The 57,671-nt window shown below is 75.4% G+C and carries 30 protein-coding genes (2 of these 30 cut by a window edge); 19 read left to right on the forward strand and 11 right to left on the reverse strand.

Translation table 11 applies throughout. The features are described 5' to 3' along the window. From TPA0908_RS22515 to TPA0908_RS22545, 7 genes are all read left to right on the forward strand, one after another. Positions 1–6,351, forward strand: the 3' portion of a protein-coding gene (locus TPA0908_RS22515; RefSeq protein ID WP_281940976.1) for a type I polyketide synthase. 4,635 nt of this gene lie to the left of the window's left edge; 6,351 of the gene's 10,986 nt are visible here — the last part of the coding sequence; its start codon lies off the left edge, out of view; its stop codon occupies positions 6,349–6,351. Beyond that, a complete protein-coding gene (locus TPA0908_RS22520; RefSeq protein WP_458575195.1) occupies positions 6,338–11,356 on the forward strand; it encodes a type I polyketide synthase in 5,019 nt (1,672 codons plus the stop codon). Before TPA0908_RS22515 ends, TPA0908_RS22520 begins: the two co-directional genes overlap by 14 nt. Continuing rightward, positions 11,353–20,868 (forward strand): type I polyketide synthase, encoded by a 9,516-nt coding sequence (locus TPA0908_RS22525; RefSeq protein ID WP_458575198.1) that lies wholly within the window; start codon positions 11,353–11,355, stop codon positions 20,866–20,868. Before TPA0908_RS22520 ends, TPA0908_RS22525 begins: the two co-directional genes overlap by 4 nt. A 25-nt stretch (positions 20,869–20,893) precedes the next feature. After that, complete coding sequence (locus TPA0908_RS22530) at positions 20,894–26,518, forward strand: type I polyketide synthase (protein WP_281940982.1); 5,625 nt, start codon at positions 20,894–20,896, stop codon at positions 26,516–26,518. Between the two features lie 84 nt (positions 26,519–26,602). Then, entirely contained in the window at positions 26,603–27,628 is a 1,026-nt protein-coding gene (locus TPA0908_RS22535) for an ABC transporter ATP-binding protein (RefSeq protein ID WP_281940984.1), read from the forward strand. Continuing rightward, positions 27,625–28,461: an ABC transporter permease gene (locus TPA0908_RS22540; protein ID WP_281940986.1), complete on the forward strand. Its 837-nt coding sequence runs from the start codon at positions 27,625–27,627 to the stop codon at positions 28,459–28,461. The genes TPA0908_RS22535 and TPA0908_RS22540 overlap by 4 nt, the downstream gene beginning before the upstream one ends. A 12-nt stretch (positions 28,462–28,473) precedes the next feature. Beyond that, on the forward strand, positions 28,474–29,829 hold the full coding sequence (locus TPA0908_RS22545) for a glycosyltransferase (protein ID WP_281940988.1): 1,356 nt from the start codon (positions 28,474–28,476) through the stop codon (positions 29,827–29,829). A gap of 93 nt (positions 29,830–29,922) precedes the next feature. On the opposite strand, the gene TPA0908_RS22550 is transcribed toward TPA0908_RS22545, so the two are convergent. Next, positions 29,923–32,730 (reverse strand): AAA family ATPase, encoded by a 2,808-nt coding sequence (locus TPA0908_RS22550; protein WP_281940990.1) that lies wholly within the window; start codon positions 32,728–32,730, stop codon positions 29,923–29,925. 466 nt (positions 32,731–33,196) lie between these two features. After that, complete coding sequence (locus TPA0908_RS22555; RefSeq protein WP_281940992.1) at positions 33,197–35,953, reverse strand: AAA family ATPase; 2,757 nt, start codon at positions 35,951–35,953, stop codon at positions 33,197–33,199. Positions 35,954–37,242: 1,289 nt separating this feature from the next. Here TPA0908_RS22555 and TPA0908_RS22560 point away from each other — a divergent pair. Together TPA0908_RS22560 and TPA0908_RS22565 are read left to right on the forward strand one after the other, a co-directional pair. Next, a complete protein-coding gene (locus TPA0908_RS22560) occupies positions 37,243–38,631 on the forward strand; it encodes an AMP-binding protein (RefSeq protein WP_281940993.1) in 1,389 nt (462 codons plus the stop codon). A 51-nt stretch (positions 38,632–38,682) separates the two neighbouring features. Then, complete coding sequence (locus TPA0908_RS22565; RefSeq protein ID WP_281940995.1) at positions 38,683–39,348, forward strand: 4'-phosphopantetheinyl transferase family protein; 666 nt, start codon at positions 38,683–38,685, stop codon at positions 39,346–39,348. On the opposite strand, the gene TPA0908_RS22570 is transcribed toward TPA0908_RS22565, so the two are convergent. Continuing rightward, a complete protein-coding gene (locus TPA0908_RS22570) occupies positions 39,345–40,748 on the reverse strand; it encodes an acyl-CoA synthetase (protein ID WP_281940997.1) in 1,404 nt (467 codons plus the stop codon). The two genes, TPA0908_RS22565 and TPA0908_RS22570, sit on opposite strands and share 4 nt — an antisense overlap. A gap of 285 nt (positions 40,749–41,033) precedes the next feature. On the opposite strand from TPA0908_RS22570, the gene TPA0908_RS22575 reads away from it, so the two are divergent. From TPA0908_RS22575 to TPA0908_RS22590, 4 genes are all read left to right on the forward strand, one after another. Continuing rightward, positions 41,034–41,966: an ABC transporter ATP-binding protein gene (locus TPA0908_RS22575; RefSeq protein WP_281940999.1), complete on the forward strand. Its 933-nt coding sequence runs from the start codon at positions 41,034–41,036 to the stop codon at positions 41,964–41,966. Then, entirely contained in the window at positions 41,963–42,703 is a 741-nt protein-coding gene (locus tag TPA0908_RS22580; protein WP_281941001.1) for an ABC transporter permease, read from the forward strand. The genes TPA0908_RS22575 and TPA0908_RS22580 overlap by 4 nt, the downstream gene beginning before the upstream one ends. Before the next feature lie 189 nt (positions 42,704–42,892). Next, on the forward strand, positions 42,893–43,207 hold the full coding sequence (locus tag TPA0908_RS22585) for a DUF5988 family protein (RefSeq protein WP_281941003.1): 315 nt from the start codon (positions 42,893–42,895) through the stop codon (positions 43,205–43,207). Between the two features lie 18 nt (positions 43,208–43,225). After that, entirely contained in the window at positions 43,226–43,591 is a 366-nt protein-coding gene (locus tag TPA0908_RS22590; protein WP_281941005.1) for a VOC family protein, read from the forward strand. Between the two features lie 63 nt (positions 43,592–43,654). Here TPA0908_RS22590 and TPA0908_RS22595 read toward each other — a convergent pair whose 3' ends face one another. Beyond that, positions 43,655–44,491 (reverse strand): glycosyltransferase family 8 protein, encoded by an 837-nt coding sequence (locus tag TPA0908_RS22595; protein ID WP_281941006.1) that lies wholly within the window; start codon positions 44,489–44,491, stop codon positions 43,655–43,657. Positions 44,492–44,645: 154 nt separating this feature from the next. On the opposite strand from TPA0908_RS22595, the gene TPA0908_RS22600 reads away from it, so the two are divergent. Further along, entirely contained in the window at positions 44,646–44,987 is a 342-nt protein-coding gene (locus TPA0908_RS22600; RefSeq protein WP_281941008.1) for a hypothetical protein, read from the forward strand. A gap of 81 nt (positions 44,988–45,068) precedes the next feature. On the opposite strand, the gene TPA0908_RS22605 is transcribed toward TPA0908_RS22600, so the two are convergent. Continuing rightward, a complete protein-coding gene (locus TPA0908_RS22605; RefSeq protein WP_281941010.1) occupies positions 45,069–45,485 on the reverse strand; it encodes an ASCH domain-containing protein in 417 nt (138 codons plus the stop codon). A 48-nt stretch (positions 45,486–45,533) separates the two neighbouring features. Continuing rightward, positions 45,534–46,421, reverse strand: coding sequence for an alpha/beta hydrolase family protein (locus TPA0908_RS22610; protein ID WP_281941012.1), 888 nt, complete (start codon positions 46,419–46,421; stop codon positions 45,534–45,536). A 111-nt stretch (positions 46,422–46,532) separates the two neighbouring features. Here TPA0908_RS22610 and TPA0908_RS22615 point away from each other — a divergent pair, with 111 nt between their 5' ends. Beyond that, entirely contained in the window at positions 46,533–47,060 is a 528-nt protein-coding gene (locus TPA0908_RS22615) for a GNAT family N-acetyltransferase (protein WP_281941014.1), read from the forward strand. A gap of 1 nt (position 47,061) precedes the next feature. Here TPA0908_RS22615 and TPA0908_RS22620 read toward each other — a convergent pair whose 3' ends face one another. Further along, entirely contained in the window at positions 47,062–47,475 is a 414-nt protein-coding gene (locus TPA0908_RS22620; protein ID WP_281941016.1) for an MmcQ/YjbR family DNA-binding protein, read from the reverse strand. A 163-nt stretch (positions 47,476–47,638) separates the two neighbouring features. Here TPA0908_RS22620 and TPA0908_RS22625 point away from each other — a divergent pair, with 163 nt between their 5' ends. Genes TPA0908_RS22625 through manD form a run of 4 tightly spaced genes read left to right on the forward strand, consistent with a single transcriptional unit; the run spans position 47,639 to position 52,304 of the window. After that, positions 47,639–48,754: a WD40/YVTN/BNR-like repeat-containing protein gene (locus TPA0908_RS22625; protein WP_281941017.1), complete on the forward strand. Its 1,116-nt coding sequence runs from the start codon at positions 47,639–47,641 to the stop codon at positions 48,752–48,754. After that, complete coding sequence (locus TPA0908_RS22630) at positions 48,751–49,047, forward strand: MoaD/ThiS family protein (RefSeq protein ID WP_281941019.1); 297 nt, start codon at positions 48,751–48,753, stop codon at positions 49,045–49,047. Before TPA0908_RS22625 ends, TPA0908_RS22630 begins: the two co-directional genes overlap by 4 nt. 47 nt (positions 49,048–49,094) lie before the next feature. Beyond that, positions 49,095–51,038: a beta-propeller domain-containing protein gene (locus TPA0908_RS22635; RefSeq protein WP_281941021.1), complete on the forward strand. Its 1,944-nt coding sequence runs from the start codon at positions 49,095–49,097 to the stop codon at positions 51,036–51,038. A 57-nt stretch (positions 51,039–51,095) separates the two neighbouring features. Next, positions 51,096–52,304: a D-mannonate dehydratase ManD gene (gene manD / locus TPA0908_RS22640; RefSeq protein ID WP_281941023.1), complete on the forward strand. Its 1,209-nt coding sequence runs from the start codon at positions 51,096–51,098 to the stop codon at positions 52,302–52,304. 9 nt (positions 52,305–52,313) lie between these two features. Here the strand turns inward: manD and TPA0908_RS22645 are convergent, their stop codons facing one another. The 4 genes in view from TPA0908_RS22645 to TPA0908_RS22660 are tightly spaced (at most 6 nt apart) and all read right to left on the reverse strand, a layout consistent with a single transcriptional unit that may run on beyond the window. Further along, positions 52,314–54,431, reverse strand: a complete 2,118-nt coding sequence (locus TPA0908_RS22645; RefSeq protein WP_281941024.1) for an alpha-glucuronidase — start codon at positions 54,429–54,431, stop codon at positions 52,314–52,316. Then, positions 54,428–55,111 carry a hypothetical protein gene (locus tag TPA0908_RS22650; RefSeq protein WP_281941026.1) on the reverse strand — a complete coding sequence of 228 codons (684 nt, stop codon included), beginning with the start codon at positions 55,109–55,111 and terminating at the stop codon, positions 54,428–54,430. Before TPA0908_RS22650 ends, TPA0908_RS22645 begins: the two co-directional genes overlap by 4 nt. Continuing rightward, positions 55,108–56,652: a GH39 family glycosyl hydrolase gene (locus tag TPA0908_RS22655; protein WP_281941028.1), complete on the reverse strand. Its 1,545-nt coding sequence runs from the start codon at positions 56,650–56,652 to the stop codon at positions 55,108–55,110. Before TPA0908_RS22655 ends, TPA0908_RS22650 begins: the two co-directional genes overlap by 4 nt. A gap of 6 nt (positions 56,653–56,658) precedes the next feature. Beyond that, on the reverse strand, positions 56,659–57,671 hold the 3' portion of the coding sequence (locus TPA0908_RS22660) for an ABC transporter substrate-binding protein (RefSeq protein WP_281941030.1). The gene runs 631 nt beyond the window's last position; 1,013 of the gene's 1,644 nt are visible here — the last part of the coding sequence; the start codon falls outside the window, past its right edge — the gene reads right to left on this strand; the stop codon is at positions 56,659–56,661.

The raw sequence follows: 57,671 nt of genomic DNA on the forward strand, positions 1-57,671 counted from the left end.
GGCGTGCTGCGCCCCAAGGTCGACGCCGCCTGGCACCTGCACGAGCTGACCGCCGACCTCGACCTCACCGCGTTCGTCTCGTACTCCTCGCTCGCGGCCACCGCCGGCGGCCCCGGCCAGGGCAACTACGCCGCCGCCAACGCGTTCCTCGACGGGCTGGCCCACCACCGTCGCGCCCGTGGCCTCGCCGCGCTCACCCTCGCGTGGGGCCTCTGGGCCGACCGCAGCGGCATGACCACCGAACTGGACGACGTCCACCTCAACCGCATCTCCCGCTCCGGCGTGTCCGCCATGGAGGCGGAGGAGGGGCTGGCGCTCTTCGACGCCGCCTGCCGCGTCCCGGCCGCCGCGCTGGTGCCGGCCCGCCTCGACCTGGCCGCCATGCGGGCCCAGTTCGCCGGCACCGTCCCGCCGCTGTACCGGGCGCTGATCCGCGCCGGCCGGGGCGCCGCCGCCGCACCGGCCACCGGCGCGTCGCTGGTGCAGCAGCTCGCCGCGCTCGACGACACCGACCGGCGGGCCGCGCTGCTGGAGATCGTCCGGGGGCAGGCCGCCGCCGTGCTCGGCTACCCCGACCCGGCCGCCGTCGACCCGCGCCGCGCGTTCAGCGACCTCGGCTTCGACTCGCTCACCGCCGTCGAGATGCGCAACCGGCTCGGCAACGCGTTCGGCCTGCGGCTGCCCGCCACGCTGGTCTTCGACTACCCGAGCCCGCAGGAACTCGCCGCCCACCTGGACACCGAGATCGCGGGCGTCCCGGTCCCGGCCCGTCCGGCGACCGCCCCGGTCACCGTCGGCGACGACGAGCCGCTGGCCATCATCGGCATGGCCTGCCGGCTGCCCGGCGGCGTGTCCACCCCGGACGACCTGTGGCGGCTCGTCGCCGACGGCGTCGACGCGATCACCGACCTGCCCGGCGACCGGGGCTGGGACCTGGACACGCTCTACAGCCCCGACCCGGACGCGGCCGGCACGTTCTACGCCCGAGGCGGCGGCTTCCTCGCCGACGTCGACCGGTTCGACCCCGGCTTCTTCGGCATCAGCCCGCGCGAGGCGCTCGCCATGGACCCGCAGCAGCGGCTGCTGCTGGAGACCACCTGGGAGACGTTCGAGTCCGCCGGCATCGACCCGACCGGGGTACGCGGCAGCAGCACCGGCGTGTTCGTCGGCACCAGCGGCCAGGACTACGGCTCGCTGCTCGCGTTCGCCCCGGAGGAGACCTCCGGGTACGCGCTCACCGGCATGACCAGCAGCGTCATCTCCGGCCGGGTCGCCTACACGTACGGGCTGGAGGGGCCGGCGGTCTCGCTGGACACCGCCTGCTCGTCGTCGCTCGTCGCGCTGCACTGGGCCGGGCAGGCGCTGCGCCGCGGCGAGTGCGACATGGCCCTCGCGGGCGGCGTCATCGTGATGGCCACCCCGACCGCGTTCGTGGAGTTCTCCCGCCAGCGCGGACTGGCCGCCGACGGCCGGTGCAAGTCGTTCGCCGCCGCCGCCGACGGCACCGGCTGGTCCGAGGGCGTCGGCCTGCTGCTGGTGCAGCGCCTCTCCGACGCCCGCCGGCAGGGCCGGCACGTGCTCGCGGTGGTACGCGGCAGCGCGGTCAACTCCGACGGCGCGTCCAACGGGCTGACCGCCCCGAACGGCCCGTCGCAGCAGCGGGTGATCCGGGCGGCGCTGGCCGCCGCGCGGCTGTCCCCGGCCGACGTGGACGTGGTGGAGGCGCACGGCACCGGCACCACGCTGGGTGACCCGATCGAGGCGCAGGCGCTGCTCGCCACGTACGGGCAGGACCGGCCCGCCGACCGGCCGCTGCTGCTCGGCTCGATCAAGTCGAACATCGGCCACGCCCAGGCCGCCGCCGGCGTCGCCGGTGTGATCAAGATGGTGCAGGCCATGCGGCACGGCACCGTGCCCCGCACACTGCACGTGGACGAGCCGTCCCCGCACATCGACTGGGACGCCGGCGCGGTGGAACTGGCCACCGAGGCGCGGCCCTGGCCGGCGGGCGACCGCCCGCGCCGGGCGGCGGTGTCGTCGTTCGGCATCTCCGGCACCAACGCGCACGTCATCGTGGAACAGGGCGACGAACCGGCCGCCCCGGCCGCCACCGGCGCCGGCCTGCTGGACACCGCCGCGACGGTGTGGGCGGTCTCCGCACGGTCCCGCGCCGCGCTGGCCGGGCAGGCCGCCCGCCTGGCCGAGCACGTCCGCGCGCAGGGCGACGTGGACACCGCCGCGGTGGCCTGGTCGCTGGTCGCCACCCGGTCGGCGTTCGACCAGCGGGCCGCCGTGGTCGGCTCGTCGGTCGAGGAGTTGCTGTCCGGCCTGGACGCGCTCGCCGACGGGTCGCCGTCGCCGCACCTGGTCACCGGCACGGCCTCCGCCACCGCCGGTCCGGTGTTCGTGTTCCCGGGTCAGGGTGCGCAGTCGGCGCGGATGGCTTCCGGTCTGGTCGGTCGGTGCGCGCCGTTCGACGCGGCGCTGGCCGAGTGTCAGGTGGCCCTTTCTCCTTACCTCGACGTCGATCTGGTGTCGGTGTTGACCGGCGACGACGAGTCGTGGTTGGACCGGGTCGAGGTGGTGCAGCCGGTGCTGTGGGCGGTGGGCGTCGCCCTGGCCGCGGTGTGGCGGCACGTCGGGGTCGTGCCGCAGGCGGTGGTCGGTCACTCGCAGGGTGAGATCGGCGCGGCCTGCGTGGCCGGGATCCTGTCCCTGGACGACGCCGCGAAGACGGTGGCGTTGCGGTCGCGGGCGCTGTCCGCGCTGCGGGGCACCGGCACGATGGCGTCGGTCGACCTGTCCGCCGACGAGGTCACCGCGCGACTGGCGGGAGCGGCCCCGGGCGACGGCGTCACGCCGGACGACGGTCCGTTCCCCGGCGTCGGGATCGCGGCCGTCAACGGCCCGGCGACCGTGGTGGTGTCGGGTCCGCCGCAGGCGGTCGCGGACCTGGTCGAGTCGTGTCAGGCCGACGGCATCCGGGCCCGGTTGATCCCGGTGGACTACGCGTCGCACTCGGCGGCGGTGGAGGAGGTCGCGCAGCGGCTTCGTACCGAGCTGGCCGGTGTGACGCCGCAGCCCGGTCACACCCGGCTGGTGTCCACGTTGACCGGGGAGTGGGTGGACCCGGCGACGATGACGGCCGACTACTGGTACGACAACCTGCGGCAGACCGTGCGGTTCGACACCGCGGTGCGTACCGCGGTCGGGGCGGGACACACGACGTTCGTGGAGATCTCACCGCATCCGGTGTTGACCATGCCGGTGACCGCGATCCTGGACGACCTCGGCACCGCCGGGCACACGCTGTCCACGCTGCGGCGGGGTGAGGACGACCCGACCCGGCTGCTGACCAACCTGGCCACCGCGCACAGCGTCGGCCTGCCCGTCGACCTGACCACCGTGCTCGCCGGCACGGACACCGTCGCGCTGCCCACCTACGCGTTCGAGCAGCAGCGGTTCTGGCTCGACCCGCCCGCCCACCGGGCTCAGGACGTCGCCTCCGCCGGCCTCCAGGACGCCGGCCACCCGCTGCTCAGCGCCGCCGTCACGTTCCCCGACAGCGAGCGGCTGGTCTTCACCGGGCGACTGTCCGTCCGCACCCACCCGTGGCTCGGCGAGCACCGGGTGATGAACGCGATCCTGCTGCCCGGCACCGCGTTCGTCGAACTGGCCGCGCACGCCGGCGACCAGGCCGGCGCGCCGGTGGTCGAGGAACTCACCCTGCTCGCCCCGCTCGTGCTGCCGGAACTCGGGTCGCTCCAGATCCAGCTCACCGTCGGCGAGCGCGACGAGACCGGCCGCCGCCCGGTGCAGCTGCACTCCCGCCCGTACCGGGACGGCTCCGACGAGATCCTCGCCGACGTGGCCTGGACCTGCCACGCCACCGGCCTGCTCGCCCCGCGCGGCGCCGAACCGCCCGCGTTCGACCTCGGTGTGTGGCCGCCACCCGGCGCCACAGCGGTCGCCTCCGACTCCTTCTACGCCGGCCTCGAAGCCACCGTCTTCGGCTACGGCCCGGTCTTCCGCGGCCTGCGCGCCGCCTGGACCCGGGGCGACGAGGTCTTCGCCGAGGTGGCGCTCCCCGCCGACCACCACGCCGAGGCCGGCCGGTTCGGGCTCCACCCGGCGCTGCTCGACGGCGCGCTCCAGGCCATGTCCATCGGCGGGTTCCTCGGCCGGATGGGTGACGGCGCCGACGCCAGCGTGCCCCGGCTGCCGTTCGCCTGGACCGGTGTCACGCTGCTCGCCGCCGGGGCCACCGCGCTGCGGGTCCGGGTCGCCGCGGCCGGCGACGTCGGCGTCACGTTCCAGGTCGCCGACGCCACCGGCGCCCCGGTCCTGCACGCCGACTCGCTGATCATGCGCCGGGTCACCGGCGACGCGCTCGGCGCGGCCCGCTCCGGCCGGCACGAGTCGCTGTTCCAGGTGGACTGGCCGGTGCTGCCGGTGACCGCCGGACCGTCGCCGGCCGCCACCGGATGGGTGGTGCTCGGCGACGACCTCGCGCTCAACGCCGCCGCCGAGGCCGCCGGCGCCCGCGTCCGCCCCGATCTCGCCCCGGAATCCTTCGCCGAGCTGCTCGCCGGTGGGGAACCCGCCCCCGGGACGCTGATCGTGCCGGTCGGCGGCACCGGCGACGGCGCCGGCCCCGAACTGGCCGCGCAGGCCCGCGCCACCACCCACCGCCTGCTCGGCACGCTCCAGGCCTGGCTCGCCGACGACCGGTTCGCCGACACCCGCCTGGTGCTTGTCACCCGTGGCGCTGTCGCCACCGGCGACCCGGCCGAGGTCGACCTGCGGTCGGCGCCCGCCTGGGGACTCGTCCGCACCGCCCAGCTCGAACACCCCGACCGGATCCAGCTCGTCGACCTGGACGCCGACCCGGCCGGCGCCACGCTGCTCGCCGCCGCGATCGGCACCGGCGAACCGCAGCTCGCCGTGCGCGCCGGCCAGGTGCGCGCGCCGCGCCTGGCCCGCGTACCGGCCGGGCTGGAGCCCCGGCCCGGCGGCGTCGACCCGGACGGCACTGTGCTGATCACCGGCGGCACCGGCGTGCTGGGCCGGCTGCTGGCCCGCCACCTCGCCACCACCCACGGCATGCGGCACCTGCTGCTCGCCGGGCGGCGCGGCGCGACCGCCGACGGCATCGACGACCTGGTCACCGAGCTGGCCGGCGTCGGCACCGAGGTCACGGTCGCCGCCTGCGACGCCGCCGACCCGGACGCGCTCGCCGCGCTGCTCGACGGCATCCCCGCCGCGCATCCGCTCACCGCCGTGGTGCACGCCGCCGGCGTGCTCGACGACGGCGTGCTGGAGTCGCTCACCCCGGACCGCATCGACGCGGTCAGCATCCCCAAGATCGACGCGGCGTGGCACCTGCACCGGCTCGCCGCCGGCCGGGATCTCGGCGCGTTCGTGCTGTTCTCCTCCGCCGCCGCCACGCTCGGCAGCGCCGGTCAGGCCAACTACGGCGCGGCCAACGCGTTCCTCGACGCGCTCGCCGCGCACCGGCGGGCCCAGGGCCTGCCCGGCATCTCGCTCGCCTGGGGCCTCTGGGAGCAGGCCAGCGGCATGACCGGTCACCTCGCCGACGCCGACGTGCGGCGGATGACCGAGCAGGGCGCCGCCGGGCTGGCCACCGAGCAGGCGCTGCACCTGTTCGACGCCGCCTGGCGGCTGGACACCGCCGCCGTCGTACCGATGCGGTTGGACGTGGCGGCGCTGCGCGGCCAGGCCGAGTCGGGCGTGCTCGCCCCGCTGCTGCGCGGTCTGGTCCGGGTGCCGCTGCGCCGTTCGGTCGACGCGGGCGGCGCCGGCACCGGCGGCGTGCCGCTCGCCCAGCGGCTCGCCGGCCTGGCCGACCCGGAGCGGCGCAAGGTGCTGCTCGACGTGGTCCGGGCGAACGTGGCCGCCGTGCTCGGCCACGCCGGGCCGGAAGCCGTCGACCCCGGCCGCCTCTTCACCGACCTGGGCTTCGACTCGCTGACCGCGGTCGACCTGCGCAACCGACTCAACACGCTGTCCGGGCTGCGGTTGCCCGCCACGCTGGTCTTCGACTACCCGACGCCGCACGCCCTCGCCGAGAAGCTGGCCGGCGAGATCGCCGCCGACGCGGCGCCCTCCACCCAGCCGCTGTTCCAGGGCATCGACGCGGTCGAGTCGCTGCTCACCACGCTGGCGCTCGACCCGGCGACCCGGGACCGGTTCGCCACCCGGATGCGTGACCTGCTCGCCAAGGCCACCGACCTCGCCGGCCCGGCCGAGGAACCGGAGCGGCCCGACCTCGACGCCGCCAGCGACGACGAGATCTTCGACTTCATCAGCAAAGAGTTTGGAATCTCCTGACATGACCACCGCGGATCAAGGCAGGGACGCGATGAGCGACGACGACAAGCTGCGGTACTTCCTCAAGCGGGTGACCGCCGACCTGCACGACACGAAGCGCAAGCTGCAGACCGTCGAGGCGCGGGACACCGAACCGCTCGCCATCGTGTCGATGAGCTGCCGGTTCCCCGGCGGCGTCCGGTCCCCGGAGGAACTGTGGGACCTGGTCGCCGACGGGCGCGACGCGCTCACCGAGTTCCCCGACGACCGGGGCTGGGACCTCGACGGCCTGTACGACCCCGACCCGGACAAGCCCGGCAAGAGCTACACCCGGGTCGGCGGGTTCCTCGACGGCGCCGGTGACTTCGACCCGGCCCTGTTCGGCATCTCGCCCCGCGAGGCGCTCGCCATGGACCCGCAGCAGCGGCTGCTGCTGGAGACGTCCTGGGAGGCGATCGAGCGGGCCGGCATCGACCCGCTGTCGCTGCGCGGCAGCGCCACCGGCGTCTTCGTCGGGCTGAGCACGTCCAACTACGGGATGGGCCTGCCGTACGTGCCGGACGGCGTCGACATGTACCTCGGCACCGGCAACACCACGAGCGTCGCCTCCGGCCGGATCTCGTTCACGCTCGGCCTCAACGGCCCCGCCGTCACCGTCGACACCGCCTGCTCGTCGTCGCTCGTCGCGCTGCACCTGGCCGGGCAGGCGCTGCGCCGCGGCGAGTGCGACCTGGCGGTCGCCGGCGGCGTCACCGTGATGGCCACCCCGGGCGTGTTCATCGTCTTCTCCCGCCAACGCGGCATGTCCGTCGACGGGCGGTGCCGCGCGTTCGCGGCCGGCGCCGACGGCACCGGCTGGGGCGAGGGCGGCGGCGTCGTCGTGGTGGAACGGCTCGCCGACGCCGAACGCAACGGCCACCCGATCCTCGCCGTGATCCGCGGCAGCGCGCTCAACCAGGACGGCGCGTCCAACGGCCTGACCGCCCCGAACGGCCCCTCCCAGCAGCGGGTCATCCGGGCCGCGCTGGCCGACGCCCGGCTCGGCGCGGCCGACGTCGACCTGGTCGAGGCGCACGGCACCGGCACCACGCTCGGCGACCCGATCGAGGCGCAGGCGCTGCTCGCCACGTACGGGCAGGACCGGCCCGCGGACCGGCCGCTCTGGCTGGGCTCGGTGAAGTCGAACATCGGCCACACGCAGAGCGCCGCCGGCGTGGCCGGACTGGTCAAGATGGTGATGGCGCTGCGGCACGGCACGCTGCCGGCGACGCTGCACGTGGACGAGCCGTCCCCGCACGTCGACTGGGACGCCGGCGCGGTGGAGCTGATCACCGAGAACCGGCAGTGGCCGGAACTGGGCCGGCCCCGCCGTGGCGGCGTCTCCTCGTTCGGGGTCAGCGGCACCAACGCGCACGTCATCGTCGAGGAGTACCGCCCCTCCACCGCCGAGCCGGCCGAGGCGCCCGCCGACGACGCCCCCGCGCCGCGCCGCGCCGGCCTGCTCGCCGCCGGCCCCACCGCCTGGCCGGTGTCGGCCCGGACCCGGGGCGCGCTCGCCGGGCAGGCCGCCCGACTGGCCGCGCACCTGCGCGCCCACCCCGCCGACCCGGCATCCGTGGCCTGGTCACTGGCCACCACCCGGTCCACGCTCGACCAGCGCGCCGTCGTCGTCGGCGCGGACCCCGCCGACCTGCTCGCCGGCCTGGACGCGCTCGCCGCCGGCCTGCCGGCCGGCAACCTGGTCACCGGTACGGCGTCCGCCGCCGGCGCCGGCCCGGTCTTCGTCTTCCCCGGCCAGGGCGCCCAGTCCGCCGGGATGGCCGCCGGCCTGGTCGGCCGGTGCGCGCCGTTCGACACCGCGCTGGCCGAGTGCCAGACGGCGCTGGCCCCCCACCTGGACGTCGACCTCGTGTCGGTGCTGACCGGCGACGACGAGTCCTGGCTGGACCGCGTCGAGGTGGTGCAGCCGGTGCTGTGGGCGGTCGGTGTGGCGCTCGCCGCCGTCTGGCGCGCGGCCGGCGTCACGCCCGACGCGGTGATCGGCCACTCCCAGGGCGAGATCGGCGCGGCATGCGTCGCCGGGATCCTGTCGCTCGACGACGCGGCGAAGACGGTGGCCTTGCGCTCCCGGGCGCTGTCCGCGCTGCGCGGCACCGGCACGATGGCATCGGTCGACCTGTCCGCCGACGAGGTGACCGCCCGGCTGGGCGGCTTCGACGGTGTCGGGGTGGCGGCGGTGAACGGCCCGGCGACGGTCGTGGTGTCCGGTCCGCCGCAGGCGGTCGCGGATCTGGTCGAGTCGTGTCAGGCCGACGGCGTCCGGGCCCGGCTGATCCCGGTGGACTACGCCTCGCACTCCGCCGCCGTGGAGGAGGTGGCGCAGCAGTTGCGTGCCGACCTGGCCGGCGTGACGCCGCAGGCCGGTCACACCCGTCTGGTGTCGACGTTGACCGGGGAGTGGGTGGACCCGGCGACGATGACGGCCGACTACTGGTACGACAACCTGCGCCGCACGGTCCGGTTCGACTCGGCGGTGCGGACGGCGGTCGAGGCGGGACACACCACGTTCGTCGAGATCAGTCCGCACCCGGTGCTGACCATGCCGGTCACGGCGGTCCTGGACGACACCGGCACCGCCGGGCACACGTTGTCGACGTTGCGGCGGGGTGAGGACGACCCGACCCGGCTGCTGACCAACCTGGCCACCGCGCACAGCATCGGCCTGCCTGTCGACCTGACCGCCGTCCTCGCCGAGACCGACACCGTCGCGCTGCCCACCTACGCGTTCGACCACCAGCGGCTCTGGCTCGACGGCAGCGGCGGCCCCGAGCGGGAGGACCAGGCGGCCGACCACGGCAGCCCGGACGACAGCGGCTTCTGGGCCGCCGTCGAACGCGACGACCTGCCCGGCCTCGCCGAGGTGCTCGCCGGCGACGACCTCCCCGCCGGGCAGGCGCTCGACGCGCTCGCCCCGGCGCTGCCGGTGCTGCACCGCTGGCGGCGGCAGCAGCGCCGCCAGTCCGACATCGACAGTTGGCGCTACCAGGACACCTGGAAGCCGCTCACCGGCATCACCAACCGCGGCATGGCCGGCACCTGGCTGGTCGTGCTGCCCACCGGCGACATCGTCGAACCCTGGCAGGAGGCGTGCGTCGACGCGTTCGCCGCCGCCGGCGCCACCGTCGTCCCGCTGCCGGTCAGCACCACCGACGTCGACCGCGACCTGCTCGGCAAGCTGCTGCGCGAGGCGCTCACCACCGGAGCGGACGGCACGCTCACCGAGGTGACCGGCGTGGTGTCGCTGCTCGCGTTCGACGAACTCGTCCACCCGATGCACCCGTCCGTACCCGGCGGATTCGCCGCCACCGTCGCGCTGGTCCAGGCGCTCGGCGACATCGGCCTGGCCGCCCCGATGTGGGCGGTCACCTCCGGCGCCGTCTCGGTCGGCCGCGCCGAACTGCTCCGCTCGCCCGGCCAGGCGATGATCTGGGGCTTCGGCCGCGTCGCCGCGCTGGAACACCCGCAGCGTTGGGGCGGACTCGTCGACCTGCCGGAGGCGGTCGACGAGCGCAGCGCCGGCCTGCTGATCGCGGCGCTCACCGCCGCCGGCGAGGAGGACCAGATCGCGGTACGCCCCGGCGGACTGCTCGGCCGGCGGCTCACCCGCGTCCCGCTCGGCGACAGCCGGCCCGCGCACCCGTGGCAGCCCTCCGGCACCGCGCTGGTCACCGGCGGCACCGGCGCGCTCGGCGGGCACGCCGCCCGCTGGCTCGCCCGCAGCGGCGTGGAGAACATCGTCGTGGCCAGCCGCCGCGGCATGGACGCCCCCGGCGCCGCCGAACTCGTCGACGACCTCACCGCCCTCGGCGCCACCGCCAGCGTGGTCACCTGCGACGCCGCCGACCGGGACGCGCTGGCCGCGCTGATCGACGGCATTCCCGCCGACCGGCCGCTGAAGGCCGTGGTGCACGCCAGCGCGGTGCTCGACGACGCCCTGATCAACGACCTGCGCATCGACCAGATCGAACGGGTCCTCGCGGCCAAGGTGGACGTCGCGTACCACCTGCACGAGCTGACGCTCGACCTCGACCTCGGCGCGTTCGTGCTGTTCTCCTCGTTCGCCGGTTCGGTGGGCAGCTCCGGCGTCGGCAACTACGCCCCGAGCAACGCGTTCCTCGACGCGCTCGCCCAGCACCGGCGCGGACTCGGCCTGCCCGGCACGTCCATCGCCTGGGGCGCCTGGGCCGGCGGCGGCATGGCCGACGGCCCGTTCGGTGAGCTGCTGCACCGGCACGGCGTACCCGAGATGCCGCCGGAGGCCGCGATCGCCGCGCTGCACCAGGCCGTCGACCACGGCGAGGCGTTCCTCACCGTCGCCGACATCGCCTGGGAGCGGTTCTCCGTCGCGTTCACCGCCACCCGGCCCGGCCCCCTGATCAGCGACCTGCCGGACGTCCGCCGGCTGCGCACGGTCGAGCGGACCACCGGCGGCGAGGTGCCCGACGGCCCGGAGTCGCTGCGCGACCGGCTCGCCGGGCTGCCCGCCGGCGACCGGATGGCGGTGCTGCTCGCGCTGGTCCGCGGCCAGGTCGCGGCCGTGCTCAACTACCCGTCCGGGGAGTCGGTGGACGAGCACCGCGCGTTCCGCGAACTGGGCTTCGACTCGGTCACCGCGGTCGAGCTGCGCAACCGGCTCGGCCTGGCGAGCGGGGTGGCGCTGCCGGTCACCCTGGTCTTCGACTATCCGACGCCGACCACGCTGGCCGAGTACCTCTACGCCGAGGTGGCCCAGGACGACGTGGTCACCCCGACCGCGTTGCTGGACGACCTCGACCGGATCGCCGACGGGCTCGACGTGGTGGCCCGCGACGAGGCCGCCCGGGTCCGGGCCACGGTCCGCCTCCAGGCCATGCTCACCCGGCTCGGCCAGGGCAGCGGCGGCGACGACGACCTCGGCCGTCATCTCGGCGACGCCAGCGACGACGAGCTGTTCGCCATGGTGGACCGCGACCTCGGTCTCTCCTGACCCGCACCGGCTCACTCCCGTCCCCTGCGAGGAAGCGGCTACCGATGGCCAATGAAGACAAGCTCCGCGACTACCTCAAGCGGGTCATGGCGGACCTGCACGACACCCGCCGCCGGCTCAGCGAGGCCCAGTCCCAGGAACTGGAGCCGGTGGCGATCGTCGCGATGAGCTGCCGGCTGCCCGGTGGCGTCCGCGACCCGCAGGACCTGTGGGAGTTGCTGACCGACGGCCGGGACGCGGTCGCCCCGTTCCCCGACGACCGGGGCTGGGACCTCGACCGGCTCTACCATCCCGACCCCGACCACCCCGGCACCTCGTACGCCCGCGAGGGCGGCTTCCTCGACGGGGCCGGGGACTTCGACGCCGCGTTCTTCGGCATCAGCCCCCGCGAGGCGCTCACCATGGACCCGCAGCAGCGGCTGCTGCTGGAGACCGCGTGGGAGGCCGTCGAGTCCGCCGGCATCGACCCCGCCACGCTGCGCGGCAGCCGCACCGGGGTGTTCGTCGGCACCAACGGGCAGGACTACGGCACGCTGCTGATGATGTCGCCCGACGGCGACGAGGGCCACTCGATGACCGGCGGGGCGGCGGCGGTCGCCTCCGGCCGGGTGTCGTACACGCTCGGCCTGGAGGGCCCGGCCGTCTCCATCGACACCGCCTGCTCGTCCTCGCTTGTCGCGCTGCACCTGGCCGCGCAGGCGCTGCGGGCGGGGGAGTGCGAGCTGGCGCTCGCCGGCGGCGTCACCGTGATGGCCACCCCCGGCCTCTACATCGGGTCGAGCCGGCAACGCGCGCTCTCCCCGGACGGGCGGTGCCGCTCCTTCGCCGCCGCCGCCGACGGCGCCGGATTCTCCGAGGGCGTCGGCTGGCTGCTGGTGGAGCGGCTCTCCGACGCCCGCCGCAACGGGCACCCGGTGCTCGCGGTGCTACGCGGCAGCGCGGTCAACCAGGACGGCGCGTCGAACGGGCTGACCGCCCCGAACGGGCCCGCCCAGCAGCGCGTGATCAGCCAGGCGCTCACCGCCGCCCGGCTGGCCACCGCCGACGTCGACCTCATCGAGGCGCACGGCACCGGCACCAACCTCGGCGACCCGATCGAGGCGCAGGCGCTGCTGGCCACGTACGGGCAGGACCGTGGCGACGCCGGGCCGGCGCTGCTCGGCTCGGTGAAGTCGAACATCGGGCACGCCCAGGCCGCCGCCGGCGTGGCCGGGGTGATCAAGGTGGTGCTGGCCATCCGGCACGGACTGGTGCCGGCGACGCTGCACGTCGACGAGCCGTCCCCGCACATCGACTGGTCGTCCGGCGCGCTGGAGCTGGTGACGTCGGCGCGGCCGTGGCCGGAACGCGACCGGCCCCGCCGGGCGGCGGTGTCGTCGTTCGGCATCTCCGGCACCAACGCGCACGTCATCGTGGAACAGGCGCCGGAGGCGCCCACGCCGCCCGCCGCCGTCCCCGCCCCGGGGCTGCTCGCCGCCGACGTCACCGCCTGGCCGGTCTCCGCCCGGACCCGGGGCGGCCTCGCCGGGCAGGCCGGCCGGCTGGCCGCGCACCTGCGCGCGCACCCGGCCGACCCGGCGACGGTGGCCTGGTCGCTGGCCACCACCCGGTCGGCGTTCGACCAGCGCGCGGTGGTGCTCGGGTCGTCTGCCGAGGAGTTGCTGTCCGGTCTGGACGCGCTCGTGGCGGGTACGCCGTCGCCGGCGGTGGTGACCGGCACCGCGGAGCGGCCCGCCGGCCCGGTGTTCGTGTTCCCCGGTCAGGGCGCGCAGTCGGCGCGGATGGCTTCCGGTCTGGTGGGCCGGTGCGTGCCGTTCGACGCGGCGCTGGCCGAGTGCCAGGTGGCGTTGGCGCCGTATCTGGACGTGGACCTGGTGTCGGTGCTGACCGGCGACGACGAGTCGTGGCTGGACCGGGTCGAGGTGGTGCAGCCGGTCCTGTGGGCCGTGGGCATCGCCCTGGCCGCGGTGTGGCGGCACGTGGGGGTCAACCCGCAGGCCGTGATCGGGCATTCGCAGGGGGAGATCGGCGCGGCGTGCGTCGCGGGAATCCTGTCCGTCGACGACGCCGCGAAGACGGTGGCATTGCGGTCACGTGCCCTGTCCGTGCTGCGCGGGACCGGCACGATGGCATCGGTCGACCTGTCCGCCGACGACGTCACCGCACGGCTGGCCGGGAGCGCGACGGCGCCCGGCGGCGCGGGATCGACCCGCGACAGGACCGGCCCGGCCGCGAACGGATCACGCTTCGCGGGCGTGGGGATCGCGGCGATCAACGGCCCGGCGACCGTGGTGGTCTCCGGTCCGCCGCAGGCGGTCGCGGACCTGGTCGAGTCGTGTCAGGCCGACGGCATCCGGGCCCGGCTGATCCCGGTGGACTACGCCTCGCACTCCGCCGCCGTGGAGGAGGTCGCGCAGCGGCTCCGCACCGAGCTGGCGGACGTGACGCCGCAGCCCGGTCACACCCGTCTGGTGTCCACACTCACCGGGGAGTGGGTGGACCCGGCGACGATGACGGCCGACTACTGGTACGACAACCTGCGCCGCACGGTCCGGTTCGACACGGCGGTGCGCGCCGCCGTCGAGGCCGGACACACGACGTTCGTGGAGATCTCGCCGCACCCGGTGCTGACCATGCCGGTGACCGCGATCCTGGACGACCTCGGCACCGCCGGGCACACGCTGTCCACGCTGCGGCGGGGTGAGGACGACCCGACCCGGCTGCTGACCAACCTGGCCATCGCGCACAGCGTCGGCCTGCCCGTCGACCTGACCACGGTCCTCGCCGGCACCGACACCGTCGCGCTGCCCACCTACGCGTTCGACCACCAGCGGTACTGGCCCGCCCCGCCCCGCTTCGTCACCGACCGCGACGGCGAACCCGACCCCGACCGCTGGCACTACCGGGTCACCTGGACCCCGCTGCCCGACCTGCCGCTGACCCGGCTCACCGGCGCCTGGCTGGTCCCGGTACCCGCCGACCTGGCCGACGACCCGCTCGTCACCGGCGTGCTCGGCGCGCTCGGCAACGTCGGCGCCGACCCCGTACCCGTGCCCGTCGATCCGGCCGACGACCCGGCCGCGCTCGCCGACCGGCTGCGCGCCGCGCTGCCCGCCGACGGGCCCGCCGCCGTGCTCTCCCTGCTCGGCCTCGACGGACGCGCCCACCCCGAGCACCCGGCCACCACGCTCGGCGTCACCGGCACCGCCCACCTGGTCCAGGCGCTCGGTGCGCTCGGCGTCGAGGCGCCGCTCTGGTGCGCCACCCGCCGCGCCGTCACCACCGGCGACACCGATCCCGCCCCCGACCCGGCCGCCGCCGCCGTCTGGGGCCTCGGCCGGGCCGTCGCGCTGGAACACCCGGCCCGCTGGCGCGGCCTGGTCGACCTGCCCGACCGGCTCGACGCCACCACCGCCGCGCTGCTCGGCGCGGTGCTCGGCGCCGACGGGCCCGAGGACCAGATCGCCGTCCGCGACACCGGCGCCCACGCCCGCCGGCTCACCCGGACCACCGACCTCGCCGACGACACCGTCCGGCTCCGCGACACCGTGCTGATCACCGGGGGCACCGGTGGCCTCGGCGGGCACCTGGCCCGCTGGGCCGCCCGCGCCGGCGCCGCGCACGTGCTGCTGGCCAGCCGCCGCGGCCCCGACGCCCCCGGCGCCGGCGACCTCGCCGCCGAGCTGACCGACCTCGGGGTACGCGTCACCGTGGCCCGCTGCGACGTCACCGACCGCGACCAGCTCGCCGCGCTCCTCGCCGACCTGCCCGACGACGCGCCGCTGCGGGCCGTGCTGCACACCGCCGCCGTGCTCGACGACGGCATCGTGGACACCGTCACCCCGGCCCGCCTGCACACCGTCGCCGCGCCCAAGAGCGCCGCCGCCGACCACCTCGACGCGCTCACCCGCGACCGCGAGCTGGACGCGTTCGTGCTCTTCTCCTCCGTCGCCGGCACCACCGGCAACGCCGGGCAGGGCGCGTACGGCGCGGCCAACGCCCACCTCGACGCGCTCGCGCACCGGCGCCGCGCCGACGGGCTGCCGGCGCTCTCCGTGGCCTGGGGCGCCTGGGCCGGCGCCGGCCTGCCCGCCGACAACGAACGCGCCCAGCAGCGGCTACGCCGCGGCGGCATGGTCGCCATGGACCCGGAGTCGGCCGTCGCCGCGCTGGCCCGGGCGCTGGGCCGCGACGAACCCACAGTTGTCGTCGCCGACGTCGACTGGGGTCGCTTCGCGCCCGCGTTCGCGCTGGTCCGGCCCAGCCCGCTGCTCGGTGACCTGCCCGAGGTCCGGGACGCGCTGCGGCCCCCGGAGACGGCGGCCACCCCCGAACCGGTCGACCAGCCCGGCTCGGCGCTGGCCCGGCAGCTCGCCGGCCGCACCGCCGCCGAACGCACCGAGACGCTGCGCGACCTGGTCCGCCAGTGCGCCGCCACCGCGCTCGGCTACGGCGCCGCCGACGACGTGCCGGTCACCCGCCCGTTCCGCGACCTCGGCCTCGACTCGCTGACCGCGGTGGACCTGCGCAACCTGCTCGCCACCGCCACCGAGCTGCGGCTGCCCGCCACGCTCGCGTTCGACTACCCGAACCCGGCGGTGCTCGCCGGGCACCTCGACGAGCTGCTCACCGGCGCCGGCGCGCCGGTCGACGGGCCGGCCGCCGTGGCCACCCCCGACGAGCCGCTGGCCGTGGTGGCGATGAGCTGCCGTTTCCCGGGCGGCGCGGACGACCCGGAGAGGCTGTGGCAACTGCTCGCCGCCGGCGGCGACGCCATCGGCGACTTCCCCACCGACCGGGGCTGGGACCTCGACCGGCTCTTCGACACCGACCCCGCCGTCGAGGGCACCAGCTACGCCCGCCAGGGCGGCTTCCTGCCCGACGTGGCCGACTTCGACCCCGGCTTCTTCGGCATCTCGCCCCGCGAGGCGCTCGCCATGGACCCGCAGCAGCGGCTGCTGCTGGAGACCTCGTGGGAGGCGATCGAACGCGCCGGCATCGACCCGCGGACGCTGCGCGGCACCCCTACCGGCGTCTTCGTCGGCACCAACTACCAGGACTACCGCAACCTCATGCTCACCGCCGAGGGCGCGGAGGGGCACCTGATGACCGGCAACGCCGGCAGCGTGCTCTCCGGCCGGGTGTCGTACACGCTCGGGCTGGAAGGGCCGGCCGTGTCCGTCGACACCGCCTGCTCCTCGTCGCTTGTCGCGCTGCACTGGGCCGGCCAGGCGCTGCGCGCCGCCGAATGTTCCCTGGCACTGGTCGCCGGCGTCACCGTGATGTCCACCCCCGGCGTGTTCGTCGGCTTCAGCCGGCAACGCGGACTCTCCCCGGACAGCCGGGTCAAGGCGTTCGCCGCCGGCGCCGACGGCACGAGCTGGGGTGAGGGCGTCGGCGTGCTGCTCGTCGAGCGGCTCAGCGACGCACGCCGCAACGGCCACCCGGTGCTCGCCGTGGTCCGGGGCAGCGCGGTCAACCAGGACGGCGCGTCCAACGGGCTCACCGCCCCCAACGGGCCCGCCCAGCAGCGGGTCATCCGCGCGGCGCTGGCCAACGCCCGGCTCGACGCGGGCGACGTGGACGCGGTCGAGGCGCACGGCACCGGCACCCGGCTCGGCGACCCGATCGAGGCGCAGGCGCTGCTCGCCACGTACGGGCAGGGCCGCCCGGCGGACCGGCCGCTGCTGCTCGGCTCGATCAAGTCGAACATCGGCCACACCCAGGCCGCCGCCGGTGTCGCCGGCGTGATCAAGATGATCCTCGCGCTGCGCCACGGCTACCTGCCGCCGACGCTGCACGTCGACGCGCCCAGCGACCAGGTGGACTGGACGACCGGCTCGGTGGACCTGCTGACCGAGGGGCGGCCCTGGCCGCTGACCGGCCGGCCGCGCCGCGCCGCCGTCTCCTCGTTCGGCATCAGCGGCACCAACGCCCACACCATCCTGGAGCAGGCCCCCGAGCCGCCGGTGCCGACCGGTGAGCCGGCGGAGCCGCCGGTGGTGCCAGTGCTGCTGTCCGCGCGTACCGCCGCCTCGCTGGCCGCGCAGGCCACGCCGTGGGCCGACCGGCTCGCCGGGCCGACCGCGCCCCCGCTTGTCGACGTCGGCTGGTCCTCGGCGGTGTCCCGGGCCGCGCTGGACCACCGGGCGGTGGTGCTCGCCACCGACCGGCGGGCGCTTCGCGCCGGGCTCCGCGCGCTCGCCACCGGCGACGACTCGCCCGTGCTGGTCACCGGCGCGGTGACCGGCCGGCCCCGGGTGGCGTACCTGTTCTCCGGGCAGGGCGCGCAACGCCCCGGCATGGGCCGCGAGCTGGCCGCCGCGTACCCGGTGTTCGCCGACGCGCTGACCGAGGCGTGCGCCGCGCTCGACCCGCACCTGTCCCGGCCGTTGCGCCCGCTGCTCGACGCCGAACCCGGCACCGACACCGCGGCGCTGCTGGACCGCACCGAGTTCACCCAGCCGGCGCTGTTCGCCGTCGAGGTGGCGCTGTTCCGGCTGCTCACCGACTGGGGCCTGCGGCCCGACGCGGTGGCCGGCCACTCCATCGGCGAGTTCGCCGCCGCCCACGCCGCCGGCGTGCTCACCCTCGCCGACGCCGCCGAACTGGTCGCCGCCCGGGGCCGGCTCATGCAGGCGCTGCCCGCCGGCGGCGCGATGCTCGCGGTCGCCGCGAGCGAGGACGACGTCCGCGCCACGCTCGCCGGCGGGCTCGCGCTCGCCGCGGTCAACGGCCCCGCCGCCGTCGTGGTCGCCGGCCCCACCGACGCCGTCGACGCCGCCGCCGCCGACTGGACCGCCCGAGGGGTACGCACCCGACGGCTCGCCGTCAGCCACGCGTTCCACAGCCCGCTGATGGAACCGGTGCTCGACGAGCTGGCCGCGCTCGCCGCCCGGCTGCCGCACCACCCGCCGACCGTGCCGCTGATCTCCACCGTCACCGGCGCGCCGGTCGACGTGGCCGGCATCGGCGCGCCCGGCTACTGGGCCCGGCACGCCCGCGACACCGTCCGCTTCGCCGACGCGGTCACCGCGCTGCGCGAGCACGGCTGCACCGCGTACCTCGAGGTCGGCCCGGACGCGGTGCTCACCGCGCCGGCCCAGGGCGTGCTGGCCGCCCACGGGCCGGTCCCGCCGGTGCTGCCCACGCTGCGCCGGGACCGGCCGGAACCGCTCACCCTGCTGCGCGCGGTCGCCGCGTTGCACGTGCACGGCGTGGGCGTGGACTGGCCCGCGCTCCACGCCGACGCCGACCCGCAGCCGGCCGACCTGCCCACCCACGTGTTCGACAGGCAGCGTTACTGGCCGCAGCCGCCGGCCTGGCTGACCGCGCCGCCCGCCGAGGACACCGCCGTGGAACGCCGGTTCTGGGCGGCCGTCGAGGCCGAGGACCTGGACGGCCTGCTCACCGAGCTGGACGTGGCCCCGGACCAGCCGTTCGACGCGGTGCTGCCGGCGCTGTCGGCGTGGCGGCGACGCGGTCGGGAACGGTCGGTGGTGGACGGCAGCCGCTACCGGGTGCGCTGGGAGCCGGTCGACGCCACCACCGGGCCCGCCCCGGACGGACCGGGCCGCTGGCTGGTGCTGCTGCCCGCCGACCGGGCCGCCGAACCGGACCTGGTCACGCTGGCCGGCGCGCTCGGCGCGGCGACCCCCACCGAACCGGTCGACACCGCCACCGCCGACGCGCTGGCCACCGTCGAACCGGTCGACACCGCCGCCGACGCCGACACGCTGGCCGCCCGGCTGACCGACCTGGTCGCCGCCGCCACCAGCGACGGGCCGACCCGCATCCTGTCCCTGCTCGGGCTGGACGAGACGCCGCACGCCGAGCACCCGACGCTGCCGCGCGGCCTGGCCGCCACCGTCGGACTGCTCCAGGCGCTCACCGACCTGGACGCGCCGGCCCGGCTCTGGTGCGCCACCCAGGGCGCGGTCGACGTCGGTGACGCCCCGCCCAGCCCCCGGCAGGCCGCGCTGTGGGGCCTCGGCCGGGTCGCCGCGCTGGAACAGCCCGCCCGCTGGGGCGGCCTGGTCGACCTGCCCGCCACCGTGGACGACGACACCGCCCGGCGGCTCGCCACGCTGCTGACCAGCACCACCGAGGACCAGCTCGCGGTGCGCGGCGACGGGACGTACGCCCGGCGGCTGGCCACCGCGCCCACCGACGGTGACCCGACGCCGTGGCAGCCGCGCGGCACCGTCCTGATCACCGGCGGCACCGGCGCGCTCGGCGGGCACGTGGCCCGCTGGGCGGCCGACGCCGGCGCCGAACGGATCGTGCTGACCAGCCGGCGCGGCGTCGACACGCCGGGCGCGGCCGACCTGCTGGCCGAGCTGACCGCGTCCGGGGTCGACTGCCGGGTCGCGCGCGCCGACGCCGCCGACCGGACCGCCATGACCGCGCTGCTCGCCGACCTGCGCGCCGACGGGCCACCGCTGCGCGCGGTGGTGCACGCCGCCGGCGTCAGCGAGGTGGTGCCACTGGCCGAGACCACGCTGGAGGACCTGGCGTACGTCATCGGGCCGAAACTGGCCGGCGCGGAGCTGCTCGACGAGCTGCTCGACGGCGTCGAACTGGACGCGTTCGTGCTCTTCTCCTCCATCGCCGCCACCTGGGGCAGCGGCGGGCAGGGCGGATACGCGGCCGGCAACGCCGCGCTGGACGCGTTCGCCGAGCGACGGCGGGCGCGCGGGCTGCCCGCCACGTCGGTGGCCTGGGGGCCGTGGACCGAGTCCGGCATGTTCGACGACGACGCGCCGGAGCAACTGCGCCGCCGCGGCCTGCGGGTGCTGCCGCCCGAGCCGGCGATGGCCGGGCTGCGGCACGCGCTCGCCGCCGACGACACCTGCGTCACCGTCGCCGACGTCGACTGGGCCACGTTCCACCCGCTGTTCACCGCGTTGCGGCCCAGCCCGCTGCTGGCCGACCTGCCGGCCGTGCGGGCACTCGCCACCGCCGCCGCCGAGCCGGTCGCGGCGGCCGGGCCGGCGAGCCGGGACCGGCTCGCCGAGCTGCGCGCGCTGACCGCCGACGACCGCCGGGACGCGCTGCTGGACCTGGTACGCACCGACGCGGCGAAGGTGCTCGGCCACCCCTCGGTCGACGCGGTCGAGCCGGAACGGGGCTTCCTCGACCTCGGGTTCGACTCGCTGACCGCGGTGGAGCTGCGCAACCTGCTCACCGCCGCGACCGGGCGGGAGCTGCCCACCACCGTGGTGTTCGACTACCCGACCCCGGCCGGGCTGGCCGCGTACCTCGACGACGAGCTGTTCCCCGGCGGCGACGAGCCGGCCGGCGGCGCCGACGAGGAGACGGTCCGGCGGGTGCTCGCGGCCATCCCGCTGGACCGGCTGCGCCAGGCCGGCCTGCTCGACCAGTTGCTGCGCCTCGGCCACGACACCGCCGCGCCGGCCGCCGACCCGGCCCCCGAGGTGCCGGCGGCCGAGATCCACGACCTCGACGTCGCCGGACTGGTCCGGATGGCGCTCGAAGGATCCGACTCGTGACCCGGCCGGCCGCAGGGAGGGCCCGATGAGCGTCTCGCTGGACGAGGTGGTCGGCGCGCTGCGCGCGTCGCTGCTGGACAACCAGAAACTCAAACAGCAGAACCAGCAACTCGCCGACCGGCTCACCGAACCGGTGGCGATCATCGGGATGAGCTGCCGCTTCCCCGGCGGGGTGCGCTCGCCCGAGCAGCTCTGGGAGCTGGTCGACGCCGGCCGCGACGCGATGGCGCCGTTCCCGGCCGACCGGGGCTGGGACCTCGACGCGCTCTACGACACCGACCCGGCCAGCCGGGGCACCTCCTACGTCCGCGACGGCGGTTTCCTGCCCGACGCCGGCGACTTCGACCCGGCGTTCTTCGGCATCAGCCCGCGCGAGGCCCTCGCCATGGACCCGCAGCAGCGGCTGCTGCTGGAGACCGCGTGGGAGGCGTTCGAGTCCGCCGGCGTCGACCCCACCGCGCTGCGCGGCGCGCCCACCGGCGTGTACGCGGCCACCAGCAGCCAGGGCGACTACGCGGCGCTGCTCACCGGCGTCGGCGGCGGCGTCGAGGGCTACCTCGGCACCGGCAGCGCGGCGGCGGTGGCCAGCGGCCGGATCGCGTACGCGCTGGGCCTGGAGGGCCCGGCGATCACCGTCGACACCGCCTGCTCGTCGTCGCTGGTCGCGCTGCACCTGGCCTGCCAGGCGCTGCGGCTGGGGGAGTGCACGCTGGCGCTGGCCGGCGGCGTGTCCGTGATGGCCACCCCCACCGTCTTCGTGGAGTTCTCCCGGCAGCGCGGCCTGTCCACCGACGGCCGGTGCAAGTCGTTCGCCGCCGCCGCCGACGGCACCGGCTGGTCCGAGGGCGTCGGCATGCTGCTCGTCGAACGGCTCTCCGACGCCCGCCGCCACGGCCACCCGGTGCTCGCCGTGGTGCGTGGCACCGCGGTCAACCAGGACGGCGCCAGCAGCGGCCTCACCGCGCCCAACGGCCCCGCCCAGCGGAAGGTGATCCGGGCCGCGCTGGCCAACGCCGGGCTCACCGCCGCCGAGGTGGACGTGGTGGAGGCGCACGGCACCGGCACCACGCTGGGTGACCCGATCGAGGCGCAGGCGCTGCTGGCGACCTATGGGCAGGACCGGTCCACGCCGCTGCTGCTCGGCTCCGTCAAGTCGAACATCGGGCACACCCAGGCCGCCGCCGGCGTCGCCGGGATCATCAAGATGGTGCTCGCCATGCGGCACGGCCGGCTCCCGGCCACGCTGCACGTCGACCGGCCCACCCCGCACGTCGACTGGACGGCCGGCGCGGTGGAGCTGCTGACCGACGCGCGGCAGTGGCCGGCGACCGGCCGCCCGCGCCGGGCCGGCGTCTCCGCGTTCGGCGTCAGCGGCACCAACGCCCACGCCGTCATCGAACAGGTCGAGGACCCGCCGACCCCGCCGACCGGCCGCCCCGCCCCGCCGGCGCCCTGGGTGGTCTCGGCGCGCTCCGGGCCGGCGCTCGCCGGACAGGCCCGCCGGCTGCTCGAACACCTCGACACCCACCCCGACCTGCGCCCGGCCGACATCGCGTACGCGCTGCTCACCACGCGGGCGGCGCTGCCGCACCGGGCCGCGGTCACCGGCGACGACGCGGCGGCGCTGCGCGCCGGGCTGCGTGCGGTCGCCGAGGACCGGCCCGCGCCCGGCGTGGTTCGCGGCGTGGCCCGGACCGCCGGCAAGCTCGCCGTCCTCTTTCCCGGGCAGGGCGGCCAGCGGCCCGGCATGGGCGCCGAGCTGCACCGCCGCTTCCCGGTCTTCGCCGCCGCGTTCGACGAGGTGGCCGCCGAACTCGACAGGCACCTGAGCCGCCCGCTGCGCGAGGTGGCGTTCGCCGCGCCGGACACCCCCGAGGCGGCGCTGCTGGACCGCACCGAGTGGACCCAGCCCGCGCTCTTCGCCTACCAGGTGGCCGCGTACCGGCTTGTCACCGCGCTCGGCCTGCGCCCGGCGCACCTGCTCGGCCACTCCGTCGGCGAGCTGGCCGCCGCGCACGTCGCCGGCGTGCTGTCGCTGCCGGACGCGGCCACGCTGGTGGCCGCCCGGGCCCGGCTCATGCAGGCGCTGCCGGCCGGCGGCGCGATGCTCGCGGTCCGCGCGTCCGCCGCCGAGGTGACGCCGCTGCTCGACGCGCGGGTGGCGCTGGCCGCGGTGAACGGCCCCGAGTCGGTGGTGCTCTCCGGCGACGAGGGCGCGGTGCTCGCCGCCGGCGAGCGGCTCGCCGCCCAGGGTCGCCGGACCCGCCGGCTGCGGGTCGGCCACGCGTTCCACTCGGCCCGGATGGACGACATGCTGGCCGAGTTCCGGGTGGTCGCCGAGAAACTCACCTGGCAGCCGCCGAGCGTGCCGCTGGTCTCCGACCGCACCGGCGAGCCGCTCACCGACGCGCAGGCCACCGACCCGGGCTACTGGGTCGAGCACGTCCGCGACACGGTGCGGTTCTCGTCGGCGGTGGCCACGCTCGCCGCCGCCGGGACCGGCACCTTCCTGGACCTGGGCCCGGACGCCGCGTTGACCGCACTGGCCCGCGAGTGCCTGCCCGACGCCGAACCGGCCGCGTTCGTGCCGGTCGCCCGGCGTGAGCTGTCCGAACCGGCCGGCCTGCTCGCCGCGCTCGCCGCCGTGGACCTGCGCGGCGCCGGCGTACGCTGGCCCGCGCTGTTCGCCGGCACCGACGCCACCCGGGTCGACCTGCCCACGTACGCGTTCGCCCACGAGCGGTTCTGGCCCGACCCGATCCGGCTCGACCTGGGCCCGCGCCCCGCCGACCCGGCCGACGGCGAGTTCTGGTCCACCGCCGAGGACGGCGACCCGGCCGCGCTGGCCGCCCTGCTCGGTCTCGACGACGACGCCGCCGGCCCGCTCGGCGACCTGTTGCCGGCGCTGACCGGCTACCGGGACCGTCGCCGCCGGTCGGCCACCCTGGACGGACTGCGCTACCGGACCGGCTGGACCCCGGTCGAGCCGCCGACCGGCGCCGCGCCGACCGGCCCGTGCCTGGTCGTGGGCCCACCCGGCGACCTGCTCGACGCCGTGACCGACGCGGTACGCGCCGAGGGCCTGGAGCCGGTGCCCGTACCGGCGCCGCCCGGTGTCGACCCGGTCGCCACGCTGCGCGACCGCCTCGGCACCCTCACCCCGGTCCGGGTGATCTCGCTGCTGCCCGCCGTCGCGGCCGTCCACCGGTCGGCGGACACCGGAGCGCCGGCGGCCGGATCGGGGCCGGGCACCGACGCGGCCGGATCGGGGCCGGGCACCGACGGGGCCGGATCGGCGGCCACCGGCGACGCGGCCGGAGCGACGGCCACCGACGGCGGGGACGTCCTCGCCGGGACCGTCGCGCTGGTGCGGGCGCTCACCGACGCCGGGGTCACCGCGCCGCTGTGGTGCGTCACCCGGGGCGCGGTCGCCGTCGACGCCGACGACCCGACACCCGACCCGGCGGTCGCCACCGTCTGGGGCCTGGGCCGGGTGCTGGCGCTGGAACACCCCCGGCTCTGGGGCGGCCTGCTGGACCTGCCCGCCGAACCGGCCGGCCCGGACGCCGCCCGGCTCGCCCGCGTGGTGGCCGGGGACGGCGTCGAGGACCAGCTCGCGATCCGCGCCGGTGGCCTGCGCGCCCGCCGGCTGGAACGCGCGCCGGCCGGCGTCGACCGGCCGTGGCGGCCGGACGGCGCGGTGCTGGTGCACGGCGACGCCCCGGTTCGCCGCCCGTACCTGCTGCGCCGGCTCGCCGAGGCGGGCGTGACCCACCTGCTCCTGGCCGGCCCACCCCTGCTGGCCGACACCGACCGGGCCGGCCCGGAGGGCGTCGAGCGGACCACCGTCGACGGCGCGGAGCGGACCACGGTGCACGGCGTCGAGGTGACCACCGTGGCCGGTCCGGAGGCGCTGTCCGCCGCGTTGGCGCGACTGGCCGCGGCCGGCACGCCGGTGCGTACCGTGCTGCACGTGGCCGACGCCGGCGGGGCCGGCGAGCCGGTCGTGGCGGCCGACCCGGACCGGTTGGCCGGCTCCGTCAGCGCGCACCTGGAGGCGGTGGCCCGGCTCGACGCCGTCTGCGCCGACCACCCGGTCGACAAGTTCCTGATCTTCGTCTCCACGGCCGCCACCTGGGGCAGCGGCGGCGCCGCGGTCACCGCCGCGACCGGCGCCGGCCTGGCCGCCCTCGCCGCCCGCCGCCGCGCCACCGGTCGACCGGCCACCGTGCTGGCGTGGGCGCCGTGGCACGGCGAGGCCACCGACCCGGAGCAGCTACGCCGTCGGGGCATCCGCCCGCTGGACCCCGGCGTGGCCCTCGACGCGCTGGACCGGGCCGTCGCCGCCGGCGGCGACGAGGTCGCCGTCGCGGACGTCGACTGGCCGGCGTTCGTGCCCGCGTTCACCGCGGTCCGGCCGGCCCCGCTGCTGCGCGGCGTGCCGGACGCGGTGACCGAACCGACCGCCCCGGCCGCCGGGACCGGCTCCGACCCGGCGACCGCGCTGCGGGACCGGCTGGCCGCTGTGCCCGCCGCCGACCGGCACCGGATCCTGGTGGACCTGGTCCGGGCGCAGGCCGCCACCGTCCTCGGACACGCCGGGCCGGGCGCGGTCGAGGAGGACCGGGACTTCCTGGAGCTGGGCTTCGACTCGCTCACCGCGCTGGAGCTGCGCGACGCGCTGCGCCAGGAGACCGGCGCGGAGCTGTCCGCCACCCTGCTCTTCGACCACCCCACCCCGATCGCGCTGGCCGGGCACCTGCTCGGCGTGATCCTCGGCGGGCCGGCCGCCGACGCGCCCGCCGACGCGGCGTCACCGGAGGGCGCGGGCGGCCTGCTCGGCGGGCTGTTCCGGCAGCCCAAGGCGCGCGCCGACGCGGCCGGGTACGCCGAGCTGCTGGTCAAGCTGGCCCAGTTCCGGCCCAGCTTCCGCACCCCGGAGGAGCTGACCCGACCGGCCGCCGTCATGCGGCTGGCCGACGGGCCGGCCACGCCGGTGGTCTGCTGCTGCACCATGTCGCTGCTCTCCGGCGCGCACGAGTACGCCCGCGTCGCCGCCGGGATGCGCGGCCGGCGGGACGTGTGGGCGCTGCCCAACCCGGGCTTCGGCGTCGGCGAGGAGCTGCCCGCCGACCTCGACGCGCTGCTGCGGGTGCACGCGGACACCGTGCTGCGCGCGGTCGGATCCGGCGACTTCGTGCTGGCCGGCCACTCCGGCGGCGCGATGGTGGCCAACCTGCTCGCCGCCGAGCTGGAGCGGCAGGGCCGGGCCCCGGCCGCGGTGGTGCTGATGGACACCTACCCGGCCGGCAGCGAGGTGCTCGGCGGCTGGACCTCGCAGCTGCTCGACGGGATGGTCGAGCGGGACAGCGCGTACACCCCGATGGACGACCACCGGGCCACCGCGTGGGCCGGCTACCTGCCGCTGTTCCTCGACTGGAACCCCACGCCGATGGCCGCGCCGACGCTGCTCGTACGCGCCGGCGAGCCGCTGGGGGAGTGGACCGGGGAACCCGACGGGTGGAAGTCGGTGTGGCCGTACCCGCACGAGACGCGGGACGCGGCCGGCGACCACTTCACCATGGTCGGCGAACGCGGCCCGGAACTCGCCGCCACCGTCGACGCGTGGCTCACCGAGCGGGGGCTGTGAGGCCGCCCCTTGGCTGCCCCTAACGCCCCCTATCGCGGTGGCGGACAACTGTCTTACCAGGAACCAGGACGGGAGCATGACGACGTGGACGAGGCAGTGGTGGTCGACGGGCTGGTCAAGAAGTACCGGCCCGACATGCCGCCGGCGGTGGACGGACTGAGTTTCTCGGTCGCCGCGGGCGAGGTCTTCGGTCTGCTCGGGCCGAACGGCGCGGGAAAGACCACGACGATCGGGGTGCTGACGACCCGGGTGCGGGCCACCTCCGGTCGTGCCCTGGTCTGCGGCGCGGACGTGTCCCGCGCGCCGGCCGTGGCCCGGCAACTGCTCGCGGTGGTGCCGCAGCGGGTCAACCTGGACCGGTCGCTCACCGTCCGGCAGAACCTGCTGTTCCACTCCGCGTACCACCGGGTGTCCCGGGCCCGCCGCGTGAAACGCGCCGACGAGCTGCTGGAACAGATGGGCCTGAAGGACTTCGCCAAGGCCCGCACGGACTTCCTCTCCGGCGGCCTGGCCCAACGCACCATGATCGCCCGGGCGTTGATGCACGCCCCCCGGGTGCTCTTCCTCGACGAGCCGTCCGCCGGTCTCGACCCGCAGTCCCGGCTGTTCGTGCACGAGCGGATCGCCGACCTGAAGCGGTCCGGGGTCACCGTCGTGGTGACCACGCACGACATGGAGGAGGCGGAGAAGCTCTGCGACCGGGTCGGCATCGTCGACCACGGCAAGCTGCTCACCCTGGACACGCCGACCGCGCTGACCCGGACGCTGCCCGGCAGCAGCACGCTGACGCTCGTGGTCGCGCCCGGCGCGCCGGCCGAGGCGGTGCAGACCGCACTGACCGACGTGCCGGACGTGGAACGCGTCGAACGGCTGCGCGCGGGCGGCGCGGCGGAGCTGCCGATGTTCCCCGGCATGCCGCCGATGCCGACGCCGGAGGATCCGGACGCGCCGTTGTCGTTCCGGGTCTACACCGCCGGTGCGCCGGCCAACGCCGTGCCGATGGCGTTGAAGGTCCTCACCGACCTCGGCTGCGAGGTCCGTGACCTCAGCGTCGGCCAGCCCAGCCTGGAGGACGTCTTCATCCACCTGACCGGAAGGGACCTTCGGTGACCGTCACCGCCCCCGCCGCGCCGGCGCCGCCGGCCGTCACCGCACCCCCGCCGGTACGCCTGCGCGACCAGCTCACCACGTTCCGGGCGGTGCTGTGGCGCGACGTCTTCGTCACCAGCCGGGAGCTGGGCGGGTTCCTGGCCCAGGTCTTCCTCCAGCCGCTGTTCATGCTGTTGATCTTCGGCAAGGTGCTCAAGGATCTCGGCTACGCCAGTGACGACTTCGCCAACGTGCTGCTGCCCGGCGTCATCGCGCTCAACGCGTTCCTGATCGGGCTGGAGAACACCGCGCTGCCGATGGTGATGGACTTCTCCTTCACCCGGGAGATCGAGGACCGGCTGCTGTCGCCGATGGCGATCCCGCTCGTCGCGTTCGAGAAGATCGTCTTCGGCGCGATCCGGGGCCTGGTCGCCGGGCTGGTGCTCATCCCGGTCGGCATGCTGATCCTCGGCGTCACCTGGCCGCTGTCCACGCTGCTGCCGGTGATCGGCGTGCTGGCCGCCGGCGCGCTGGTCGGCGCCGCCCTGGGCCTGACGTTCGGCACCCTGGTCCCGCCGCACCGCATCCAGATCATGTTCACGGTCACGCTGACGCCGCTGATGTTCACCGGCGCCACCCAGTTCCCGCTGCGCGCGCTGGACTCGCTGCCCTGGTTCCAGGTGGTCTGCGCAATCAACCCGCTCACCTACGTCAGCGAGGCCACCCGGTCGCTCGTCGCGCCGCCCGGTGTCGAGTCGGTGCCGCTCTGGCTGGACCTGGTCGTGCTCGCCGGGGTGTTCGTGGTCTTCACCGCCGTCGGCATCCGCGGCTTCATGCGCCGGGCGATGGACTAGGGGCCGGCCGCGATGAACCCCGACGACGCCCCGCTGCTGCTGGTCAGCTCCGGCAGCGCGGGGCTGTTCAACCCGCTGCTCACGCTGGCCGGCGAGCTGAAGCGCCGGGCCGCCCGACCGGTCCGGTTCGCCTGCACGGACGAGCGGCGGGCCGAGATCGAGGCGCTGCCCGGCGACGGCGACGTGCGCTTCGTCTCGCTCGGCCCACCTCGGGTGGAGGTCCGCCCGGAGCACTGGGACGACGAGACGCACCGCCGGATGTCCACCGGCTCCCGGGTGGTGAACTTCGCCAGCTACGTCGACGCGTCCACCGACTTCGACCACCTGCACGACCTGTACGAGCGCTGCCTGGCGGTCATCGACGAGGTGCGGCCGGCGCGGGCGGTGGTGGACTCGTTCGCCTCGTTCGGCCTGGACGCGGCCATCACCCGCGGGGTGCCGTTCGTCATCAGCGTCACGGTGCCGCCGTCGAACTTCCTCCAGGACAGTCTGCCGCCGGCGTACCCGATGTCGTTGTCCGGGCTGCCACTGGCGATGAACCCCAGCCAGCGGGCGGCGAACGACCGCTACCGGGCCGCGCTGGTGGCCACGCTCACCGAACCGGAGCGGCTCGCCCGCAGCACCGCCGCCGCGGCGCGGCGCGCGGACGCCGGCATCAGCAACGTCGAGCTGCGCCCCTCCCAGTACGCCGAGGCTGCCCAGGCGCTGCTCGCCTACACGGTGTTCGGGCTGGAGTACCCGTTCGACACCGCGCCGGCGAACCTGCGCATGGTGGGTTCGATGGTGCCCCGGGAGATCGTGCCGAGCCCGGACGGCGCCGAGCTGCGGGCCTGGCTCGACGCCCACGAGTCGGTGGTCTACGTCGGCTTCGGCACCATCATGCGCCCGACCGCCGCGCAGGTGGCCGCGCTGGTCGAGGTGGCCGCCCGGCTCGGGCCGGAGCACCAGGTGCTGTGGAAGCTGCCCGCCGCCCGGCACGCGTTGCTGCCGCCGGCCGACGAACTGCCACCCAACCTGCGCGTCGAGTCGTGGCTGCCGTCGCAGGTGGAGGTGCTGGCGCACCCGCACGTGCGGGTGTTCTTCAACCACGCCGCCGCGAACGCGATCCACGAGGCGGCCTGGTTCGGGGTGCCGCAGCTGGTGATGCCGTTCTGGTTCGACTGCTACGACGGGGCGGTGCGGGTGGTCGACGCCGGCGTGGCGTTGGCGGTCGAGCACGAGGACCCGCTCGACGTCGACGACGTCGTCGGCAAGCTGCGCCGGCTGCTGGCCGAGCCGTCCTTCCGCGACCGCGCCGCCCGCTGGCGTGACTGCCTGCGCCGCGCCGGCGGGGTGACCGCCGCCGCCGACCTGGTGCTGAGCGGTTAAGGAAGGGCCCCTTCCTAACGCATTCGGTAGAGGCGGGGCCCCTTGTTAACGCCCGGCGTTAACAAGGGGCCCCGCCTTACACCGACGGTCGGGTCAGGACGCGGCGGTCTGGATCTCCTCGCCCAGCGGCTCGGCGAAGGCCACCAGTCGGGCCGGCAGGTCCGAGCGGCGCTTGACGTCGAGCTTGCGGTAGACCCGGGTCAGGTGCTGCTCCACGGTGCTCACCGTGATGAACAGCTTGCTGGAGATCTGCCGGTTGGTGTGGCCCTGCGCGGCGAGCGCCGCGACCCGCCGTTCGGCCTCGCTGAGCCCGTCCTCCGGCTCCGGCGCCTCGGCCGGCGGACCCGCCGGCACGCTGCCCGGCTCGCGCCGGACCAGCCGCTGCGCCAGCACCGAGGCGCCGCAGTCCTGCGCCAGCTGGTACGCCCGACGGACCAGCAGCCGCGCCTGCGCCGAGTCGCCGGCCCGTTGCAGCGTCTGCCCGGTGTCCCCGAGCGCGCGGACCAGCTCCAGCCGGTCGCCGCAGCCCTGCAACAGGTTCACCGCCTCGGAGAGCAGCTTGCGCCGGTGGTCCGGCGCGGTGGTGCCGGCGAGCAGCCGCAGCGCCCGGCCCCGGGTGCGGTCGTCCACCCCGTGCGGCACCCGCAACTGCTCCTGGAGCAACTGGGTGGCGTGCGCCTTGTTACCCACCGCGAGCTGCACCCGGGCCAGCTCCAGCCGCCAGGGCACCAGCCCGGCCACGTCCACGCCCCAGGCGCGCATGAGTTCGCCGCACCGGCGCAGGTCGGTGGTGGCCGCGTGGGCCCGGCCGAGCGCCAGGTGGTGGCGGGCCCGGGCGGCCAGGTAGTGCAGCCCGAGCGGTGTGCGGAAGGCGCCGGCCGGCACGCTCTGCGCCAGCCAGCGATCCGCCTCGGCGTGCCGCCCGGACTCGGTGGCGCAGGCGATCAGCGTGGCCAGCGGGCCGGCCGCGGCGACTCCCCAGGCGGCCACCGGCAGGTCGTCGAGCGCGGCCCGGGCCTGCTGGTCGGCCACGGTCAGGTCGCCCAGCCGCAGCGCCGCCTCGGCGCGCAGCGCCCGCAGCACCGCCCGCCAGAGCGGGGCGTGCCGCACGGCCGGCCGTTCCAGCAGCGCCGCCGTCCAGGCGGCCACCCGGTCGGCACGCCCGGCCCAGAGCAGCGCCAGCAGCGGCGCGGCCAACATGGGGAGCATGCCGTCGTCGCAGTGGTGGCGGTGCAGCAGTTGCTCGGCGCCGGCCACCGCGTCGTGGTCGCCGGTCGGCGTCAGCGCCGCGCCGACGAGGCCCAGCGCCTGCGCCGGTGAGGAGCCGCCGGCCAGCAGCGCGGTCCGCGGCGCACCGGCCGCTTCCCGTACGGCGGCCAGGTGCTCCGGGTGGGAGAGCCCCAGCAGCAGGTGCATCGTCCGGCGACGGCCCGTCGCGTGGGCCTGCTCGTCGTCCCCGGCGCAGCCGGCGATCGCCTCGTCGGCCTCCTCGACCCGCCCCTGCCACAACAGGTACGGCGCGGCGGACAGGGCGGCGTCGGCCGGCCAGCCGCCCGCCCGGGCGGCGTCGACCAGTTGGTCGAGTTGCCCGTTGACGGCCAGCGGATTGATCTGCCAGCGCGCGCTGACCTGCATGGCGGTGATGGCGACCCGCTGTTCGTCGTCCACCTCGGCGCGGCCGACCAGGCGCAGGCAGCCGGCGGCCACGTCGGGCCGGCCGGCGGCGAGCGCCTGGGCGGCGGCGTCGTGCAGCACGGGCACGGTCCACCCGGCCTCCGCCCATCCGGCGGCGACCAGGTGCTCGGCCACGCCGCCCGGCTCGACGCCGTGCTCGTGCAGCACCTCGGCGGCCCGCTGGTGCAGGTCGCGTCGTTCGTCGACGGACATGTCGGCCAGGATGGACCGCCGGATCCGGGGGTGCCGCAGCCGATCCTGGTCCAGCAGGCCGGTGGTGCGCAGCATGCTGACCATCGGGGTGACCGACTCCGGCACCACGTCGAGCAGGTGGCCGAGCAGATCCGCCGGGCCGCCCGGCCGGTCCAGCACCGCCATCGCCTGTGCCACCCGGCGTACGCCCGGCTCGTGCCGGTACAGGCAGCCGAGCACCGCCTGGTCGAACGCGTCGCCGAGGGTGGCGTCCACGGTCGGTTCCTCGTCCGTCGCCGGCCGGGGCTGTTCCTCGATGAGCGCCCGGGTGAGCAGCGGGTTGCCGCCGGTCATCCGCAGGCAGCGCTCGGCGGCCTCCCGGGCCGCCGGCTCGACGTCGTCGTCGACCAGCCGGGCGATCGCCTCCACGGTCAGCGGCGGCAGGGTGATCCGGGTGAAGTGGGGCTGGCTGAACAGTTCGGCCCGGAAGTGCGGGTGCGACGGGCGCAACGTGCGGGCCTCCGCGAGCACCACCATGATCGGGGTGTGCCGCAGCCGGCGGGCGACGTAGAGCAGGCAGTGCAGCGACGCCGGGTCGGCGTGGTGCACGTCGTCGACGGTCAGCACGAGCGGCGCCGACTCGGCCAGTTCGAGCAGCGTGCTGAACAGGCCGTGCAGCACCGGCGCCCACACCTGGTCGGCGGCGTCGTCGCCGCCGTGTCCGGGCTCCGGCGGGGCGGTCGGGGAGTGGCGCAGCAGGCGCTCCACCCGTACCCCGGTCTCGGGGTCGAGCCGCGCCCCCTGCAGGAGTTGCCCCAGCACCCCCAGGTGCAGTCCGCGCTCGGCGCGCGACGCGGTCGCGCTGAGCACCCGGCCACCGGCGTTGGCCGCCCAGTCGCCGAACGACTCCAGCACGCTCGTCTTGCCGCTGCCCACCGCGCCGGTGACGAGCGAGACGTGTCCCCTCCGCTGCCGTTCGCAGTTCTGGAAGGTCTCGCGCAGCAGGGTGAGCTGTTCCTCTCGCTGTACCAGCACGTGTGTCGTCAGCCCTTCTCGTCGGCGGCGCCGCGACGGGGTCACCGCCGCCGGCAGGCCGCTCCGCCCGGTGTCGTCGACGACCCCTTCACCACACCCGCCGCAGACGCGAAACAGGGGTGAAGCGCACCGGGTCGCCGGCCGGGTGGACCCTGGAATCCTCCCCACCGGAGCGTGTCGTCGGACGACCGTTCCGGCTCCAGGCGAGTCTGGCATCGGCCCTGGCGTGCGACAACGGTCCCGGGACCCCACCGTTTCGGCGGTAAACCTGCGGTGCCGACCGGACGTTAGGGGTTGCGTGGCCGTCCGGAAGGGGGGCGCGGGCAGACCGGATGACGGGCCGGTTTCGCCCCGATGGACAGCAGGTGACGGCCGATCGAGGAGAGGAGACCACAATTCGGCGGGGCCCGCCGGCCGAGTGGCCGGCCGCGGGCGGACCGTCAGGGGTACGGGGTGGCCGGTCGGCTCAGCGGTCGAGCCGCAGCCGGGCGGCCAGTTCGCTGCGGGAGTTGACGTCCAGCTTGCGGTAGATCCGGGTCAGCCGCTGCTCGATGGCGCTGACGGTGAGGAACATCCGCTCGGCGATCTCCCGGTTGGTGTGCCCCTGCGCGGCCAGCGCGGCGACCCGGGACTCCGCGTCGTTGAGGCCGGTGAGCAGGATCCCGGCGTCGGAAGCCGGATCGGGCGCGGTGGCCCGGCCGGCCGCGGTCGGCCGCAGCACCGGGATTCCGCACTCCTCGGCGAGGTCCCGCGCGGCGCGGGCCGTGCTGCGTGCCTGACGCAGGTCGCCGGCCTGCTGCTGGGCCTGGCCGAGGTCGCCGAGGGCGCGCGCCAGCTCGACCCGGTCCCCGCACTGGCGCAGCAGTCGTACCGCGCACCGCAGGTGCCGGATCCGCTCCGCTCCCTCCTGGACGGTGCCGAGCACCCGCAGCGCGGCGCCCCGGTAGCGCAGGTCGGTCGGGCGGAGCCGGTCCAGCTCTTCCCGGACCACCTTCTCGGCCTGCTGCCGGCGGCCCATCCGCAGCAGCGCCCGCGCCGATTCGGTCCGCCAGGGGACCAACGGCGCCTGGTCGAGCCGCCACGAGGTCATCAGCTGCCCGCACAGCTGGAAGTCGGCCAGGGCCGCCTCGGGGCTGCCCGCGGCGAGGGCGTGCACACCCCGGGCGTGCAGGTAGTGCAGGCCGAACGGGGTCTCGAACAGCGTCGGCGGCACCGGCGTACGCAGGCAGGCCGCCGCCTCGTCCCACTCCTCGAGGCAGGTCAGCGTCCACAGCCGGATGGCCAGCGGCGCGCCGATGACGACACCCCACCCCTTCGGGGACAGCCGGTTGAGCGCCGACTCGGCGAGTTCACGCGCCCGGCGCAGGTCGCCGCGTCGGCCCGCCACGGTGGCGGCGACGGCGGTGAGCAGGGCACGCGGCGTCCGGTGCCGGCGGGCGGAGGCGATCCGGTCCAGCCGGTCGCACCACTCGCCGGCCAGGTCGAGCCGGTCGGCGTAGATCATGGCGATCACCGCGCAGACGGCGCTCCACATGTTCGGCTCGTCGTCCAGCCCGAGCGTCCCGAGCGTGCGTTCGGCGTTCTCCAGCGCGCCGAGGTCGCCCCGACCCAGCACGGTGTCGAGCAGGAGGACACCGCGCAGGCGGTGTCGGACCCGGGCGAGGGCGAGCGGGTCCCGGGTGGTGCCGGCCGGTGCGGCAACCGCGTCGAGCGGGACCCCGGGATAGAGCGTGGCCATCCAGCCCTTGATGATCATCAGGTCGCCGGCCGAGCGCGCGTCCGCACCGTCGGCGCGTTCACCGAGGTGGTGGATGAGTTCCATGGCCCGGCCGATCTGGCCGTGCCAGAGCAGGTACTGGATCGGACCGGCGGCCTGTCGGGTGTCCAGGTGGCCGGCGCGTACGGCGGTGGCGATGCCGAGCAGGTGGGGGACCGCGCCCTGCGGGTCCAGCCGCCACTCGGCGCGGGCCAGGGCGGAGCGGATCCGCGCCCGCAGGCACTCGTCGGCGCAGTCCCGGTTGGCGCGGCGCAGGTAGCGCCGGCCGGTGTCCACGTCGCCGTCGGCCAGCGCCTGTTCGCCGGCGTCGAGCAGGGTCTGCGCCATCCACGGCTCGGCCAGTTCGTCGGCGGTGAGCAGGTGCGGAGCGATCCGCGGTGGCGGGGCGCCGTCGTCGTGCAGCAGTTGGGCGGCGGCGCGGTGCAACCGGGCGCGTTCCTCCACGGTCATGCCGTCGAGCACCGCCCGGCGTACCGCCGGGTGTCGGAGACCGTCGGCGTCGACGAGACCGGCGCTGGTGGCCGCGTCGACGGCGTGCAGGTTCAGCTCGGAGGGGAGATCGACCAGGTGGGGCAGGAGCGGGCCGTGCAGCGGCTCCTCGGTCACCGCCAGCGCCCGGGCGGTCTTGAGCACCAGGTGTTCGCAGCGGTAGAGACAGCTCAGCACGGCCTCCCGGAACGCCTCGCCGGGTGTCGGCGTCTCGGCGTCGGCCGGGTGGTCGTCGGCCAGCGCGTGCACCAGCAGCGGGTTGCCGCCGCTGATCCGGTACGCCTCGTCGGCGATCCGCCGGGCCACCGGCGCGCCCAGCCGGTCGGCCAGGATCCGGTGTGTCCCGTCCGCGGTGAGCAGCGGCAGCCGGAGCCGGTGCAGCCGGGCCGGCTGGAGCAGTTCGGCGTAGGCGGTGGGCTGCCAGGGCCGGGTGCGCGGCGCCTCGGTCAGCACGATCAGCACCGGCAGGCCGGTGACCCGACGGGTCAGGTGGTCGAGGCACCGCAGCGACGGCGCGTCGGCGTGCTGGACGTCGTCGACCGCGACCACGGCGGGTGCCCGCGCGACGAGTTCCAGCAGTTCGCCGCCGATCGCGGCGGTGAGCGGGGCGAGCGCCTCCTCGTCGGCCGTCTCGCCCCAGCGCAGCACGGCCTGGTCCAGCAGCCGGCCGACGCGGTCGCGGTCGGCGTCGGCCACGGTGGCCCGTCGCACGAGTTGCCGCACCACCTCCAGCGGCACGGTGCGTTCGCTGCGCGACGCGCTGGCGCCGAGGAACGTGACCCCGGCCTCGGCGCACCGCCGGGCGAAGGACTGGAGGAGCGTGGTCTTGCCGGCGCCGACCGGCCCGGTGACCAGCGTGATCGGGCCGGGGGCGGGGGCCGGTCCGCCGGGGTGGAGCAGGCCGGCGAGCCGGCCGGTCAGGACGTCGAGATGCCGGTCCCGTTCGGCCATCGTCATCGGGCGGGCCTCCGCCCGGCCGCGGCCCCCGGGCGGGCCGTGCGCCGTGGTCTCCGGTGACACCCGTTGCAGTCAGAGACCCACAAATCCTTGACCCATTCCAATTGGCGAATACCGACAACGATGGTACGACGTGGGCGTTTCGTCGAACGTCGCGCCTGGTCTCGCGCGTCGAAAATCCGCCGTCACCTGCGGTCCCGCAATTTGGGCGGATCGACGCGGTCCGCCTCTATCGATCCCGATTCATGGAGTGGAGTATGTCAGCCCGGCAATTGGGCGGCAAGTCGAAGGATGTAAAGGATGAGCAAACATGGCATCACCGCGTCGGGGCTCGACGAGGGCGACCCGGGCGGTCCGACAGCGGAAAGTCATCCAGTTCTTCCGGAACGTGACGCAGACGGTCCGACAGGGCGGTTGGTAACGTTTTCCACCCTTGCCGCTAATGCACGTGGAGAACGGCCGGCCGGCCTCGGGGGCTGGACGCGGCGGCCGGTCGGCCGGCTCCGGCCGTCGGCCCGGCGACCCGGGTCGCGCGAGGGCTCCCGCCCCGCGGCGGGAGAGCGTTCTCGCTGTTCACCCGTTGCCGGACGGCGAGCGTGCCGGCGGGGGGCGTCGGACGGCGGCTCGATGCCGGTCGGTCCGCCCGCATGCCGCGGGCCGGCGCCGTGGCCTGTCGCTCCGGCCGGTGCGTCCGGCCCGGGCCGCCGGCGCTCCGACCGTTTCTCGCCGCGGCGGTTGCCTGCCGATTTCAGCAGCCGTCGCCGCACTTTCGACCCTCGCCCAACTTGCCCGTTTCAGTCCGTCTGGAAGCCCTTTGCCGCAACTTGTTGTTAAACAAGAAATTCGCGGCGCATCGGTCCACGGAACGGCGGCGGGAAAGCAAGCGGCTCCGTCGGTAACTGCCCCGGAATGAAATAGGAATCGTTATTTCCCGGTCCTGGTAGATGGTGCGGTGGAGCGCCGGGCGCGATTCGACGGCCCGATTCCGTTCGCACCCACGGACGCCGCGCACCGTCGACCGATCAACGCGAATGACTTTCATCCGGGGTGCTCCGTCCCTTCCCCACCTGCCGCTCCGGGCCGGTGACACCGCGACCGGACGCGTCGGCGCGCATGCGGGGTAGGGGTTGTCCGCCGCCCGTCGGCCGCCTAATTTCGGACTGTCCGCCATGGTCGGCGGATGACAATCCGCCGCACGACGGGGGGATCGGCCACGGGCCGCGCGCCCGGGACGTGAAGGGTTCGCGCGTGATCTGCCAACCACCGCCGAGATACCGGGCCCCGGTTCGATGACGCTCCTGCCCGGGCTGCGGGGGTCCGGGGCGGACCGTTGCGACGCGCTCCGGGTCGCCGGCCGGACGCTCTCCGCAGAGGCGCTGCTGGGCTGCGCGAACGCGGTCACCGGCCGGATCCTGGGCGCCCGGGCGGTCGCGGTCGAGGCCGGCCCGAGCCTGGAGACCATGGTCGGGATCGTCGGCGCCGTCCAGGCCGGCGTGCCGGTGGTGCCGTTGCCGCCCGGCGCCGAGGCGGACGAGCGGCACCGCATCCTGCGCGAGTCCCGCGCCGACGTGTTGCTCGGCCCCACCACCACCGACACCACCCTGCCGATCGTCCCGGTGGACCTGCGGGAGCGGTCCTGGGCCACGCACCCGGACCCGCTGCCGGCCAGCGACGCGGTGATCCTCTACACCGGCGGCGTCGGCGGGCTCTCCCGCGGCGTCCGCATCTCGCACCGGGCCATCGCGGCCGACCTGGACCTGCTCGCCGCCGCCTGGCGGTGGAGCGCCGAGGACGTGCTCGTCCAGGGCGCGCCGCTGTTCCGGGCGTACGGGCTGGTGGTCGGGCTGCTCGGCGCGCTCCGGGTGGGCAGCCGGTTCGTCCACCTCGACCGGCACGCCACCGCCGGCCCGGCCGGCACCATCTACCTGGCGCTGCCCGGGCAGTGGGCGCGCATCGCCCGGGACGCGCCCCGGGCCCGGACGCTGTCCCGGGCGCGCATGCTGGTCTCCGGCGACGCCCCGCTGGCGCCCGCCGTGGGCGAGCGGCTGCGGCTGCTGACCTCCCATCATCCGGTGGAGGGGTACGGCACCACGGAGACGCTGATCGTGCTCACCGGTCCGGCCGGCGCCCCGGTCACCACGCTGCCCGGCGTGCAGACCCGGGTGCTGGACCACGCCGGCCGGCCGGTGGCCGCCGACGGTGACGCGGTCGGTGAGCTGAGCGTCCGGAGTCCGACGATGTTCAGCGGGTACGCCGACCGGCCCGGGTCGGCGCCACCGGTCGACGGCTGGCACCCCACCGGCGACCTGGCCACCGTGGACCCGGCCGGACGGCACCGCATCCTCGGCCCGGAGGGCATCGGCGTGGTGCGCTGCGGCGGCCGGCCGGTGCCGACCCGGCAGGTCGAGGAGGTGCTGCTCACCCACCCCGGCGTGCACGACGCGGCGGTGGTCGGCGCGCCGCACCGCACGCTCGGCGAGCAGGTCGTCGCGTACGTCGTCGCGGCGGCCGGGCTCACCGCCCAGGCGCTCATCGACCACGTCGGCCGGCTGCTCTCGGCGGCGGCCCGACCCCGCCGGGTGCACTTCGTGGACGAGTTGCCCCGCAGCGCGCAGGGCCGGGTCCGCAAGTCGCTGCTGATCCGGCGGAGCGGACAGCACCCCGTACGCGACCCCTGACCACCGCCCGCGGGTCGGACGGAACGGCGGACACGTCCTACCATCCGGGGCGTGATCGAGCGGATCCTGCCGCCGGCCGTGGTGGTGGAGGAGTGCTTCACCGACCCGGTCGGGCTGCGCCTGCACCCGGACGAGGAGCACGTCGTCGCGAACTCGGTGGCGAAACGCCGTCAGGAGTTCACCACCGTCCGGCACTGCGCCCGCCGGGCGCTGGCCCGGCTGGGCCTGCCGCCGGCGGCGATCCTGCCCGGCGTCCGGGGCGCGCCCGGCTGGCCGGCCGGCGTCGTCGGCAGCATGACCCACTGCGACGGCTACCGCGGCGCCGCCCTCGCCCGCGCGGCGACGGTCGGCAGCGTCGGCGTGGACGCCGAACCGCACGCGCCGCTGCCCGACGGGGTGCTGGACGCGGTCGCGCTGCCCGCCGAGCGCAGCCGGACCGCCGCGCTCGCCGCCGCCCACCCCGGGACCTGCTGGGACCGGCTGCTGTTCAGCGCGAAGGAGTCGGTCTACAAGGCCTGGTTCCCACTGACCGGCCGCTGGCTGGACTTCGCCGAGGCGGACATCACGGTCGACCCGGCCGGCACGTTCACCGCCCGGCTGCTGGTGCCCGGCCCGCGACTCGGCGGCGTGGAGCTGACCGCGTTCGACGGCCGGTTCCTGGTGGAGCGGGGTCTGGTGCTCACCGCCGTCACCGTTCCGGGGGCGCCGCGACGCTAGGTCAGCCGGCTCTTCTGCACCTTTCCCATGGCGTTGCGGGGCAGCGCGTCGACCAGCCGCACCTGCCGGGGCCGCTTGTGCACGGAGAGCTGCCGGGCCACGAAGTCGATCAGCTCGGCCTCGCCCAGCCCGTCCCCGACCACGTACGCGGTGACCTGCTGGCCCAGATCCGGGTGCGGGGTGCCGACCACCGCCGCCTCCCGGACCCCGGGATGCGCCAGCAACGCGTCCTCCACCTCACCCGCGCCGATCCGGTACCCGCCGCTCTTGATCAGGTCGGTGGCGGCCCGGCCGACGATCCGGTGGGCGCCGTCCGGGCCGACCGTCGCCACGTCACCGGTGCGGAACCAACCGTCCGCGGTCCGGGCGGCGGCGTCGGCGTCCGGCCGGTTCAGGTAGCCGTCGAAGAGCGTGTCGCCGCGGACCTGGAGTTCGCCCATGGTCTCCCCGTCGGGGGGCAGCGACGTGCCCCGCTCGTCGACCACCCGGGTGCGTACGCCGGGCAGCGGCACACCCACCGTGCCCGGCCGCCGGGGCCCGTCCGCCCGGGCGCTCACCGTGATCAGGGTCTCGGTCATCCCGTACCGTTCGACCGGGCGGTGGCCGGTCAGCTCGGTGAGCGCGGTGAAGACCGGCTCGGGGAGCGCGGCGCTGCCGGACACCAGCAGCCGGGCGCCGCGTAGCGCCCGCGCCGCCGCCGGCTCCGCCGCGATTCGCGACCAGATCGTGGGTACGCCGAAGTAGAGCGAGCCGGCGGCGGCCGCGTACCGGTCGGGGCGGGGCCGGCCGACGTGGTGCAGCCGGCCGCCGATCCGCAGCGGGCCGAGCACGCCGAGCACCAGCCCGTGCACGTGGAACAGCGGCAGGCCGTGCGCCAGCACGTCGTCCGGCGTCCAGGCCCAGGCGTCGGCGAGCCCGTCCAGGCAGGCGGCGACCGCGCGGCGGGACAGCACCGCGCCCTTCGGCGCGCCCGTGGTGCCGCTGGTGTAGAGGATCAGCGCGGTGGTCGCCGCGTCCGGCTCGGGATGCCGGCTGTCCGAGCGTCGGGTCAGGTCCACCGGCAGGGCCGGCGGCCCGGCGGGACCGTCGACGGCCGGCGTCCCGGGCGTCGTCAGCAGCACCTCGGCGGCGGAGTCGCGCAGCACGTGGTCGCGCTCCACCGGCCCGGCGTCCGGCGGCACCGGCACCACCGCCGCGCCGGCCAGCAGCCCGCCGACCACGCCGACCACGGTCTCCAGGCTCGACGTGGCGGGCACCGCGACCCGGCGGACCCCGTGCAGGTCGTCGGCGACCGCGGCGGCCGCCCGGCGCAGCTCCACCCAGGACAGTGCCCGGTCGTCGACGCGGATCGCGTCCGGTCGCTCGTCGGTGGACCGGTCGAGCCAGCTCAGCAGCGGCACGGGCACCCCTCTCGCGATTCGCCGCCCGGCGGCGGCGCACCGACCGTAACCGGGCCGCCCGGGGGCCGACCACCCCCTGCGGCCACCGGGCCCGGCGACACGCCGGGTGACCGTCCGACACCCCTGGCGACGGGCCGTACACCCCCGATTCATCGGCCGATGGGTTGAACCGCGTCTCGGTTGCCCGGATGATGGGCGGCGTCGGCCCGCCGCGCGGGTCGCCCCCGCCCACACCGACGCCGCGACTCGCCGGCGGCACCCGTACACGACGGAGGATCCCGCCAGATGCCGGTCATCGAAGTCGAGCACCTGCACAAGAGGTACGGCGACAAGGTGGCGGTCGACGACGTCTCGTTCAGCGTGGAGCAGGGCGAGATATTCGGGGTGCTCGGCCGCAACGGCGCCGGCAAGACCACCACCGTGGAGTGCGTGCAGGGCCTGCGTCGCGCCGACGGCGGCACGGTGCGGGTGCTCGGGCTCGACCCGATCCGGGACCGCACCGAGGTGCGCCAGCGGGTCGGCGCCCAGCTCCAGGAGAGCCAGCTCCCCGACAAGCTGCGGGTACGGGAGGCGCTCGACCTCTACCGCTCCTTCTACCGCAACCGCGCCGACATCGACGAGCTGCTGGCCGACCTCGGGCTGGCCGAGCAGCGCAACACCGCGTTCCACAAGCTCTCCGGCGGCCAGAAGCAACGCCTGTCGGTGGCGCTGGCGCTGGTCGGCCGCCCCGAGATCGCCATCCTCGACGAGCTGACCACCGGGCTGGACCCGAAGGGCCGGCGCGACACCTGGGACCTGGTCGAGCGGATCCGCGACCGGGGCGTGACGGTCGTGCTTGTCACCCACTTCATGGCCGAGGCCGAGCGGCTCTGCGACCGGCTCGCGCTCATCGACGCCGGTCGGGTGGTCGCCATCGACACGCCGGCCGGGTTGATGTCCCGGGTGGAGGCCGAGCACCGGGTGCACTTCCGCGCGCTCGACCACCTCGACGACGCGCTGCTGTCCGCGCTGCCCGAGGTCAGCTCCGTGCGCCGGGACGGCGACGAGGTCACCGTCACCGGGCCCGAGGAGGTGCTCCAGGCGGTGCTGTCGGCGCTGACCGAGCGCAAGATCCGCTACGCCGGCCTCCGGGTCGAGCAGCCCACCCTGGACGACGCGTTCGTCTCCCTCACCGGCCACCCGGCCACCCCGCCGGCGCTCGACGGAAGGTCATCGTGAACGCCCTGTCCAAGCTCGTCGCCGTCGAGGCCAAGCTGTTCCTGCGGGAGCCGGTCTCGCTGTTCTTCGTCTTCGCGCTGCCGCTCGGCCTGATGCTGGTGTTCGGCCTGCCGCAGCGCGGGGCCCCCCAGGAGGCGACCCCCGGGCAGCACGGCGAGCAGACGTTCCTGCCGTCCATCGCGCTCTCCCTGACGATCGGGATGCTGGCGCTGTTCACGCTGCCGATGGCGCTGGGCATCTACCGGGAACGCAAGGTGCTGCGCCGGTTGGCCACCACCCCGGTCAGCCCGGCGTTGCTGCTCATCGCCCAGGTGGTGGTCAACCTGGCCATGGGCGTGGCCGGCGCGGTGGTCACCGCGGTCGGCGTACGTTTCCTGCTGGACCAGCCCGCGCCGGCCAACGTGCCCGGTTTCGTGCTGGCCTTCCTGCTCGGGGTGGCCTGCCTGTTCGCGATCGGCCTGCTCATCGCCGCGCTCGCCCCGTCGGCGCGCTCGGCGCAGTCCATCGGGCCGACGCTGTTCTTCCCGCTGCTGTTCCTGGCCGGGGCCTGGCTGCCCCGCGACCAGATGCCCACCGTGCTGGCCCGCATCGGGGAATACTCGCCGCTGGGCGCCACCGTGGACACCCTCTCCGCCGCGTGGGCCGGGCAGAGCCCGTCCGTGTCGCAGCTGCTCGTGCTGGCCGGCACCGCCGTCGTGGGCTGCCTGCTCGCCACCCGCCTGTTCCGCTGGGAGTAGGGCCCGCCGGCCCCCGCTAGGGGGCGGCTAAGGGTACGTCGGCGGTGTGATCTGGATTACGTTCGAGTCGCACGGGAGATCGCCGCACGGTCCGCCCCGGCGGAACCGGCGGCGATCCGCCCCGCGCTCGTGCGCGGCGCCCGCGGCGCGCGCACGGCGAGGCGGAACACGAACGACGGAGGTCGTGCCATGACAGCTTCTTCCGATCCCGCCCCGGCCGTCCGGACGGTGACGTCCTTCGTCAACGGTGACGACCGGACCGCCTGGCCGCTGACGGCCCACCAGCTAGGCACGGACGCCGCCGGCATCGTCGAGGCGGTGCTGGAGGGCGGGCCGGCGACGTTGCCGGTCGAGCTGCGCAACCACCGGGTGTCCCCGGTGGAATCCAAGATCAAGGTACGGCACTACGGGGGCTACGAGCACTTCGAGCGGGATCCGGCCGGCGTCGTCGACGGCACGCCGGCGGTCTTCCGCTGGACCGGCCGAACCCGTATCGCGGAGTGAACGAGAGGCGGTAACGCGATGGGCGTCGGGGATCCGCGCAACGGTGCGCACCTGACGGTGACCGACGTCGCCACGGTGACCGCGTTCTACGCGGCGGTCTTCGAGGCGGTGCCGGTGCAGCGGGAGTGTCTGCTGGACGGTCGCGTCCTGCACGCCGAACTGGTGGTCGACGGCCACCGGCTGACGGTCAGCGAGTGGTCCGACGGCCCGGGGGACCCGGGCGGTCCGGGTGGCCCGCTGCCGCTCGCGCCGGCCGATCCGCACCAGCTCGTGCAGCGGGCGCTGGCGGCCGGTGCCACGCTCGAACCCACAGGTGGCGGCCCGCCGGTGGGCGTGGTGTTCCGGGACCCGGCCGGCCTGCGCTGGGCGGTGCCCGCCCCCTAGGTGCCCGACGACGACGAACGGCCCCGCCCGATCGGGCGGGGCCGTTCGTCGTGTCCGCGAGGATCAGCGCCGCAGCGTCGACCCGAGGCCGCCGCCGCTGCGCCGCCGGTGCTGCCAGTAGAAGTCCCGCCGGGCGCCCTGCGGGAAGCCGGGCTGCCACGGCTTGACCGGGCCGGCGGTGTGGATGATCGACGAGTCGGTGAGCTTGCCGCCGAACTCCGGCTCCCGTCGCCAGGCCATCAGGTCGTTCCACCGCCACGGCAGCCGCAGCCAGTTGGCGTGCACCGCGAAGTTGAGCGCGTCCTGGTCCGGGTAGCGGGACTCGTGCGCGTGCCGACGCAGGTAGTCCAGCGACACCTCGCTCACCTCGCACTCCTTCCAGCGCGGCACGTCGATCAGCAGCACCCCGGAGTTGAAGTAGAGCGCGTGCGGGTCGAGGTGGTCGTAGCTCGACAGGCCGGGGATGCCGCCCATGTCCAGCAGCCGGCGGTTGAACGGGTCCCGCACCGCGCCGAGCGGCACCCCGCCCATGTCCAGCTCGAACAGCGGGTTGAGGCTGTTCAGGCACATCGTGTCGCAGTCCAGGTAGAGCAGCCGGCGTACGTCCGCCGGCAGCGCCGCGGGGACCAGCAGCCGCAGGTACATCGCCGGGGACAGGTACGCCATCAGCGGGTCGCTGCCCTTCGACAGGTTCACCTGCGCGGCGTCCACCCGGAGGAACTCCACGGTGGCGTTGGGCCCGGCGATGCGGGTGAGCGTGTTCCGGGCGCTCGCCGGCACGTCGTCGGCGGCCACCAGCCAGTACCGGAGCGTCTCGCCCGGGTTCGACTCGGCGACTGTCGACATGACGACCGCGGCGTGCGCCGCGTACGCGTTGTCAAAGGTCAGGGTGAGGTCCACGGGTGCTCTCCTTCGCGGCGGTGCGTGAGCGCAACGTCGAGAAAAGTAGCCGTGGAATTGTCGGCCCGGCAAGGAATGCGCATTCGCTCAGGGGGTTCGGCAAAGCAACCCCTGAATTCGCCCCTCAATTCCGCCGGTCCGGCAGCGGCGAGGTGTGGCACGCCGGTGGCGATGCGATGCCACCCGACATTCGAGCGCCGCCGGCCCGGCCGAGCTGCGCACCGGCGCGTACGACCCGAAGGATCTGGTGCCGTTCGGCATGCACGGCTGGAACCCGTTCATGTGGCTCTACGGCCTCACCGCGCTGCTCTACCTCGCCGGGTTGGCCAGCCCGCCGTTGGCCGGCTACGGCGTGGTGCTGCTGGCCCGGGACCGGCGGTCGCTGCCGCGCGGGCTGCGGGCGCTGCTGCTGGCCGGCGTGGTGGCCGGTGCCGTGGTGACCGTGCTGCGCTTCACGCCGGTCGGGGCGGACATGCAGGCCTGGTGGCTCGACTGAGGGGCACCGGCGCGACGACAACTGCACCCGGAGCGGGCTCAGCGCGACGACGACCGCACCCGGAGCGAATCGCGCGCGTCGTCACAGCGTCTCGACGAGGCGGAAGCGCTCCAGCACGGCGGGCGTGTCGTCGTCGACCGTGAACGTCGGGTCGCCGAGCCACCCCCGGTAGTCGTCGCCGTGCCAGTAGTCCTCGTGGCCGGCGCGCCAGGCGTCGACCGACGTGTAGCCCTCGCCCTCGTCCCGGGCGTGGTCGAGGTCCACGTCGCCGAGCCGGGCCACGCGGACCTCGACCAGCTCGATCACGGCCACCGGCCGGCCGGCGGAGTCGATCACCGCGAACCGGCTGCCGACGGTCGGCAGCGGCTCGCCCTCGATCTCGTTGTCCTGGAGCAGCCCGGTGGTGCTGGTCTTCGTCCCGTTCAGCACGGCGGCGACCAGTTGGTCACGCAGCGGGCCGGGGAAGGCGAACTCGTACGGGGGCAGCTCGGCGGTCATGGCGCGCAGCGTAGCCGCGTCGCGGGTCGGCGGCGACGCGGTTTCGGCTCACGCCAGACGAGGACCGGCCGGAAGCCACCGGTCGAGCCAGTCGAGCAGCACGGCCTCGTAACGCGGGCTGACGGCGGCCAGCTCCTCGCGCTCCCCGACCGTGGGCGCGTGGTCGCAGCCGGGCAGCCGGGTCACGGTCAGGTCGGCGTCGTGGGCCGCCCGTCGCCACACCGCGATGCTCTCCTCGATCGGCACCCACCCGTCGGTCTCGCCGTAGCAGAGCAGCACCGGGCCGGTCAGCCGGGCGAACACCGGCGCCGGGTCGAAATCCATGTCGGCCCAGGTGCCCGGCCGCTCCGACAGCTCGCGGGGGAGGAACGCCAGCGGGAACCAGGGCCGCGACAGCGCGGCCGTCAGCGCCGCCTGCGCGGCCGGGCGCGGCACGTCGCCGCGTTGGAACCCCTCGGCGATCTCGCGCAACCGGGTCAGCTCGGCCACGTCGACCGGCCCGTAGCCGTGTCGGCGTAGCTGCTCGGCGGTGCCGTAGCGCATCTGCACGGCCGGGCTGACCCCGCTGCACGAGACCAGGATCAGGAAGTCGACGGGGTGGGCGGCGGCGGTGACCGCCGCCGCCCAGGCCCCCTGGCTGAAGCCCCACAGCCCGACCGGCGCCGGGCCGACGTGCCGGCGCAGCACGGCCACCGCGGCGGCGGCGTCCTCGGCCTGGTCGGCGAGCGGCACGTCGCGGCCGTCCACCCGGGGGCGGCGGTCGTAGCGCAGCACCGCGACACCGGCCGGCGGCAGCAGCCGGGCGAGGTGCCGGTAGAGGAAGTGGGACCGCTTGTCGGCGTGCGAACCGTGCAGCACCACCAACCCGCCCCGGACCGGGCCGGCCGGCAGGTCGAGCGTCGCCGGCCGGCCCGACGCGCCGATGGTCGTCTCCACGCCGGCAGTCAACCACGCCGCGCCGGCCCCGGCCGTCCCGTGCCGCCGGGTGCGTCGCGCATCCGCCTGCGTACGCTGGCGGGGTACGCCGCGCCGACCGTGGAGAGCACGATGACCAGCACCACGACCCGTACCGCAGGACCCGCCGACGTGCCCGCCCTGGTCGACCTGATCGAGTCGGCCTACCGGGGGGACCGGGCCCGGGCCGGGTGGACCCACGAGGCGGACCTGCTCGACGGCCAGCGCACCGATCCGGAGATGGTGGCCGCGGCGGTGACCGGCCCGGCCGGCGTGGTGCTGCTGGCGGAGCGGGACGGCGCGCCGGTCGCCTGCTGCCAACTGGAGCGCCGGGACGACCACGCGTACTTCGGCATGTTCGCGGTCGCGCCCGGTCACCAGGGCGGCGGGTTGGGTCGGGAGCTGCTGGCCGAGGCCGAGCGGTACGCCCGGGAGCGCTGGCACGCCGGTGAGCTGCGGATGACCGTGATCGTCCAGCGCGACGACCTGATCGCCTGGTACGAGCGGCGCGGTTACGCCCGCACCGGCGAGTTGAGCCCGTTCCCGTACGGCGACGAGCGCTTCGGTGTGCCGCGTCGCCCGGACCTGGCGTTCGAGACGCTGTGCAAGAAGCTCGGCTGACTCAGCCCGGCGGCCGGTCGACCCGGGCGGCCAGCTTCCTCGGCGCCCGCAGGCAGTAGCTCTCGGTGAGCAGCTCGGCGACCTCGGTCCAGTCCGTCGTGTCGTCGAGCGTCATCCCGACCACGTCGGCGCCCCAGCCCGGCGCGAAGAACGGCGGACCGGCGGCGAGCAGCCCGGCGATCTCGTCGCCGGGCGCGCGGAACGTCAGCACGCAGAGCGGCTCGTCGGTCGCCGTGGCCCGCGCGACGGCGGCCGGGTGGTCGGGGCCGACGGTGTACGCGTGGGCGAACGTGCGGGTGCGGATCCGCCAGCGCAGGCCCACCCAGGCCGGCTCCTCGTGGGTCTCCGGCAGGCCGAGGCAGATCGGTCGCAGCCGGTCGAGGTGGTCGGGTGGGACGTCTCCGGGGGCGGTCACGCGGGCAGGTTAACCACCCCCACCGACAACCCGGACGGCCGGCGCGGCGTCCTTGCCGCCGCCGGTGGGGCCGTCGATTGTCGTAGGCGGGGAGTAGAACACCGATGAGTCTCGACGCGATCCGTGGTCATAGCTGCTGCACCTGCGGACAAAGGATGAGGATATGAGCATAGTTCGAGTGCTTGTCGGCACGCGCAAGGGCGCGTTCCTGCTGACGTCGGACGAGCGGCGCCGCGACTGGACGGTCGACGGCCCGCACTTCGGCGGCTGGGAGATCTACCATCTGACCGGCTCCCCGGTCGCTCCGGACCGGCTCTACGCGTCCCAGTCCGGCGGCTGGTTCGGGCAGCTCATCCAGCGCTCGGACGACGGCGGCCGGAGCTGGGCCCCGGTCGGCAACGACTTCGCCTACGCCGGTGACGTCGGCGAGCACCTCTGGTATGACGGCACGCCCAGGCCGTGGGAGTTCAAGCGGATCTGGCATCTCGAACCGTCCCGTCACGACCCCGACACGGTGTACGCGGGCGCGGAGGACGCCGCGCTCTACGTCTCCACCGATGGCGGCGAGAAGTGGACCGAGCTGACCGCGCTGCGTCAGCACCCGAGCGGTCCCGGCTGGCAGCCCGGCGCGGGCGGGATGTGCCTGCACACGATCATCCTGGACCCGGTCCACCGGGACCGGATCTACGTGGCGATCTCGGCGGCGGGGGCGTTCCGCAGCGACGACGGCGGCGCGAGCTGGCTGCCGATCAACAAGGGGCTGCGGTCGGCGGAGATCCCCGACCAGGATTCGGAGACCGGCCACTGCGTGCACCGGCTGGCCCAGCATCCGTCCCGGCCCGACACCCTCTTCATGCAGAAGCACTGGGACGTGATGCGCACCGACGACGCCGGTGGGAGCTGGCGGGAGGTCAGCGGCAACCTGCCGTCGGACTTCGGCTTCCCGATCGCGGTGCACGCGCACGAGCCCGAGACGATCTACGTGGTGCCGATCACCAGCGACTCGCTGCACTACCCGCCGGACGGCCGGTTGCGGGTCTACCGCAGCCGCACCGGCGGCGAGCACTGGGAGCCGCTGACCGAGGGCCTGCCGCAGTCGCACTGCTACGTCAACGTGCTGCGGGACGCGATGGCGGTGGACACGCTCGACGAGTGCGGGATCTACTTCGGCACCTCCGGCGGGCAGGTCTACCACTCGGCGGACGCCGGCGACAGTTGGGCGCCGATCGTGCGTGACCTGCCGCCGGTGCTCTCCGTCGAGGTGCAGGTGCTGCCGTGATCCGGGTCGTGCTGCCGGCCCATCTGAAGAACCTGGCGCACGTCACCGGCGAGGTGCGCGTCGAGGTGGCCGGCCCGCCCACGCAGCGTGAGGTGCTCGACGCACTGGAGGCCGCCTACCCGATGCTGCGGGGCACGATCCGCGACCGGCACAGCGGCGCGCGCCGCCCGTTCGTCCGCTTCTACGCCTGCGAACGGGACCTGTCCCACGAGCCGCCGGACGCGCCGCTGCCCGAGGAGGTGGTCGCCGGCAAGGAGCCGTTCATCGTGCTCGGCGCGATGGCCGGGGGCTGAGCGCCGCGTCCGGGAACCGCGTCCGGGGCGGCCACGTCTGAGGGTCCATGACTGGTGGCAGATCCCGAACCGTCGGATGGGCGACTGTCGTCGCGCTGACCCTCGCCGGCTGCACCCCCGCACCGTCGGCCGCGCCGCCGCCCCGGGACCGGGGCGGCTCGTCCGGCGGGCTGCGGTTGGTCGCGTTCGACTCCTGCGAGGAGGCGTTGCGGCAGCTCCGGGCCGCGGCGCGGGCGGCGGTCGGCCCGTGGGGTCTCGGGGTGGACGGCGACGGCGGGCTCATCGTCGAACGGGCCACCGGACCGGCCGCCGCGAAGGACGCGGCGAGCGCGCCCACGGCCGGTTTTTCCGGCACCACCGTGCACGAGGCCGGCGTGGACGAGCCGGACCTGGTCAAGACCGACGGCCGGCGGATCGTCACGGTGACCCGGGGCGTGCTGTCCGTGGTGGATCCGGCGAGCCGCCGGCTGACCGGCCGGCTGGCGATCGACCCGACGGTGGGGGAGCGGTTCGCCGGAGGTGACACCAGCCTGCTGCTGCACGGCGACCGGGCGCTCGTGCTGCTCCCGGCCCGGTGGATGGTCAAGTCCGCCGCGCCGAAGGGGCAGATCGGCCCGGACGGGCCGCAGTCCCGGCTGGTCCTGGTCGACCTCGCCGGGACGCCGCGGATCCTCGGTGACTACCGGATCGACGGCAGCATGGTCGACGCGCGGCAGGTCGGGGCGACCGTCCGGGTGGTGGTCCGCTCCGCGCCCCGGCTGGCCTTCCCCGCGCCGGGCCGGGGTACCGACGCGCAGCGGACGGCCGCCAATCGCGCGGTCGTCGACCGGGCCACGATCGACGACTGGCTGCCCCGGTACGAGGTTCGCGCGGGCGGCCACACCGCCACCGGGCGGGTGGACTGCGACCGGGTGAGCCGGCCGGCCGGCTTCTCCGGCGCCTCGATGGTGACCGTACTCAGCTTCGATCTCGGCGCGTCCACGCTCGGCACCGGTGACCCGGTGACGGTCGCGGCCGACGGCGACACGGTCTACAGCAGCGGTCCTCGGCTCTATCTCACCAACGACAAGCGCCGGCGGATGCCGGTGGCGTCGCCGGGCGCGGCGGACGGCGGCACCGAGATCTACCAGTTCGACCTGACGGGGCGCACCCCGCGTCACGTCGCGTCCGGCTCGGTGCCGGGCTGGCTGATCAACCAGTACGCGTTGTCCGAGTGGAACGGCCACCTGCGGGTGGCCACCACCACCGGGGACCGGTGGGGCCGCGGGGACGGGTCCACCTCCGGCGTCTACGTGCTGCGGCCCGACGGCCCGACGCTTACCCGGGTCGGCCAGGTCACCGGGCTGGGTCGGGGCGAGCGGATCTTCGCGGTGCGGTTCCTCGGCCCCACCGGCTACGCGGTGACGTTCCGGCAGACCGACCCGCTGTACGCGGTGGACCTGCGGAACCCGGTCGCGCCCCGGGTGACCGGCGAGCTGAAGATCAACGGGTACTCGTCGTACCTGCATCCGGCCGGGGACGGCCGACTGCTCGGGGTCGGGCAGGAGGCGACCGACCGGGGGCAGGTCCTGGGCACCCAGGTGTCGCTGTTCGACGTCGCCGACCCGGCCCGGCCGACCCGGATCGCCCGGCACCACGTCGCGCGGGGCTGGTCCGACGCGGAGGCCGACCCGCACGCGTTCCTCTACTGGGCGCCGGAGCGCCTGGTGGTGCTGCCGGTGAACCGGCCGGGCGTGGTCACCGACCGGGCCGGCGGGGCGGCCGGCCGGGCCGCGCCGGCCGCCGGGATGCTGGCGCTGCGGGTCGGCGACGACGGGTTCACGGTGGCCGGCACGATCGACCATCCGCCGTCGCTGGGCGACGGTGCGGAGTGGACGCCGGTCCGCCGGTCGCTGGTGGTCGACGGGGTGCTCTGGACCGTCTCCGACACCGGCCTGAAGGCGACCGCCCCGACCACCATGCGGACGGTGGCCTGGGTGCCGACGGCCTGAACCAGCCGGCGGGCCGTCGTGCCGCCGCGACCATGGATGTCTGTTAATGTCCTGATGATGAGGATCGTCGATGCTCGGGTCATCCTGACCTGCCCCGGCCGCAACTTCGTCACCCTCAAGGTGGTCACCGACGAGGGCGTCACCGGGGTCGGCGACGCCACCCTCAACGGTCGGGAGCTGGCCGTCGCGTCCTACCTGCGCGACCACGTGGTGCCGCTGCTGATCGGCCGCGACCCGGCCCGCATCGAGGACACCTGGCAGTACCTCTACCAGGGCTCGTACTGGCGACGCGGGCCGGTCACGATGAGCGCGATCGCGGCGGTGGACACCGCGCTCTGGGACATCAAGGGCAAGGTCGCCGGGCTGCCGGTCTACCAGTTGCTCGGCGGCCGGTCCCGCGACGGCGTGACCGTCTACGGCCACGCCAACGGCGAGACCGTCGACGAGGTGCTGGCCGAGGTGGCCCGCTACGTCGACCTCGGCTACCGCGCGGTACGCGTGCAGTGCGGCGTGCCCGGCCTGCCCCGCACCTACGGCGTCAGCGCCGACAAGATGTTCTACGAGCCGGCCGACGCCGCGCTGCCCAGCGAGACCACCTGGTCGACCGAGGCGTACCTCGCCCACGTGCCGGGCGTGTTCGCCCGGGTCCGCGACGAGTTCGGTCCCACCCTGCGGCTGCTGCACGACGTGCACCACCGGCTCACCCCGATCGAGGCGGCCCGGCTCGGCCGCAGCCTGGAGCCGTACGCGCTGACCTGGATGGAGGATCCGGTCCCGGCCGACCTGCCGGAGGGCTTCCGGCTCATCCGCCAGCACACCACCACCCCGATCGCCGTCGGTGAGGTCTTCACCAGCATCTGGGACGCCGCCCAGCTCATCCGGGAACAGCTCATCGACTACGTCCGCGCCACGGTGGTGCACGCCGGTGGGCTCACCCACCTGCGTCGCATCTTCGACCTCGCGGCGTTGCACCACGTCCGCAGCGGCTCGCACGGGGCCACCGACCTGTCGCCCGTCTGCATGGCCGCCGCGCTCCACCTCGACCTGGCCATCCCGAACTTCGGCCTCCAGGAGTACATGCGGCACACCGACGAGACCGACGAGGTCTTCCCGCACGGCTACCACTTCGCCGACGGCTACCTGCACCCCGCCGAGACGCCCGGCCTCGGGGTGGACATCGACGAGGCGGCGGCGGCCCGGTTCCCGTACGCGCCGGCCTACCTCCCGGTGAACCGGCTGACCGACGGCACGGTGCACCCGTGGTGACTCGCCGGGTCACCAGATGCGGCGACCGTACGCGTCCGGCACCCCGGACTTGCGGAAGAAGTAGGTGTTGATCTGGTCCCGCCACTGGATGGCGCTGCGGACCTGCTCGTCGAGGCGCTCGGCCACCCGTTCGTGCACCGCCGGTTCGATCAGGCCGGCGAGTCGGCGCCACCGCTCGCGCATCGCCACCACCTGCTCGACGCCGGCGAAGTGCGTGTCGTAGATGTGCTGGATCACCGTACGGCCGCTGTGCAGCACGTGGTCGTAGGGGACGTGGTGGAAGAAGAGCAGCAGCTCGTCCGGGCACCGCTCGCGTGACTCGTACACCTCCGACCAGGGCGCCGGGTACTGGCCGGTGAACCCGGTCCCGGTCGCCCGGGTGCGGTCCACCCCGACGCCGTCCCGGTCGGCGAAGTGGTAGGTGCCCCAGGCGGTGTACTCGTAGCCGTCCACGTCGGGCCCGTAGTGGTGCCCGGGCCGCACCATGAAACCGACACCCAGCGGCGCGGTGTACCGCTCGTAGCCGCGCCAGGAGTCGTCCATGATCTCGTGCAGCGTCCGCCGCAGCAGGTCCGGGTCGGGCGTCGTGGCCGGCGGCCACGTCAACCCGATCCACTCGTCGAGCACCGCGCCGGGCTCCAGGCGGGGGTCCCAGGCGAGCCGCCCCACGGCGTACAGGTTGGCCTGGGCCAGCGGATGCCCGGTCCAGAACGGGTCGTCCCCGGTGCTGGCCACCGCGGCCAGGCCGCCACCGCGCGCGCCGGCCACCACGTCGGCGACCGTGCCGGCGTCGCCCCGGGGCGCGAACCGCAGCACCTCGCTCCAGCAGGGGCCGAGCCAGCAGACGTGCCGCTGCTGGCCGGTGTACTCCTGCGTCACCTGCACCTCGACCGCCATCCGGGTGGCCGGCATGGCCAGCAGCAGCGGCGACACCGGCTCGCGGACCTGGAAGTCCACCGGGCCGAACTTCACCTGGACGATCACGTTGTCGGCGAAGCGCCCGTCCAGCGGGGTGAAGTGGTCGTACGCGGCCCGGGCCCGGTCCGTCGACCGGTCCCGCCAGTCCTGGTGGTGGTCGTAGACGAACGCCCGCCAGTGCACCACGCCGCCGTGTGGCGCGAGCGCGGCGGCCAGCAGGTTCGCCCCGTCGGCGTGGTCGCGCCCGTAGGTGAACGGGCCGGGCCGGCCCTCCGAGTCGGCCTTCACCAGGAAGCCGCCGAAGTCCGGGACGCGCGCGTACACCCGCCCGGCGGCGGCGGCCCACCAGGCCCGCACCCGGTCGTCGTGGGGGTCGGCGGTGGGCAGGCCGCCGAGCACCACCGGGGCGGCGAACGTCACCGCCAGGTGCACCCGCACGCCGTACGGGCGCAGCACGTCCGCGATCTCCGCCACGTCGCCCAGCCGGTCGGTCAACAGCCGCGCCTCGGTGTCGTGCACGTTGACGTTGTTCACCGCGATCGCGTTGATCCCGCAGGCGGCGAGCAGCCGCCCGTAGTCCCGGATCCGGGCCGTGTCCCGGCGCGCCGCGCCGTCGCGCCAGAAGATCGAGCCGCCGGCGTAGCCGCGCTCGACCTGACCCGACACCGGGTGCACGGCCACGTTGTCCCAGTGGTCGAGCATCCGGCGGGACAGCGCCGGGCCGTGCCGCCGCGCCGGCCGGTCGACGTCGAACGCCGCCGCGCCCAGCCGGACCACGTGGAACAGCCCGTACAGCAGGCCGGCCGGCGCGTCGGCCAGCACCACCGTCACGCCCCCCGACCGGGCGGTCAGGAACCCCTCGTCGCCGAGCGCGCCGTCGCCCCGGCCGTTTCCCGCCGGCGTGGCGGCGAGGCGGACCGCCTCCGCGGTCGCGTTCGCCAGCGGACCGGCGTCGCGCAGCGCGAGCACCAGGTCGGCGTCGACGTCCCAGGACGGGGAGCGCCACACCCGACCGCCGTACCGGGCGCAGGCTCGCGTCACCTCGTCCAGCACGGTGTCCACCAGCGGGCCGGGACCGTGCACCAGGACGCCCCGGGTGCCGAGCGCCCGGAACGCCTCCGGCGGCAGCCAGGCGGCGTGCCAGGTGGTCGTGTCCACCGGCAGCGGCTCCGCGCCGCTCGCCGGCTCGTCCGTGGCAGCGGTACTCACGTGGTGAACTCCCTCCGGATCACGTCGATCATCGGGTCGCCGATCCGGAGCAGCGCCAGCACGCCGACCGCGCCCAGGAGCGCGAGCACCGCCTCGGAGAAGACGGCGGTGACGCCGGCGGCGGCGCCCAGCAGGACGGCGTTGCCGACCGTGACGCCGGGCGTGCGGACCAGGAAGTACCCGGCCAGGCGGACCACGTCGCGGGTGCGGAACGCGAACAGCGAGACGATCACCAGGGCGTTGGTCCCGACCAGCGCGACGCCCGCCCCGACCAGCGCCAGCGGCACCGCCCACCAGGCCGGCACGGCCGCGGCCGGCAGGTGGGCCAGGTTCACCGCGATGAGCGTCAACCACGCCAGCGTCGGCACCCAGACCCGCAGCACGCCCGGCAGGTTGGCCCGGTAGGCGCGCCGGAACGCGGCGGCGGGCCGCAGGTCGGTCAGGTCCCGGCGCTGGTGACGCAGCGCGTGCAGCGCGGCGGAGACGGCTGGCCCGACCGGCAGCAGGCAGACCGCGACCAGCGGCAGGTTGCTGGCGTCCCGGTCGAGCAGCACCAGCGCGATTAGCCCCGGCACGGTGGTGAGCAGGAGCAGCAGCTCCACGACGAGCAGGATGTGCACGGCCGCGGCGGCCCGCGAGAGCGGCCCGTCGCCGAACTCCCGCCGGCCGGGCCCGCTCACCACGGCTCCGGCCGGGTCGGAGCCGGCTCACCGGTCGGGTCGAGCATCCGCCCGTCGTCCCACGGCGGCGTCTCGTCCACCACCGGCGTCAGCTCGACAAGCGTCACCTCGTGCCGGGCGAGCGCGAGGTCGACGTCGGCCCGCCCGGCGGCGACCGGCAGGGCGCGGTGGCTGCGGGCCGGCTCGGCGGCCTCCCGCAGCGCGTCGAGCTGCCGGGGGCGGGGCGAGCGCGGGCTGCCCATCTCCCGCCAGGCCGCCCGGACGTTGCCGGCCTCCTCGCTCACCGACGAGCGGAGCTGGAACGCCGAGGTGGTGCCGGGCGGGCCGAGCGGGACCGACAGCGCCAGGGTGTGCCGCGCCGGCGCCGGCGTCCGGCCGGTGACGTCGACCGGCGCCCAGGCCAGCACCGCGACCCGACCGTCCGGGTGCCGGGTGACCAGGTGGTCCGACCCGTGGGCGAGCACCTCGCCGCCGAGCCGGGCCATGAACGCGTACAGGTGGTAGGTGGGTTTCTTGAGCTGCCGGTGGGCGAGCAGGCCGAAACCGCCGTGCAACGGCGCGGTCGGCACGCCCACCTCCTCGAACACGTCGCTGAACGTCCAGTACGAGAACGAGTCGACCAGGTCCCCGCCGGCGGCCAGCACCGGCGCGAGATAGGCGGCGTGGAACGCGGTGTCGTGGACCGGGTTGTCCGGCCGGTAGGAGGAGTTGAACTCGGTGATGTGCACCGGCCGGTCCGCCAGCGCGGTGCCGGCCAGGTGGCGGCGCGGCGCGGCGAACTGTTCCAGCAGCTCCGCCGCCGGGGCCAGCGTCTGGTGGGTGCCGAACGGCACGTGCCGGGCCGGGCCGGAGGTGTACGCGTGGCGGCTGACGAAGTCGACGGGCACGTCGCGGGCGGCGACGAACTCGGCGAACGGCGCCAGCCACTCGTCCGCGCCGGGGGAGATGGCCGGGCCGCCGACCTGGAGCGAGGCGTCGACGTCCTTGACCGCGTGCGCCGACACCTCGTACAGGCGGTGGTAGGCGGCCTGGTCGGCGTCGCGCCAGAAATCGGGCAGGTTGGGTTCGTTCCACACCTCGATGGGCCAGCCGCGCACCTCCGCCAGGCCGTACCTGTCGACCAGGTGGGCCACCGTGGCGCGGACCAGGTCGCCCCACTCCGGATAGGAGTTGGGTGGCGTGACGTTGCCCCGCCACCAGAACACGGTCTGCTCCCCGGAAGCGAGCGCCGACGGCATGAAACCCAGCTCCACGAAGGGCCGGACGCCCCGCTCCAGGTAGGCGTCGACGACCTGGTCGACGTACGGGAACGCGTGCCGCACCCGGCGCTCGCCCCGGTACTCGTACGGCCGGTGCACGCCGACGCCGTCGCTGAACAGCCCGTGGCCGCGGATGTGCCGGAACCCGATGTCGCGCTGCACGAGCGCCAGCGAGTCCTGGTAGTCCTGGCGCAGCGCCAGGTCGAACCGCCCGGTGCCCACGCAGGTGCGCCAGGCGTCGGTCAGTCGGCCGACGGGCCGGTCGGGGACGATGTGGCGCATCGCCGGTCACCCGTGGTTCTTGCGGTACCGCTCGTACGCCTTGTTGACCAGATCGGTGTACGCCTGCGCGTTCTTGCCCTTCAGTTCGGTGACGTAGGCGTCCCACTCGCTCAACGGGCGCTGGCCCAGCGCGAACCGGAGCGTGTTCTGGGTGACGTAGTCCTTCAGCGCCGTCGCCCAGAGCGTGGTCTGCTCGCGCTCCTCGTCGGTCAGCGGCGCGGGCGGCGGCGTCACCCAGGGCGCCGGCTTGCGGCCGTTCATCTCCCGCTGGAACTCCATCTCCTCGGGGGAGAAGAACGACTGCACCAGGTCCAGCTTGCCGCCGTACGCGAAGACGCCGTTGGCGAAGCCGAAGTCCTTCTGGAGGTGCTTGGTGCCCTTGGGGTTGAGCCCGACGATGTCGACGTCGGGGGTGGGGGCGCGCCGGCCGGCGGCGTCCCGGGTGTACGTGGTGCCCTCGACGCCCCACTTGGCGAACTCCTGGCCGGCGTCGGAATACCAGAGCCAGTCGATGAACTGCATCATGGCCACGAAGTTCTTGCCGTCGCGGGCCTTGCTGGAGATCATCACGCCGTTCTCCAGCCGGCTCGCCGGGTTGACCGGGCCGGCCGGGCCGATCGGGAACATGATCTTCTTCAGCCGGGCGTTCGGGTTGATCTTCGCGATGTCCGGGCGGTAGTCGTTCACGAGTGTCTGCGCGTTTGTGCTGATCACGAACGACTTGCCGCTGGCGAGCTTCTGGCGGGCCTGGTCGTCGGTCTGGGTGAACGTCTCCGGGTCGAGCAGCCCCTCGGCGACCAGCTTGTGCAGGAACGTCACCACCTGCCGGTACTGCTCCGACGCGCCGGTGAAGACGTACTTCCCGGCGCCGGCGTCCCAGGCGGTGGCCTGGTAGTTCCAGCCGGCGCCCGGCAGCCCGTGCGACAGGGCGAGCATGTTCAGCAGGTTGCCGGCGGGGTTGGGCTTGCCGAACCGGTCGGAGAACGGATGGACGTCCGGGTGGGCCGCCTTCATCGCCT

This window comes from Micromonospora sp. AKA38 (assembly GCF_027925725.1).
In the GTDB taxonomy this organism is placed as follows: domain Bacteria; phylum Actinomycetota; class Actinomycetes; order Mycobacteriales; family Micromonosporaceae; genus Micromonospora.

What these genes read in the sequence shown, in the direction of transcription:
- TPA0908_RS22530 (WP_281940982.1), top strand. Translation starts at nt 20,894, where the DNA reads ATGAGCGTCTCGCTGGACGAGGTGGTCGGCGCGCTGCGCGCGTCGCTG.
- TPA0908_RS22545 (WP_281940988.1), top strand. Translation starts at nt 28,474, where the DNA reads ATGAACCCCGACGACGCCCCGCTGCTGCTGGTCAGCTCCGGCAGCGCG.
- TPA0908_RS22555 (WP_281940992.1), bottom strand. Translation starts at nt 35,953, where the DNA reads ATGACGATGGCCGAACGGGACCGGCATCTCGACGTCCTGACCGGCCGG.
- TPA0908_RS22560 (WP_281940993.1), top strand. Translation starts at nt 37,243, where the DNA reads ATGACGCTCCTGCCCGGGCTGCGGGGGTCCGGGGCGGACCGTTGCGAC.
- TPA0908_RS22575 (WP_281940999.1), top strand. Translation starts at nt 41,034, where the DNA reads ATGCCGGTCATCGAAGTCGAGCACCTGCACAAGAGGTACGGCGACAAG.
- TPA0908_RS22585 (WP_281941003.1), top strand. Translation starts at nt 42,893, where the DNA reads ATGACAGCTTCTTCCGATCCCGCCCCGGCCGTCCGGACGGTGACGTCC.
- TPA0908_RS22590 (WP_281941005.1), top strand. Translation starts at nt 43,226, where the DNA reads ATGGGCGTCGGGGATCCGCGCAACGGTGCGCACCTGACGGTGACCGAC.
- TPA0908_RS22605 (WP_281941010.1), bottom strand. Translation starts at nt 45,485, where the DNA reads ATGACCGCCGAGCTGCCCCCGTACGAGTTCGCCTTCCCCGGCCCGCTG.
- TPA0908_RS22615 (WP_281941014.1), top strand. Translation starts at nt 46,533, where the DNA reads ATGACCAGCACCACGACCCGTACCGCAGGACCCGCCGACGTGCCCGCC.
- TPA0908_RS22625 (WP_281941017.1), top strand. Translation starts at nt 47,639, where the DNA reads ATGAGCATAGTTCGAGTGCTTGTCGGCACGCGCAAGGGCGCGTTCCTG.
- TPA0908_RS22635 (WP_281941021.1), top strand. Translation starts at nt 49,095, where the DNA reads ATGACTGGTGGCAGATCCCGAACCGTCGGATGGGCGACTGTCGTCGCG.
- manD (WP_281941023.1), top strand. Translation starts at nt 51,096, where the DNA reads ATGAGGATCGTCGATGCTCGGGTCATCCTGACCTGCCCCGGCCGCAAC.
- TPA0908_RS22655 (WP_281941028.1), bottom strand. Translation starts at nt 56,652, where the DNA reads ATGCGCCACATCGTCCCCGACCGGCCCGTCGGCCGACTGACCGACGCC.